Raw genomic sequence first — 42,551 nt, 5'->3', positions numbered from 1 at the left:
AGAAATTATGAGCGGTTCGAATCTGTCGGGAATAATAGGCGAGGATTTTTCTTGAATTTTAAGATGTGCTTGATAGATATATTTTCTGCACAAGACAAGTAATTTAGTTGCTTCTAAAGTGGAGATTGAACATGAAAAATATCATTCGCATAGGTGATAAAACAACTGGCGGCGGCGCTATTCTATCAGGATCCACTGTCATGATTTTCAGAGACATTGGTGCTGCTCGCAAGGGCGACCCGGTGGACTGTCCGATTCCTGGCCACGGTCGAACAGAGATTGCCGAAGGGCACCCAACGTTTCATGACCACGGCATTCCGGTCGCGTTTCATGGGCATCGTTGCGCATGTGGTTGCACCTTGATTTCGTCTCTGCCTCAAGTGAGTGCGAGCTAGTCATGCCGGTCAGAATGGATCAAGTCCCCGCACCGTCTCCACGACCTTCACGGCCTAGGGGTTGGCTCTGGTTAGGTGTGCTGCCACTGATGCTTTCGCTGCTTGGTGTGTGCGGGACGTTTTTGTTCGGTACTCAATCGTTACGCGAAACTTCTCCGAGGTTCTGGGAGCTGGCCCTGGGCGCTCCATTCTTGGGCTGGTGTCTGCTTAGCTTCGGGCGTGTTTTGTCGTATTTCGGTCAACAACAGGTGGCTGACGGCTGGGATAAGGCACGTGAGGAGGATTTGGCTTACAAAATCCGGCGAGGTCGGCGCGCCCAACAGGTGTTGGGTGTCAGCCTGCACACGGCATTACGCGAACCGGGAACTTCCTCTGCAACACAACTGACTGCGTTGCTGCGCTCAGCCGAAGTGCTTTGGGCTCAACCGTGCATGCCGGACCAAACTGTTTCTCGGCACAGCCGTCTTACTAGTGGTGTGCATGAAAACCCCGAGCAAGTATTGGGACGAGTATTCAGGCTGGTACTTGCCGATCTGTTGCCAGTCCTAAGACGGGCGTCCGCTGACTCACCACTTGCTGTGCTTCTGGAGGTCGATAGCGCTCTGCCGGAAAACCTGTGGCAGCACGCTTGGCGACAAGCCTGGAGCGAATCCGACATCCGCCAGCCCACTGTCCCTGTCGAAGGCAGTGGCCTTGCCGCAATGGACCAATGGCTCGATCAGCGAATTGGCGACAATGTGTCTTTATTGGTCGTGGCTTTGCAGTTTGCACCGCAACAGGCAGAGGGAACGGCTGAAGCGGCGGTCGGGCTGCTTTTTGGTAACCGTCTGACGCAAACCGTCTTGCCCCCAATCGCCTACCTGCATCGCCCGGAGCAGGCGCGCGAGCCGAACACCGACGCTTTGCTCTACGCCGCGCGCCAGGCATTGGATTGGGTGCCTCTCGACGCGCAGTCGATCCAGCAAACCTGGCGAGTGGGAGTTGATGTGCGGAGGAATGAGGCGCTGAGCAACGTCTTGGCGGCCGTGCCGCTCCCTGCGAAGAACAATCAAGGGTTTTACAACCTAGATACCTCGCTGGGGAACCCGGGCAAAACATCACCGTGGCTGGCGATTGCCGCCGCAACGCAGACCATTCAGCGCGGCGCCGGGCCGCAATTCATTTTCAGCGGGAGCGGCTGTGTTGATACAGGGCTCTGGAGCACGGTCTTGACGCCTGTGCCATCGCTTTCGAAATAGGAACTTCGAATGCAGACTCGACGTGTTGTGTGGTTGGGAGCTTTGCTCGTTGTACTTTTGTTGATCGGTATGGGGCTGGGTGTATTGGTCTGGCAGTACCCCGAGCTGGTTGGACTTCGCTCTGGTGGTGATCGCCAAATCGCGGGATTGTGGGTGATAGCCGTTACGACCTTGGTTCTGGTGATGTGCGTTGTGAGCTACCATTTTTTGGGGCACCAGTTGGGACATTCGGCTTACCGGCAAGTGCAGGCGGATGATGTGCATCGGCCTATGCAGGCTGACCATTCCAAGACCATTGATACAGAGGCCGCGCGACGCGTTAGCTCGATTAGAAAGCAACTGCGTGCTCGCCACGGCCTCTTCTGGCGCCACAAAACCCGCCTACTGCTGGTCATCGGCGAACCCACCGAAATCGAAGCCCTCGCCCCAACCTTGACCAAGCTCTTCTGGCTGGAAGGACAAGGCACCGTCCTGCTCTGGGGCGGCAGCGCCCAGTTGGCGTTGGATCAGTCCTTTCCCGAGCGATGGAAAGGCCTGAGCCGCTGGCGTGCATTGGACGGGGTGGTCTGGGCACTGAGCAAAACCCAAGCCGCCGACGATGCCGCGATGGGCGCGGGTGTGCATCGGTTGCAAAGCCTGGCCAAACGTCTTGGTTGGCAGTTGCCTTTGCACTTGTGGCAGGTTTGCGACAGTCCATGGCGTCAGGCAGGCCGCCAGGCGCATCCCGTGGGTTGCCAATTGCCCGCGCGCTTTACGGCGGCGGTGCTGGAAACCGCTCTGAATCGTTTACTGGAACCTTTGCGCCGCGAAGGCCTGGCGCAGATGAACGCGGTCATGACCCATGACTTCCTGCTGCGCCTGTCGCGGGATTTGCAAGGCGAGGGCGTTGCGCGTTGGCGTCACACCCTGGCCCCCCTGGCTGGCGAGTTCGCCGCTGGGGTGCCGTTGCGTGGGGTGTGGTTCAGCTTGCCGGTGCTGCCGATCAAAAACATGCCCGAACATTTCTGGCCGATCGATGCCACCTGGCAGGGCGTTCTCGATGACAAGCCCCTCAACCCACGTCGATTCGGCTGGAGTGTGCCCCGCATCGGCTACGCGCTGGCCCTCGGCGTGACGGTGCTGTGGAGCACAGGATTACTGCTGTCTTTCATCAGCAACCGCGCGCAGATCCAACAGGTGCAAGCCTCAATTGACGCCCTCCAACGCGCTTCGCAATCTGACGAGCAGCTCCAGGCCCTCAACGAACTGGTCCGCGAGTTGGGCCGCCTGGATGATCGTGTCCAACACGGTGCTCCGTGGTATCAGCGCTTCGGCCTGAATCAAAACCCGGCGCTGCTGGACACGGTGTGGCCACGCTACGTCGAAGCCAACAACCGTCTGATTCGCGATCCAGCCGCCGCCGCTCTTCGTCAGCAACTCCACGCGCTGGTCAAGCTGCAAGCGGACCATCCCGAGCGTGCCGAACGCGCCCGGCAGATCTACGATCAGCTCAAGGCCTACCTGATGCTGGCCCGTCCGGACAAAGTCGACGCCGATCTGCTGGTCAAAACCCTTGGCAACGTCGAACCCTCCCGCTCAGGTGTTGCGTCAGGCCTCTGGCAAACCCTGTCACCCACGCTTTGGCAGTTCTATGGTGAGCACCTGGCCGCCCACCCTGCTTGGCGCATCGAGCCCGACGCGCGGCTGGTCGCGCAGGTGCGGCAGATCCTGCTGGGTCAACTGGGCCAGCGTCATGCCGAGGCCAACCTGTACCAACAGTTGCTCGATGACACCGCCAATCACTACCCGGCCCTGGACCTGCAGCAACTGGTCGGTGACACCGATGCCTTTGCGCTGTTTTCTACCGCCGCCAGCGTGCCCGGCGTCTTCACCCGTCACGCCTGGGAGGGGCAGGTCCGCCAAGCCATCGATGACATCGCGGACGCCCGCCGCGAGGAAATCGACTGGGTACTCAGCGATAAACCCGGCGACATCGACACCCGGTTGAGCCCGGACCAATTACGCGAGCGCCTTACACAACGCTACTTCCAGGACTACGCCAGCGCCTGGCTGGACCTGCTCAACAGCCTGCGCTGGCAGCCGGCCGCTAGCCTCGACGAGTCAATCGACCAACTGACGCTGATAAGCGATGCGCGCCAATCGCCGCTGATCGCGCTGATGAATGCCGTGGCCTATCACGCGCAGGCCGGCACTCGACCCCAGGCCTTGGCCGACTCGCTGGTGACATCCGCGCAAAAGCTGATCGGCCAGGACAACGTTCCGGTGCACGAACTCAAAGGCCCGCTGGATCCGACCTTCGGCCCGCTGTTGGCACTGCTGGACAAGAACGACAACGACGGCCTGAGCCTCCAGGCCTACCTCACCCGGGTGACACGGGTGCGCTTAAAACTCCAGCAAGTCAGCTCCGCACCCGACCCGCTGGAAATGACCCAGGCCCTGGCGCAAACCGTGTTTCAAGGGCGCCGCATTGACCTCACCGACACCCAGGCCTACGGCAGCCTGCTGGCCGCCAGCCTCGGCGCGCAGTGGAGTGGGGCGGCGCAGACGCTGTTCGTGCAGCCGCTGGAACAGGCCTGGCAGCGGGTCTTGCAACCGTCGGCCGCGGGCCTGAACAGCCAGTGGCAGCGCTCCATCGTCAGCCAGTGGAACACGGCCTTCGCCAGCCGCTACCCGTTTGCGGCCACGGCCAGTGACGCCTCGCTGCCGATGCTGGGGCAGATGATCCGTGCGGACTCCGGGCGCATCGAGCAGTTTCTACAGCGGCAATTGAGCGGCGTGTTGCGCAAGGAGGGCAGCCAGTGGGTTGCGGATCCACGTCACAGCCAAGGGTTACGCTTCAACCCGGCGTTTCTCAGCGCCATCAACCAGCTCAGCGACCTCGCCGATGTGCTCTACACCGACGGCGGCATGGGGCTGCGCTTTGAGCTGCAAGGCAAAGCCGTGCGCGATGTGGTGCAGACCACCTTCATCCTCAACGGCGACCGGCACCAGTATTTCAACCAGAAGGAAAGCTGGCAGCGCTTCCACTGGCCGGGCCACAGCGACTACCCCGGCGTGAGCCTGAGCTGGACCAGCGTGCACGCCGGCGAGCGCCTGTTCGGCGACTACCCCGGCACCTGGGGCCTGATCCGCTGGCTGGAAAACGCCCAGGTCACGCCGTTGGACGACGATCACAGCCGTTATCGCCTGCAGCTCAAGGCGCCGGATGGCTTGAGCCTGACCTGGCACCTGCGCACGGAATTGGATGCGGGGCCGTTGGCGTTGCTCAAGCTGCGCAACTTCGCGTTACCGCAACAGATATTCCTCAGCGAGTACGACACCCCAGCAGCCTAAGCCCAAAACAGGAGTTTCCCATGAGCCTGCGCACCTTGATCACCCGCTGCCTGGGCACCCGCGATGCACTCTGCGTCGCCCACCAACAGGCTGATCACTGGCAACCCTGGCTGCAACCCATCAGCACCGATTCTCCCGTCGGCGAAGACCCCGGCTACGACGATGACTTCCAGCGCATGCGCGAAGAGGTCAGCAAGCTCTCCGGTGCCGATGCTGAGCAGGTTGCCGAACTGGCGCAGAAACTGCTCATCCACACCTGTAAGGACTTGCGCGTCGCCACTTACTACCTGTGGGCACGCTTGCACAAGGAGGGCGAAGTCGGGTTGGCCGATGGCCTTAGCCTGCTGGCTGCGCTGATTGAACGCTTTGCCGATGCGGTACTGCCGGCCCGGCCCCAAAGCCGCAAGATGGCCCTGGAATGGTTGGCCAGCAGCAAGGTGCTGGACACACTGCTGCTGTACCCGGAAGTGGTCAAGGCCGAAGCCGAGCGCACCGCTGCAGCGCTTGCCTGGCTTGAGCGTGAGTTGAGTACGTGGCCCCAGGCGCAACGGCCGAACCTGGAACCGCTGTATGCGGCCTTGTCCGCGCGGCTGGCACAGTCAGGTGGTATGGACGCGTTAGTGCCGCAGAACAGCGCCAGCCACGAGTCGTCGGTGCAAGCGAGTGCCTCGCCGGTCACGTCGATCAAATCCGGGCGCGACCTGCTGGACAGCGGTCGGGCGTTGGCCGGTTATCTGCGCGAGCAACCCTTGGGATGGCTCGCGGCGCACCGTTTGATGAAGAGCTTGCGCTGGGACACGGTGCACCAAACGCCGCCTCAGGAGGCGAACAACCATACGCGCCTGGTACCGCCGAGAGGGGACTATCGGGCACAGCTCAAGCGGTTGTACCTGCAACAGAACTGGGCGGAGTTGCTTGATCAGGTCGAGCGGATCTATGCCGAAGGGGTGAACCATTTCTGGCTGGACCTGCAGTGGTACGTGTATCAGGCCTTGAGCAAACAACCCGCGCCCCAGGACCGCTGGGCCGATATCACCAAGCGTGATTTGGGCATGTTCCTCGAGCGCCTGCCGGGGCTGGAGCTGCTGTGTTGGAGCGACGGTAGCCCCTTTGCCGATGAAACCACTCGCGAATGGATCGCCCAGCACGTCAACGGTAACCAACCCCAGCAATGGCTGCCCGTCACGTCGGTGGCTGCTGCGGCAGACGACGGCGACGTGCTGTCGCTGGAAGGCGAGGCCATCGCCCAGGCGGACAGCGACGGCGTGGAGCAGGCACTCGCCTGGCTGGCCGCACGCCCCGGTATCCACAGCGGTCGTCAACGCTGGCTGCTGCGCCTGCTGATGGCGCGGGTGGCCGAGCAGTATGGCAAAAGCGACCTGGCCATCCACCTGCTCGGGGAGCTGGACGCCACCGCGCAACGCCAAGCCTTGGCCGAATGGGAGCCCGAGCTGAATTTCGAGGTCAAGGCGCGCCTGCTCAAGCTGTTGCGGGTGAAAGCCCAGCGCAACGACGCCGACAGACCCACCCTGGCGCGGCGCATGGAAACCTTGCTGGCGGCACTGGTGGCCATCGACCCGGTACGCGCCGCAGTGCTCTGTGGCTAACCCTCATACACCAGGAGTCTTTCTGTGAGCATGGACAATCTGACACTGCACTACTTCGACGCCGAAATGCGCTACCTGCGCGAGGCCGGCAAGGAGTTCGCAGAGGCGTTCCCGGACCGCGCCGCGCAGCTCAACCTCGACAAGCCAGGCGCGCAGGACCCGTATGTGGAGCGCCTGTTCGAAGGCTTCGCGTTCCTGATGGGCCGTCTGCGGGAGAAACTCGACGATGACCTGCCCGAGCTGACCGAAGGGCTGGTCAGCCTGCTGTGGCCGCACTACCTGCGCACCATCCCGTCGCTGTCAGTGGTCGAACTGGTGCCTGAACTGGCGCAGATGAAAAGCAGCGAGTTGATCGCCCAGGGTTTCGAGGTGCTGTCGCAACCCATCGGGCCACAACGCACCCGTTGCCGCTACACCACCACCCAAGACCTGACCCTGCGGCCGCTGGCACTGATCTCGGTCGGGCGGGGCTTTGAACCGGACGGTTGCTCAGTGTTACGCCTGCGTTTTGCCTGCGGGGCATTGACCGACTGGAGCCAGATCGATCTCAGCCGCCTGCCTCTGTACCTGAATGCCGATACACCTCTGGCCAGCGCTCTGCATCAGGCGCTGACCCTCAACACCCAGGCGCTGTATGTGCGCTGGGCCGGGCAAACCGAACGCCAGCCATTCAGCGGACATTTTGCGCCCAAGGGGTTTGGCGAAGAAGACCGGCTGTGGCCCAAGGGCGACAGCGCCTTCAGCGGCTATCAGCTATTGCTGGAGTATTTCAGCTTTCGCGAGAAATTCATGTTCGTGACCCTATGTGGGTTGGAGCAATTGAAGCTTGCCCCCGGCATTGACTGGTTCGAGCTTGAGGTGGTGTTGCGTGAGCCCTGGCCCTCTACCTTCGACCTGACCTGCGAACATATCCGCCTGCACGCCGTGCCGGTGATCAACCTGTTCCCGTTGGAGGCCGACCCGCTGACCCTGGCGCCGTTGCAAACCGACTACCTGCTACGCCCCATGCGCTTGCAGGACGGCCACATGGAGATCTATTCGGTGGACCGCGTCACCGCATCGAGAAACGGTGAACGCCAGGACTACGTGCCGTTCACCAGCTTTCGCCACAAGGGCGGCATGCTGCGCGATGAGGCGCCGGAACGCTACTTCCATACACGCCTGAAGCGCGCGGCCAATGGCTTGCACGACACCTGGTTGGTCCTGGGAGGTGAAGGTTTCGACAAAGACCGCCTGCTTGCGCAGGAAAACCTGTCGTTGCGCCTGACCGGTACTCACGGTCAGTTACCGCGCAAGGCACTGCAAAGCACGCTGCTCGATACCGCGGTGCAGTCCACGCAAGCCGCTCTGCGCGTGCGCAACCTGTGCGCGCCGACCTTGCCCTGCTACCCGCCGAATCGTGACCGTTTTCACTGGCGGGTGCTCAGCCACCTGGGGTCGAACTTCCTGCCGATGCTGGGCAGTGCCGAGGTGCTGAGAGGAACGCTCGCGCTCTATGACTGGACTGGCAGTGAACTGAATCGTCGTCGCTTGGCCGCCATTGTCGAGGTCAGGCATCACCTGGTTCAGCGTTTTGAAAAAGGCTTTTTGCTGCGCGGGGTGGATATCGAAATCACCCTGGACGCCCATGGCTTTTCAGGGGAGGGCGACATCAGCCTGTTCGGTGAAATGCTCAACCGTTTCTTTGCCTTGTATGCCGACATTCATGTGTACACCCAGCTCACGCTGATCCTGCAACCTACTGGAAAGTGCCTGCGATGGAACGAGAACCACAGTCAGCGTATTCCCGGCTGAAAGACGTCGGTTTGCTGGAAGTCCTGCGGCCGCACGTGGCCGAGGCCAACCTGTACCGCTTTTGCCAGTTGTTGGAGCAGGCCTTGCCAGGGCAACCGCCTTTGGGCAGCACGGCGCACCCGGCCGATGATGCCGTGCGCTTTCGGCCTGATCCCGGCATGGGGTTTGCGGCCAGCGAGTTGAAGGCGATCGAAACCGATGACGCTCGCCCGGAGCGCCCGGCGACGGTGCGCACCCGCCTGTTCGGTTTGTACGGGGTCGACTCGCCGATGCCGACGGTGTTTCTGGATGACATCGCGCAACGTCGCGAAGGCCACGCCGCGTTGGAAGCCTTCCTGGATATGTTCAATCACCGGATGTTCACCCAGCTTTACCGGATCTGGCGCAAGTACTCCTACCCGGCAACGTTCGAAACCGGTGGCACCGATGCGACTTCGCAATGCCTGTTGGGCCTGATCGGCCTGGGTATTCCGGGCACTGCCCAGCAGGTCGCCACGCCGGTCTCGCGTTTTCTGGCCTTGCTCAGCGTGATGCGCCTGCCCACACGCAACGCCGAAGGCATCATGGCGCTGGTCAAATTGCTCGCCCCCGAGACCCAGGCGCAGGTGACTGGGCATTGTCCGCAGCGCATTGCGTTGGCGCACCCGGCCCGTCTTTCCCGGCAACGTCCCGTGAGCTTGTCCCAAGGCACGCCGCTGGGCCGCGTCGGCCAGGACGCCAACAGCCAGTTGCGCTTGGTGCTGTGTACCGACGACACCCGGCAAGCGCGTGGCTGGCTGCCCGATGGCGAGTTGTACCGCGATTTGCTGGTGCTGCTGCGCGTTTACCTGGGGTGGCGTTGCACCGCGAAACTGCAGCTGTCGTTGCCGGTGCGCAGCCTGCCTGTGCCCGTCCTCGGGCAAGCGCCTATCCGGCTCGGCATGACCGGTGTCCTTGGTTTGGGCGGCGATGCCTGGCAAGTGACGCGGCACACCCACCTTACGATCAACCTCGGCCGCTACCAGGGCCTTTCGATTAATCCCCGCAACAGGGAGACGCAGCATGTCGCGTACCGTTTTTAAGTGCTTGATGTTGGCGGTGACTGTACTGCCGCTCGCGGGGTGTGGCCTGGCCCAGACCGTGGCCGATGGCACGGTGTCCACCACGAAGGCGATCTTCTACAAGCAGGTCAAAACCTTGCACCTGGATTTCAGCGCGCGCACGACGCTGAACACCCAGGTCACCGACATGAGTGCGTTGTCGGTACCGACCTTGATCCGGGTTTACCAACTGCGCGACACCAAGGCGGTGGAGCTGGCGACCTACGAAGGGTTGCTGGGCGATGACGAGCAACTGCTGGCGAGCGCGTTGCTGGACAAACGCGCAGTGGTGGTGAAACCGCAGGAGGGTGCGCAACTGAATGTGCCCATGCACAAGGAGGCGCAGTTCGTCACGGTGGTGGCCTTGTTCCGCAACCCCGATACCCGCCTGAACACGTGGCGCCTGACCTTGGCACGCGACGACCTGGACCCGGATCGGGCACGGGTGATCGAGCTGGGTGATAGCCGCCTGACGCTGCGGCCCCTGGCGAAGGACTGAGCCATGAGCGAATGCACCCCCTCGCTCTACGAAATGCTGCTGCAAAACTTCAACGGTGAGCTGGCGTTGCATCGCGTCAGCGAGGAGGACCAGCACCCGCTGTCCGTGCTGGACAACCTGCAACGCATCCTCAACAGCCGCGCGGGCGCGCTCAGCCATCTGCCGGATTACGGGCTGCCGGACATGGGCCTGATCCTGCAAGGGTTGCCCGCCTCAGCCCATGGCTTGATCGGCACCATGACCGCCACGTTGCTCAAGTACGAACCGCGCCTGGCGGCGGTGGCCATCGAGCTGCTGCCCCAGGCACTGCCGGGGCATCTGGACTACGCCCTGGCGATGCAATTGAAAGATGGGCAGCGCGTGAACTTCGGCACCACCCTGGGCCCCGAGGGCCCGGTGCTGGTGCGTCACTTGAAGCGGCAACAGTACCTCTCTACGCCTTGAACCGATAACGCAAGGGAAGCGCGATGACGGCAGTGTTTGAAATGCGCATTCAATTCGGCGGTGATCCGCGCGGTTTCAGCGAGTTCACCGCCTTGCGCGATGAGTTGGCCAAGCTCAGCCATCCCGCCTGCCCGGATGTGGACTGGGTGAAGGTCGAACAGTGGTGCGTGAGGCTGTTCGAGCACAACGGCGCAGACCTGCAGACCGCGTGTTTCTACACCTTGGCGTGTGCCCAACGTCATGGCGTGGAGGGAGTGGCCCAGGGCGTGGCACTTATCGAGGCGCTTGCCCGCGAGTGGCCACACGTATGGCCAGCCATGGAGTCCACGCGTCTCGACGTGCTGGGGTGGCTGTTCGATCAACTGCAGGCACTGCTGCGCCGCGCGCCAATGCCGGTGCACAGCGGTCCTGCCCTGGCTCAACTGCATACCGGGTTGGCCCGGTTGCAAGCGCGCTTGTTGCCTCACGGTCCGTTGCTGGCACTCCAGGCGTTGCGTCAACAGGTCGGCCTGCGCTTGGAGCAGCTCTGTTCATCCAGCGAAACGCTGTCGGTGCCGTTGCTGGGGATGGCTCCGGCATGGGTGAGCCCCGTCGTGATCCTGCCACCCCCTGAGGCGCAACCGCGACGGCATCGCATGCTGCGGTGGCTGTTGGCCGCTGGGATTTTCGTTGCCGTGCTTGCCGGGTTCGGTTGGCAAGCCTGGCTGAGAATGCCTGAGCGGGAAACCTTAATGCCTGAACCGGTGCGGCTGGACAGCCTGTCGCTGTTCGATGCCGGCAGCGCAACGCTGAAACCGGACTCGACCAAGGTGCTGATCAAGGCCCTGGTCGACATCAAGGCCCAACCGGGCTGGCTGATCGTGATTGCTGGGCATACCGATGCCACCGGCGCCGTCGAACAGAATCTGGCCCTGTCCCACGCCCGTGCCTCTGCTGTACGCGATTGGATGCAACGCATGGGCGGCATTGCCGACAGCTGCTTTGCCGTGCAGGGCTTTGCGGCCAATCAGCCCATCGCCAGCAATGGCACAGAGGCAGGACGTGCGGCCAACCGCCGCGTGGATATTCATCTGGTGCCGCAGGCGGGCGCCTGTGAAGACCTCACATTGGCTGTGGAATGAATTGAACTCGCCCTGATCCCGCTTGTCCCCGCTTCCCATGTCACCCCCCACCGCCTGAATCCCTTAATTTTCCAACCCTGCCGGAAGCCCCTCCAGGCCCCCCGGCTGCGCCCGCACTTTTTTCACCGGGCACCCAGCACACCCGATCCAAGCGGCAGCTGAAAACGGACTTTCTTCTCCACCGTGACTTATCAGGCAGGTTACCCCATGCAGTTCAGCGAATTATTGGCAGCGATTTCCACCCATGCGATCCGTCTGCAAAGGGAAGAAGACGACCTGATTGTCCTGGGTGACGATGAGGCGTTGGACGATGCGTTGTGGGATCAGTTGATCGCCCATAAACCGCAGTTGCTCACGCTGGTGACCGAGCATGGCGGGGACTGGTTGAGTCCGGCCTACCGCATCACGCCGGACATGTTGCCGCTGGTCAATCTCGACCAGGCGGCCATCGACCGTATCGTCGCGGCGATCCCCGGTGGGGCGGCGAACGTGCAGGACATCTACCCGCTGGCGCCGTTGCAGGAGGGCATGCTCTATCACCATCTTTCGGCGGAGCAGGGCGATCCGTATGTGTTGCACGCGCAGTTTGTGTTCGACAGCCGTGCGCGCCTGCGGGCGTTTGCCGAGGCGCTGCAATGGGTGATCGATCGCCACGATATCCTGCGCACCTCCATGGCCTGGGAGCGCCTTGATGAGCCGCTGCAAGTGGTGTGGCGCAAGGCAACCCTGGCCTGTGAAGAGGCGCATTTCAGTGGTGGCGATGCCCTCGACCGCTTGTTGACGCGCTATGACGCGCGTACTTACCGCCTGGACCTGAGCCAGGCGCCGCTGCTGCGCCTGGTGTTTGCCGAGGATCCGGCCAACCAGCGTGTGGTTGCCATGCTGTTGTTCCACCACACCATCCTCGATCATACCGCCTTGGATGTGGTGCGCCATGAAATCCAGTTGTACCTGGCAGGCCAGCAAGACCAGGCCGGCGAGCCGGTGGCGTTTCGCAGCTATATCGCCCAGGTGCGCCATGGGGTCAGCGAGCAGGCCCATGAAACGTTTTTCCGCGAGATGCTGGCGGATATCGATGGACCGACCTTGCCCTTCGGTTTGCAGGATGTGCAGGGCGATGGCCAGGGGATCGACGAGGCGCGCATACCCGTCGACAGCGCTCTGAGCCGGCGCCTGCGCAGCTTGGCGCGGCCATTGGGGGTCAGCGTGGCGAGCATGCTGCACCTGGCCTTGGCCCGCGTCTTGGGCGTGGTCTCCGGTCGCGACGCGGTGGTGTTCGGTACGGTGATGCTCGGGCGCATGGGCGCAGGTGAGGGCGGTGAACGGGCGTTGGGCATGTTCATCAACACCTTGCCACTGCGGGTGGATGTGGACGGGCAGGACGTACGCGCCGGGGTCAAGGCGACCCACGAACGTCTCACCGCGTTGCTCAACCACGAACATGCGTCCCTGGCACTGGCCCAGCGCTGCAGCGCAGTCGCGGCACCGACGCCGCTGTTCAGTGCGATGCTCAACTATCGCCACAGCGCCGCCACCGACATGGCCGAAGTGATCGAGGTCGCCGAGGGCATCCAGGTATTGGGCGCCGAGGAGCGCACCAACTACCCGCTGACGGTCAATGTGGATGACCTGGGCGAAGACTTTGCGCTGACGGTAATGGTCGATGCGGGCATCGGCGCGCAGCGTGTCGCGGGTTACCTGCACACCGCGCTGGAGAGCCTGGCCCAGGCCCTGGAACACGCGCCGCAGACGCCACTCAATCGCCTGGAAATCCTGCCCGAGGAAGAGCGTCAGCAGCTGCTGCACACCCTCAACCACACCCCGCACACCTACGCCGACAGCGCCCTGATCCACCAGCAAGTCGAAACCCACGCCGCCGCCCAGCCTGACGCCATCGCGCTACGTTTCGAGCAGCAACGTCTCACCTACCGCCAGCTCAATGAGCGCGCCAACCAGGTCGCCCATCGCCTGCTGGCCCAAGGCATCCGCGCCGATGATCGCGTGGCCATTTGCGTGGAACGTGGCCCGGAGATGATCATCGGCCTGCTGGGCATCCTCAAGGCTGGCGCGGGCTATGTGCCCATCGACCCGGCCTACCCGCTGGAGCGCATCGCGTATACCCTCGGCGACAGCCAACCCCTGGCCGTGCTGGTACAGGCCAACACCCGGCATCTGGTCGGCGACCTGGCGCAGATCGACCTCAATGGCCTGCGCGGTGAGTCCATCGTCAATCCGCGCGTCAGCGTCAGCCCGCATAGCCTGGCCTATGTGATCTACACCTCCGGCTCCACCGGCCAGCCCAAAGGCGTGATGATCGAACATCGCCAGGTGGCGCGGCTGTTCAGCGCCACCGAGCACTGGTTCGGCTTCAATCGCAACGATGTATGGGCGTTGTTTCACTCCTTCGCGTTCGACTTCTCGGTGTGGGAAATCTGGGGCGCGCTGAGGCACGGCGGCCAGTTGCTGATCGTGCCGCAACTGGTCAGCCGCTCGCCGGACGAGTGCTACACGCTGCTCTGCGAGGCCGGCGTGAGCATCCTCAACCAGACCCCCAGCGCGTTCCGCCAACTGATTGCCGCCCAGGGCCAGAGCCCCCAGGCCCATTCCCTGCGCCAGGTTATTTTCGGTGGCGAGGCCCTGGAGCCGGGGATGCTCAAGCCGTGGTACGCCCGGACGATCAACGCCGGTACGCAACTGGTGAACATGTACGGCATCACCGAAACCACCGTGCACGTGACGTACCGCGCGCTGGAAGCGGCAGACGCGCAGCTGGTCGGGGTCAGCCCGATTGGCGTGCGCATTCCCGACCTGCAACTGTATGTGCTGGACGCGCACCGCGAGCCGCTGCCGTTTGGCGTGGTCGGCGAGTTGTACGTCGGTGGCGCCGGCGTGGCGCGGGGTTATCTGAATCGGGATGAGTTGACCGCCGAGCGCTTCCTGAACGATCCGGCCACGGGGCTGCGGATGTACAAGACCGGCGACCTCGGACGCCTGTTGGCCGACGGCAGCGTCGAATACCTGGGGCGCAATGACGACCAGGTGAAGATCCGTGGCTTCCGCATCGAACTCGGCGAAATCCAGGCCCGTCTGGCCACCGCCCCAGGTGTGCGTGACGCGGTGGTGATCGCCCGGGAAGATCAACCGGGGGACAAACGCCTGGTGGCCTACGTAATTGCCGAGGGTGACACCCGTGTCGCGGCGCTGCGTGACCACCTGCTGCTGAGCCTGGCCGACCACATGGTGCCCAGCGCGTTCGTACTGCTGGACGCCTTTCCGTTGACCACCAACGGCAAACTCGACCGCAAGGCCTTGCCCGCGCCCGATGCCGATGCGTTGGCCCGGCGCAGCTATGAAGCCCCCCAGGGCAGCGTGGAAACCGCCATCGCGACGATCTGGCAGGACTTGCTCAAGCTCGACCGTATCGGTCGCGATGACAATTTCTTCGAACTGGGCGGCCATTCCCTGCTGGCGGTCAAGCTGATCGAGCGCATGCGCCAGGTGGACCTCAGCGCCGATGTGCGTGTGCTGTTTGGCCAGCCGACGTTGGCCGCGCTGGCGGCGGCGGTGGGCGGGCAACGGCAGGTGCACGTCCCGGCCAACCCGATCCAGACCCACAGCCAGGTCATCACCCCGGACATGCTGGCGCTGATCGACCTCGACCAGGCCGCCATCGATCACATCCTCCACAGCGTGCCCGGCGGCATCGGCAATGTGCAGGACATCTACGCCCTGGCGCCGTTGCAGGCGGGCATCCTCTATCACCACCTGGCAACCAGCGAAGGCGATCCCTACGTGTTGCAGGTGCAGTTGGGCTTTGACCATCAGGCGGCGGTGGACGCCTTTATCCAGGCGCTGCACAGCGTGATCGAGCGCAACGACATCCTGCGCACGGCGATCCTCTGGGAAGGCCTGGACGAGCCGGTGCAAGTGGTCTGTCGCCAGGCGCCGCTGGCGGTTGAGCGCATTGAAACCCCAGGTGTCGATGCCCTGGCGCACCTGCAACAGCGCTTCGACCCACGCCACTATCGCCTCGACCTGTCCCGCGCCTCGCTGATGCGCCTTGCCTACGCCGAGGACCAGGGGCGTTTCGTCGGCATTCTGCTGCTGCACCACATCCTGCTCGACCACACCGCCCTGCAAGTGCTGGTGCAGGAGATGAGTGCCAGCCTGTCCGGCCGCAGCGCGCAACTGCCGGATGCAGTGCAGTACCGCAACTACGTGGCCCAGGCGCGGCTTGGGGTCAGCCAGGCCGAGCACGAAGCGTTCTTCAGCGAGATGTTGGGCGATATCGACGAGCCGACCCTGGCCTTTGGTCTGCAGGACGTGAATGGCGACGGCAGCGGCATCGTCGAAGCGCACCTGCCGCTGGAACCGGCATTGAGCCTGGGCCTGCGCGAACAGGCGCGGCAATTGGGCGTGAGCACCGCCAGCCTGGTGCATCTGGCCTGGGCGCAGGTGCTGGGGCAAGTCTCCGGGCAGCAGGAGGTGGTGTTCGGCACCGTCCTGCTTGGGCGCATGCAGGGTGGCGAGGGTGCCGACCGCGCCCTGGGCATGTTTATCAACACCTTGCCGCTGCGGGTCAGCGTCGGCACCGTCGGCGTGCAGGCTGCAGTGCGCGCGACCCACGCGCGCCTGGCAGACTTGCTCGCGCACGAGCACGCGCCGCTGTCCCTGGCCCAGCGTTGCAGCGGAGTACCGGGTTCGTTGCCGTTGTTCAGCACGCTGCTCAACTACCGCCACAGCGCGCCGGAGGATGTGCCGGGAGACAGTCCGTTTGCCGCCGCCGGCATCCAGATTCTCAGTTCTGAAGAGCGCAGCAACTACCCGCTGGTGCTTAACGTCGATGACCTCGGCAGCGGCTTCGCCCTCACTGTGCAAGGTGTGGCTACGCTGGACGCGCGACGTGTCGGCGACTATATGCTCACCGCCCTGCGTCACTTGGTGACCGCGCTGCAACAGGCGCCGACCACGCCGATGCTGGCCGTGTCGATCGTGCCGCCCGGCGAACGCAACCAATTGCTGGTGGACTTCAATGCCACCGCCCGCGAGTACCCGTCGCAGCTCACCGTGCCTCAACTGTTCGAAGCCCAGGCCCTGGCGCGTCCCGAAGCGGTGGCGGCGGTGCAGGGGTCATTGTCCCTGAGCTACCGCGACCTCAACCGCCGCGCCAACCGCCTGGCCCATCACCTGATCAACCAGGGTGTGCAGCCGGGGGAAAGTGTGGCGATTGCATTGCCCCGCAGCCTCGACTTGCTGATCTGCCAACTGGCGATCCTCAAGTGCGGCGCCGTGTACGTGCCGCTGGACATCAACGCGCCGCTCGAACGCCAGGCCCTTATCGTGCAGGACAGCGGTGCGCAACGGGTGCTCACGAGCTTGGCCGACCTCAATCTGGAGGCGCAGTCGCCGCGCAACCCGGAGCGGGTGCAGTCATCGCAAAGCGTGGCGTACATCCTCTACACCTCCGGCTCCACCGGCGCACCGAAAGGCGTGCAAGTGCCGCACCGCGCCATCTCGCGCCTGGTGCTCAATAACGGCTATGCCGAGTTCAACCCGCGCGACCGCGTGGCGTTTGCCTCCAACCCCGCGTTCGATGCGAGCACCCTCGACGTGTGGGCGCCGTTGCTCAATGGCGGCTGTGTGGTCGTGGTCGAACAGGCGGTGCTGTTGTCCCAGGCCGCGTTTGCCGCGTTGCTGCAGGAGCAGGCCGTCAGCGTGTTGTGGATGACCGCCGGGCTGTTCCACCAGTACGCCGATGCGCTGATGCCGGTGTTCCCGCAGTTGCGTTACCTGATCGTCGGCGGCGATGTGCTCGACCCGCTGGTGATCGACCGCGTGCTCAAGCACGGCCGGCCCCAGCATCTGCTCAATGGCTACGGGCCGACCGAAGCCACGACCTTTTCCACCATCCATGACATTACCCACGTGGGCGAGGGCGGTATTCCGATTGGCCGGCCGATTGCCAATGCCCAGGCCTATGTGCTGGATGCGCACCGCCAGTTGCTGCCGTTGGGCGTGGTTGGCGAGTTGTATATCGGCGGCGCGGGCGTGGCCACGGGGTACCTGAACCAGCCGCAACTGACGGCGCAGAAGTTTGTCTCCAACCCGTTCGGCGAGGGCCTGTTGTACCGCACCGGTGACCTGGCGTGCTGGCAGGCCGACGGCACCTTGCTGTACCGGGGCCGCAACGACCTGCAAGTGAAGATTCGCGGTTTCCGCATCGAGCCGGGCGAAATCGAAGCCTGCCTGGCGGCCTTTGCCGGTGTGACCCACGCCGTGGTGCTGGTGCGTGAAGACGAGCCTGGCGACAAGCGCCTGGTGGCTTACTACACCGCTGACGCGCCGCTGCCGATCGAAGCGCTGCGCGCCCATCTGCACGGCCAGTTGCCGGACTACATGGTGCCGTCGGCCTATGTCTGGCTGGAACTGTTGCCGCTCACCGCCAACGGCAAGCTGGATCGCAAGGGCCTGCCGGTGCCGGATGCAAGCGCGCTGCTCAGCCGTGGCTATGAGGCGCCGGAAGGCGAGGTGGAAACCCGGCTGGCGCAGATCTGGCAGGACCTGCTCAAGCTCGAACGCGTGGGCCGCCATGACCATTTCTTCGAACTGGGCGGGCATTCGTTGCTGGCGGTCAGCCTGATCGAACGCATGCGCCAGGCCGGCCTGAGCGCCGATGTGCGTGTGCTGTTCAATCGGCCCAGCCTGGCGGCACTTGCGGCGGCAGTCGGCAGTGGCCGTGAGATTGTAGTGCCGGCCAATGGCATTCCCTCGGGCTGCACCCGCATAGTGCCGTCGATGCTGACCCTGGTGGACCTTGATCAAGCGGCCATCGACCGGGTCGTCGCCAGCGTGCCTGGCGGCGCGATCAATGTGCAGGATATCTACCCGCTGGCGCCATTGCAGGAAGGCATTCTGTACCACCATATCAGCGCCGAGCAGGGCGATCCGTACCTGCTGCAATCGCGCATGGCCTTCGACAGCCTGGAGCGGTTGCAGGGGTTCATGGGCGCGTTGCAACAGGTGGCGGCCCGTCACGATATCCTGCGCACCAGCGTGGTCTGGGAAGGCCTCGACAGCCCCGTGCAAGTGGTCTGGCGTGAGGCGCCGCTGGTGGTTCAGGCGATTGACCTGGACCCGGCGCACGGCGACATCCTCGAACAACTGCATGGGCGTTTCGATGCGCGCCACTATCGCCTGGACATCACCCAGGCGCCGCTGCTGCGCATGGTCTACGCCCAGGACCCGGCCAATCACCGGGTGGCGGCGATCCTGCTGTTCCACCACCTGGCGCTGGACCATACCGCCATGGCGGTGGTGGGCCAGGAGATGGGCGCGTTCCTGTTCAACACGGCGCAGGACTTGCCTGTGCCCACACCGTTTCGTAACTACGTGGCCCAGGCGCGCCTGGGTGTGAGCGTGGACGAACATGAACAGTTCTTCCGTGCGATGCTCGCCGAGGTTGACGAGCCCACTTTGCCCTTCGGCGTGCAGGACGTGCAGGGTGACGGACGCGCTATCGAAGAGGCCGAGCAGGCCGTGGATGCCGCCTTGGCCCGCAGGCTGCGCGAACAGGCGCGGTTGCGCGGCGTCAGTGCGGCGAGCCTGATGCACCTGGCGTGGGCGCTGGTGCTGGCGCGCGTCTGCGGGCGTGACGAGGTGGTATTCGGCACTGTGTTGATGGGCCGCATGCAGGCTGGCGATGGCGCCGACCGTGCATTGGGGATGTTCATCAACACCTTGCCGCTGAAGGTGGATGTGGCCACCGACGCGGTTGCCGCGCTCAAGGCCACCCATGGACGGTTGAGCGCCTTGCTCGGCCACGAACACGCCTCCCTGGCCCTGGCCCAGCGTTGCAGTGGCGTGGCGGCCGCCACGCCACTGTTCAGCGCCTTGCTCAATTACCGTCACAGCAACCCCGGTGAGATGGCCCGCGACGGCCACGGCATCTGGGCCGGCGTGCAGCTGTTGGGCGGTGAAGAGCGCAGCAACTACCCGTTGACCCTGAGCGTGGACGACCTCGGCGAAGGCTTCGGCCTCAGCGTGCTGGCGGTGCCGCGCATCGGTGCCCAACGCCTGTGCGACTACATGACGAACGCCATCGGGCAACTGATCGACGCCCTGGAAAATTCCGCGCCAGCCTCGCTGAACCTGCTGGATATTCTCCCGGCCAGCGAACGCCAAACCCTGCTGCGCGAGTTCAATGCCACGGCTGCGGATTTCCCCACCGGGCACACCGTGCACGGTGCCTTCGAAGTCCAGGCCGAGCGCCAACCCCACGCCATTGCCGTGGTGCAGGACGGCGAATCCCTGACCTATCGGCAGCTCAACCAACGCGCCAACCAACTGGCCCATCACCTGCTGGCGCTGGGGGTGCAGCCGGACGACCGCGTCGCCCTGTGCTGCCGCCGTGGCCCGCAGATGCTCGTGGGGTTGTTGGGGATCCTCAAGGCGGGCGCAGCTTACGTGCCGATTGATCCGGCTTATCCCGCCGAGCGCATTGCTTACTTGTTGCAGGACAGCGCCCCCGTCGCGGTGCTGGCACAAGCGAGCACCCGCGAGCTGCTGGGCAGCGTCGCCAGCCTCGACCTGGATGACCTCCAGCACGCCAACGTCAGCAATCCGCAGATCGCCGCCTTGACTGCGGCGCACCTGGCCTATGTGATCTACACCTCCGGTTCCACCGGCCAGCCCAAGGGCGTGATGGTCGAACACCGCACCGTGGAAAACCTGGTGCACTGGCACTGCGAAGCCTTTGGCCTGAGTGCCGTCAGCCACACCAGCAGCGTCGCCGGTTTTGGCTTTGACGCCATGGCCTGGGAGGTGTGGCCGGCATTGTGCGTGGGCGCCACCCTGCACCTGCCGCCGGCTGACCTGGGCAATGAACATATCGATGAGCTGCTCGCCTGGTGGCTGGCGCAGCCGCTGGACGTCAGCTTCCTGCCCACACCCGTGGCCGAATATGCGTTCAGCCAGGACTTGCACCACCCCACCTTGCGCCTGCTGCTGATCGGCGGCGACCGCTTGCGCCAGTTCAGCCAGGAGCGGCGCTTTGCCGTGATCAACAACTACGGGCCCACCGAAGCCACGGTGGTCGCCACCTCCGGGCGCGTGCGTGCCGGGCAGGCGCTGCATATCGGTCGGCCCATCGCCAACGCGTGCGTCTACGTGCTGGATGAGCACTTGCGACCAGTACCGGTGGGGGTCGCCGGTGAACTGTATGTGGGTGGCAGCGGCGTGGCGCGGGGCTACCTGAACCGTGCGCAGATGACCGCCGAACGCTTCCTGCAGGACCCGTTCAACCCCGGCCGCATGTACCGCACCGGCGACCTTGTGCGCTGGTTGCCCGAGGGTAACCTTGAGTACCTGGGGCGCAACGACGACCAGGTGAAAATCCGTGGCGTACGCGTCGAACTGGGCGAAATCGAGAGCCGCCTGGCAGCGCTGCCAGGGGTGGGCGAAGCGGTGGTGCTGGTGCGCGAGGGCCGCATGGTGGCCTGGTTCACCGAACACCAGCCGTTGTCGATCGAAAGCCTGCGCGAGCAACTGCAAGCGCACTTACCGGATGCCCTGGTGCCGGTGGCCTACGTGAAGCTCGACGCACTGCCCCTGACCGCCAACGGCAAACTCGACCGCCAGGCGCTGCCGGCACCGGATCAGGCCGCTGTGCTGAGCCGTGACTATGAAGCTCCGCTAGGCGCTGTGGAAACCACCTTGGCCCGGCTCTGGGCCGAGGTCTTGCAGGTCGAGCAGGTGGGGCGCCACGATCACTTCTTTGAACTGGGCGGCCATTCGTTGCTGGCGGTCAGCCTGATCGAGCGCATGCGCCAGGCCGGCCTGAGCGCCGATGTGCGCGTGCTGTTCAGCCAGCCGACCTTGGCCGCGTTGGCAGCGGCGGTGGGCAGCGGTCGCGAAGTGCAGGTGCCGGCCAACCGCATCACGCCAGATTGCCAGCGCATCACCCCGGACCTGCTGTCCCTGGTGACACTCGACCAATCGACCCTGGACCAGGTCGTCAGCCGCGTGCCCGGCGGCGCCGCGAATGTGCAGGACATCTACCCCCTGGCACCGTTGCAGGAAGGCATTCTGTACCACCACCTCACGGCCGAGCAGGGCGACCCCTACTTGCTGCAGTCGCACCTGGCGTTTGACCGAGTCGAGCGTCTGCACGCCTTCGCCCAGGCGCTGCAACAGGTAATCGATCGCCACGATATCCTGCGCACCGGGGTGGTCTGGGAGGGCCTGGTGCAACCGCTGCAAGTGGTGTGGCGCAAGGCTCAATTGCCACTTGAACACGTGCACCTGCAAGGCGATGTACTGGCCGGCCTGCATGAGCGCTTCGACGCCCGGCGCTACCGCCTGGACATCAGCCAGGCACCGCTGATCCGCCTGGCCTACGCCGAAGACCCGGCCAACCAGCGCGTAGTGGCGGTCCTGCTCTATCACCATATCGCCCTCGACCACACCGCCTTCGACGTGGTGCTGCGGGAAATGCAGGGCTACCTGCTCGGCCACCCGGCGCCCACCGCCGCGCCGATGCCGTACCGCAACTACGTGGCCCAGGCGCGCCTGGGTGTCAGCGAGCAGGAGCACGAAGCGTTCTTCCGCGGCATGCTCGGTGATGTCGACGAACCCACCTTGCCCTTTGGCCTGCAGGATGTGCGCGGCGACGGCAGCGCGATCGAAGCGCACTGCCTGCAATTGGACAGCGACCTTAACCGCCGCCTGCGGGCCCAGGCCCGTCTGCTTGGGGTGAGTACGGCGAGCCTGTTCCACCTGGCCTGGGGCCAGGTGCTGGCGGCCACCTCGGGGCGCCACAGTGTGGTGTTCGGCACGGTGCTGGTGGGTCGCCTGCAAGGCGGTGAGGGGGCCGACCGCGCCCTCGGCGTATTTATCAATACCTTGCCCCTGCGCCTGGATATCGATGCCCAAGGCGTGCGTGCAGCCGTGCGCACCACCCACGCACGGCTCAGCGCGTTGCTCGGCCACGAGCACGCTTCCCTGGCCCTGGCCCAGCGTTGCAGCGGCGTGGCCGCGCCGGCGCCGTTGTTCAGTTCGATGCTCAACTATCGCCATCGCGGTGCCGCCACCCGTTCCGAGGATGCGCAACACGCCTGGGAGGGCATGCAGACCCTGGTCAACGACGGGCGCACCAACTACCCGCTGACCTTGAATGTGGACGACTTGGGCGATGGCTACGATGTCACCGCGTTGGCCCAGGTAGACGCGCAACGGATCTGCGCCTATATGCAAACGGCCCTGGCTGGCCTCGTTGATGCACTGGAGCAGGCGCCGCACCAGGCGCTCAATCGACTGCCGGTGATGGGCGCCGAGGAGCGGCAAAAACTGCTGGTGGACTTCAACGCCACCGAGGTGAACTACGACCTCGACCAGACCCTGCACGGCCTGTTCGAAGCCCAGGTCATGCGCACGCCGCAGGCGGTTGCAGTGAAGGCGGGAGAGCAACACCTCACCTACCGGCAACTCAACGAGCGTGCCAACCGCCTGGCCCATCACCTGCGCGAAAAGGGAGTGCAACCGGAGACGCGAGTGGGGATTTGCCTGGAGCGCGGCCTGGACATGGTCATTGGCCTGTTCGCCATCCTCAAGGCCGGCGGCGGTTATGTGCCGCTCGACCCGGCTTACCCGCAGGAGCGCATCGCCTACATGCTGCACGACAGCGCACCGGTGGTGGTGCTGGCGCAACGCGCGACCCGAGGGTTGCTCGGCGAGGCCGCGGTGATCGACCTGGACCAGCCTGACTGGCAGCACCAGAGCGCGAGCAACCCCGAGGTACCGGGCCTCAGTGCCCGCAACCAGGCGTACGTGATCTACACCTCCGGCTCCACCGGCCAGCCCAAAGGCGTGATCAACGAACACGCCGGGGTCGTCAACCGGCTGCTGTGGATGCAGGACGCCTACGGCCTCAAGGCCCACGATGCGGTGCTGCAGAAAACCCCGTTCAGCTTCGACGTGTCGGTGTGGGAATTCTTCTGGCCGTTGTTCACCGGCGCCCGCCTGGTGATGGCGCGTCCCGGCGGGCATAAAGACCCGGCCTACCTGTGCGATGTGATCGAAGCCGAGCAGATCACCACCTTGCACTTTGTGCCGTCGATGCTCGATGTATTCCTCGCCCACGGTGATGTCAGCCAGGCGGCCGGTGTGCAGCGGGTGATGTGCAGCGGCGAAGCGCTGCCGGGCAGCCTGGTGCGACGCTTCAAGCAGCAGTTGCCGGGGATCGGCCTGTACAACCTGTACGGCCCCACCGAAGCCGCCGTGGACGTGACCGCCTGGAACTGTACGCGCCCCGATGTGCCGGACAACACGCCGATCGGCAAACCCATCGCCAATACGTGCCTGTATGTGCTGGATGGGCAGTTGCAACCGGTGCCGCTGGGGGTGGTCGGCGAGCTGTTTATCGGTGGTGTGCAGGTGGCGCGGGGTTACCTCAACCGTCCGGAACTGACGGCCGAGCGTTTCCTTGAGGATCCATTCAGCAACGGTCGCCTGTATCGCACCGGCGACCTCGGCCGTTACCTGCCGGACGGCAATATCGAGTACCTGGGCCGCAACGATGACCAGGTCAAGATCCGTGGCCTGCGCATCGAACTGGGAGAAATCCAGGCGCGCCTGCTGGAGCACCCGCAGGTCAACGAAGCGGCGGTGGTCGCCCGTGAAGACCGGCTCGTCGCGTACTACACCGGTACCCACACGGATATCGAGCAACTGCGTGCCCAACTGTTGCAGCACCTGCCGGACTTTATGGTCCCCGCACTGTTCGTGCACCTCGACGCGCTGCCCCTGAGCCCCAACGGCAAACTCGACCGCAAGGCCCTGCCGGCGCCCGGCATGCAGGCGCTGCAGGTGCGCGAGTACGAAGCGCCCGAAGGTGACACCGAGATCCTGCTGGCGCGGCTGTGGGCCGAGCTGCTCAATGTCGAGCGGGTAGGGCGCCAGGATAATTTCTTTGAACTGGGCGGGCATTCGCTGCTCGCCGTGAGCTTGATCGGGCGCTTGCGCCAGGAAGGCATGGAAGCCGATGTCCGGGCGCTGTTCGAACAGCCGACCCTGGCCGGCTACGCCGCAATGACCGAACGAATGGAGATCGTCCTGTGAGCCTCTTTGAGCTGCTGGCAACCCTGAAAACCAAGGACATCCAACTGGCGCTCAAGGGCGAGCAGTTGTCGGTGCAAGGCAACAAGCAGGCTTTGAGCGCCCCGGCGATTCTTGCCGCGTTGCGTGAGCACAAACCGGGGCTGATCGAGCTGATCAAGGCCGGCGAATACTCGGCGACCAAGGCCGGTGACGTCCAGGTGCCGGCCAACGGAATTGCGCCGGGCACCGAACGGATCACGCCGGACATGCTGACGTTGTCCCACCTGGACCAGGATGAGATCGACCGCATCGTCGCCACCGTCGACGGCGGCGTGGCGAATATCCAGGACATTTACCCCCTGGCGCCGTTGCAGGAAGGCATTCTGTTTCACCATGTCAGCGCCGAACAGGGCGACCCGTATGTGATGCAGTCGCAGTTCGCGTTCGACAGCCTGGCGCGGTTCGACGCGTTCGCCGAGGCCCTGCAAGCCGTGATGGATCGCCATGACATCCTGCGCACCGGCGTGGTCTGGGAGGGCCTGCAACAGCCGTCGCAAGTGGTGTGGCGCCGCGCGTGCCTGCCGGTGCAGGCTCTGGAACTGGACCCGGCCGACGGCGAGATTGCCGCCCAACTGCACGCCTTGTTCGACGCCCGCCACTATCGCCTCGACGTCACCCAGGCGCCGCTCCTGCGCCTGGTACGCGCGTTTGATCCGGCCAACCAGCGCATCGTCGCCACCTTGCTGTTCCACCATATGGCCCTGGACCACAGTGCCCTGGAGGTGGTGTGCCATGAACTGCAGGCGTGCTTGCTGGGGCAGGGCGCGACGCTGGGCCAGGCGGTGCCGTTTCGTAACTATGTGGCGCAGGCGCGGTTGGGCATCAGCGAGCAGGAGCACGAGCACTTCTTCCGCCAGATGCTCGGCGATATCAGTGAGCCGACGTTGCCCTTCGGCTTGCAGGACGTGCAGGGCGATGCGCGCGGTATCCGCGAACTCAGCCTGCCCTTGGCGGCACCGTTGAGTCAGCGCCTGCGCACCCAGGCGCGGCAGTTGGGGGTCAGCGCGGCGAGCCTGTTTCACCTGGGCTGGGCGCAGGTGCTGGGCGCATTGGCCGGCAAGCAACAGGTGGTGTTCGGCACGGTATTGATGGGCCGTATGCAGGGCAGCCATGACACCGAGCGTGCCCTGGGGATCTTTATCAACACCTTGCCGTTTCGCGTGGACGTGGACGGCCAGGACGTGCGCGCCGGGGTCAAGGCCACCCATGCCCGGCTCACTACGCTGCTGCGCCATGAACATGCGGCGTTGGCCCTGGCCCAACGTTGCAGCGGGGTTATCGCGCCCACGCCGCTGTTCAGCGCGTTGCTCAACTATCGCCACAGCGCTGTCGCGGCCAGCGCCGAGGCGGTGTCGGCATGGCAGGGCATCGCCGCCCTGAGTGCCGAGGAACGCACCAATTACCCCCTGACCCTGAGCGTCGATGACCTCGGCGACGGCTTTGGCCTGAGCCTGCTGGCCAGTACCCAGGTGGACCCGCAGCGCGTCTGCGCCTACCTGCAAACCGCCCTGGAAAACCTGGTGACGGCGCTGGAGCAGGCGCCGACGACCGCGTTGAACCAGCTGTCGGTGGTGCCGGTTGCTGAACAACGCCTGCTGCTTGAGCAGTTCAACGCCACCGCGGTGGATTTCCCCCAGGGCACCACCCTGCATGGACGTATCGAAGCCCAGGCCGCGCTGACACCGCATGCCATTGCCGCCGTGCATCTCGACCGCCAACTGACCTACGCCGAGCTGAACCAGCAAGCCAACTTGCTGGCCCATCACCTGTTGGCGTTGGGGGTCAAGCCCGATGACCGCGTGGCCATCGTCGCGCGCCGGGGCCTGGACACCCTGGCCGGGTTGCTGGCGATCCTTAAATCCGGCGCCTGCTACGTGCCGGTGGACCCGTCCCACCCGGCCGAGCGCCTGGCCTACCTGCTCAGTGACAGCGCCCCGGTGGCGGTGCTGACCCAACACGCGTTGCTGGAACGACTGCCGACGCTGGACGTGCCGGTGATCAACCTGGATCGCTACACCTGGCACCACCATACAGCGAGCAACCCTGGCGTCGCTGTCAGCCCGGCCAACCTCGCCTATGTGATCTACACCTCCGGTTCCACCGGCCTGCCCAAAGGCGTGATGGTCGAGCACCACACCGTGACGAACCTGGTGGACTGGCATTGCCGCGCCTTCGACCTCTGCGCCGGGCGCCACACCGCCAGCGTTGCCGGGTTCGGCTTCGATGCCATGGCCTGGGAAGTCTGGCCGGCGCTGTGTGTCGGCGCGACCCTGCACCTGCCCCCGGCCCATGACGGCCCTGAAGACATCGACGCACTGCTGGCCTGGTGGTGCGCGCAGCCGCTGGATGTGGGGTTCCTGCCGACACCGGTGGCCGAGTACGCCTTCAGCCAGCAGATCGAACACCCGACCCTGCGCACCTTGCTGATCGGCGGCGACCGCCTGCGTCAGTTCGGGCGGGCGCAGCGTTTTGAGCTGATCAACAACTACGGCCCCACCGAAGCCACGGTGGTCGCCACCTCCGGCAAGGTCGAGGCCGGGCAGGCCTTGCATATCGGCAAGCCCATCGCCAATGCCACGGTGTACCTGCTGGACGCCCAGCAACGCCCGGTGCCGTTGGGGGTGGCGGGTGAGGTCTACGTGGGCGGCAAGGGCGTGGCGCGCGGTTATCTGAACCGTCCCGAATTGAGCGCCGAACGCTTTCTGCAAGACCCGTTCAACCCCGGCCGCATGTACCGCACCGGCGACCTCGCGCGTTGGCTGCCGGACGGCAATCTCGACTACCTGGGGCGTAACGATGACCAGGTGAAAATCCGCGGCGTGCGCATCGAATTGGGCGAAATTGAAACCCAGCTCAACCAGTTGCCGAGCCTTCAGGAAGCCGTGGTGCTGGTGCGTGAAGAGCGGCTGGTGGCCTATTACACGGAAAATCCGCAGTTCGACGCGCTGGCCGTCGGCGATATCCGCGCCCATCTGCTGGCGCATTTGCCGGACTACATGGTCCCGGTCGCCTTTATGAAACTCGATGCGCTGCCCTTGACCAGCAATGGCAAGATCGACCGCAAGGCCCTGCCGGAGCCGGACATGACGGCGGTGTTCAGCCGTGGCTACGCAGCGCCCCAAGGCGAGATCGAAAGCCTGCTGGCGCAGATCTGGGCCGATGTGCTGCAGGTCGAGCGTGTCGGGCGCCATGATCATTTCTTTGAGCTGGGCGGGCATTCGTTGCTGGCGATGCGCATGGTCTCGCAGATTCGCCAGCGCCTGGGCGTGGAACTGTTGCTCAGCGACCTGTTTGCCAATGCCGAGCTGGCGGCCGTCGCCGCCGTGCTGGCCCAGGCCGGTCGCAGTACCTTGCCGGATATTCTGCCGGCCAACCGCGAGGAACCGTTGCCGCTGTCGTTCGCCCAGCAGCGCCTGTGGTTCCTGGCGTTGATGGAAGGCGCCAACACCGCCTACAACATTCCCATCGGCTTGCGCCTGCGCGGAGCATTGCATGTACAGGCCTTGCAGCGGGCGCTGGCGCGGATCGTCGCGCGGCATGAAACCCTGCGCAGCCGCTTCGCCCAGCACGGCGACGAAGCCCAGGTGCTGATCGTTGCCGCCGAAGACGTACTGCCGCTGCAAGTGCAGGACTTGCGTCGCCACCCGCAGCCGCAGCAGGCCCTGGATGCGTTGATCCACGGCGAAGCCTCGGCGCCGTTTGACCTGGAGCGCGGCCCGCTGCTGCGCGGGCGCCTGGTGGTGATGGCGGACGAGCACCATGTGCTGTTGCTGACCCTGCACCATATCGTCTCCGACGGTTGGTCCATGGGCGTGCTCACCCGCGAGCTGATGGCGCTGTACCAGGCCTTCAGCCATGGCCGACCCGACCCCTTGCCGCCGTTGCCGATCCAGTACGGCGACTTTGCCGTGTGGCAGCGTTTGTGGCTCAGCGGTGAAGTGCTGCAACGCCAGGGCAGTTATTGGCAGCAGGCCCTGGCGGGTGCGCCAGCGTTGCTCAGCCTGCCCACCGACCGCCCGCGCCCGGCGCAGCAGGACTACGCCGGCAGCAGTGTCGAGGTGCGCCTGGACGCACGCCTCACCGCCGGGCTCAAGGCCTTGAGCCAGCGCCATGGCAGCACGTTGTACATGACCTTGATGACGGCCTGGGCCTCATTGCTGGCGCGGCTGTCCGGGCAGCAGGATGTGGTGATCGGCTCGCCGGTGGCCAACCGAACGCGCAGCGAGGTGGAAGGGCTGATCGGCCTGTTCGTCAACACCCTCGCGGTGCGCATCGACACCTCGGGCGAGCTGAGCAGCGAGGCGTTGCTGGCGCGGGTCAAGGCGCTGACACTGGCGGCCCAGGCCCATCAGGACCTGCCCTTCGAACAGGTGGTGGAACTCACTCGGCCGGTGCGCAGCCTGGCCCACAGCCCGTTGTTCCAGACCTTGCTGAGTTGGCAGGACAGCAGCGCACCGACCCTGGCCCTGGGCGACCTGGCGCTGGAGGGCATCGTCGAGAACAGCCACTTCGCCAAGTTCGACCTGTCGCTGAACCTGGGAGAAGTGCAGGGCACGATCCTCGGTGCGCTGGAGTACGCGGTGGCACTGTTTGATGAGTCGACCGTGCAGCGTTACGTCGGCTACTTCACGCGGGTGTTGCAGGCCATGGTCGATAACGACCAGGCGGTGCTGGCGCATGTGCCGCTGTTGGATGCCCGCGAGCGCGAGCATCTGCTGTTCGACTTCAACGCCACCCAGGTGGACTACAACCTCGACCAGACCCTGCACGGGATGTTCGAAGACCAGGTGGTGCGTACGCCGGATGCGATTGCACTCAAGGCCGGCGACCAGCACCTGACTTACGCCGAACTGAACGCCCGCGCCAACCAGTTGGCCCATCACCTGCTGGAACTCGGTGTGCAGCCGGATGCGCGGGTGGCGATCTGTGTGGAACGTGGCCTGGACATGGTCATCGGCCTGTACGCGATCCTCAAGGCCGGCGCCGCGTATGTGCCGCTGGACCCCGCCTATCCGCAGGAGCGTATTGCCTACATGCTGGCCGACAGCGCGCCGCTTGTGGTACTGGCCCAGGCGGCCACGCGGCCGCTGTTGGGCGAGGTGGCGGTGATCGATCTGGATCAGTCGGGCTGGCAGCGACAACCCGTGGACAACCCCGGTGTAGCGGGCGTGGGCGCCTATGTGATCTACACCTCCGGCTCCACCGGCCAACCCAAGGGCGTGATCAACGACCACGCCGCAGTGGTCAACCGTCTGCTGTGGATGCAGGACGAATATGGGCTGACGGCGCAAGACAGGGTCTTGCAGAAAACCCCGTTCAGCTTCGACGTGTCGGTATGGGAGTTTTTCTGGCCGCTGTGCACCGGCGCATGCCTGGTGATGGCGCGCCCCGGCGGGCATAAAGACCCGGCGTACCTGTGCGACGTGATCGAGGCCGAACAGATCAGCACCTTGCACTTCGTGCCGTCGATGCTCGATGTGTTCCTCGCCCATGGCGATGTGAGCCAGGCCGCTGGATTGGTGCGGGTGATATGCAGCGGCGAAGCGTTGCCGGGCAGCCTGGTACGCCGCTTCAAGCAGCAATTGCCCGGCAGCCAGTTGCATAACCTGTACGGCCCCACCGAAGCCGCCGTGGATGTGACCGCCTGGAACTGCGCGGGCATGGTGACGCCGGACAACACCCCCATTGGCAAGCCGATTGCCAATACGCGCCTGTACCTGCTGGATGGGCAGTTGCAGCCGGTGCCGTTGGGCGTGGTCGGCGAGTTGTTTATCGGCGGCGTGCAAGTGGCGCGGGGTTACCTGAACCGCCCCGAGCTGACCGCCGAGCGTTTCCTCAACGACCCGTTCAGTGCTGGACGGATGTATCGCACGGGTGACGTCGGCCGCTATTTGCCCGATGGCACTATCGAATACCTGGGGCGTAACGATGACCAGGTGAAAATCCGCGGCCTGCGTATCGAACTGGGGGAAATCCAGGCGCGCCTGATCGAGTGCGCGGCAATCAACGAAGCCGCGGTGATCGCCCGCGACGAGCGCCTGGTGGCGTACTACACCGGCGTGCGCAGCGACATCGAAGCCCTGCGCGGCCATCTGCTGCAACACCTGCCGGAGTTCATGGTGCCGGCGATTTTTGTCCACATCGAGGCGTTACCCCTGAGCCCCAACGGCAAGCTCGACCGCAAGGCCCTGCCTGCGCCCGGTGCCGACTCGGTGGTGGTGCGCGCGTACGAAGCGCCCCAGGGCGATACGGAAATCGCCTTGGCCAGCCTGTGGGCCGAGTTGCTCAACGTCGAGCGCGTGGGGCGTCACGACAACTTCTTCGAACTGGGTGGGCACTCGCTGCTGGCGGTCAGCCTGATGGGGCGTCTGCGCCGCCTTGGGTTGTCGGCGGATGTGAAAGTACTGTTCGGCCAGCCAAGCCTGTGTGCCCTTGCGGCGGCACTCGGGGGCGGGCGTGAAGTGCCGGTGCCGGTCAATGGCATCGTTGAAGGTTGCACGGTGATCACGCCGGACCAATTGCCGCTGGTCCAACTGGATCAAGCCGCCATCGACCGTATTGTCGCCAGCATCCCCGGTGGTGCGGCGAATGTGCAGGATATCTACCCGCTGGCGCCGTTGCAGGCCGGCATGCTCTATCAGCACCGCGCAGTGCAGGACGGCGATGCTTATGTGCTGCGGGCGCAGTTCGCGTTTGATTCGCGCCAACGCCTGGACGCGTTTGCCCTGGCGTTGCAGGCCGTGATCCAACGCCACGATATCCTGCGTTCGTCGTTCCACTGGGACGGCCTGGAAGAACCGCTGCAAGTGGTGTGGCGCGAAGCCTCGCTGCGGGTTGAAAGCGCTCCGCTGCCATCGCGCCTGGACCTGGCGCAGGCGCCCTTGATGCGCCTGGTCTACACCCAGCAATCCCAGCGTGTGGTGGCGACGTTGTTGTTCCATCACCTGGTCATGGACCACGTGGCCCTGGACATCCTGCAGCACGAGATGCAGGCCTTCCTGCTCGGCACCCAGGACACGTTGGGCGCAGCGGTACCGTATCGCAACTATGTGGCCCAGACCCGTGCCGGCGGTGACCGTCACGAAGCGTTCTTTCGCGACATGCTCGGCGACATCGATGAGCCCACCCTGGTCGGCGACCTGGGCGCTGATGAGTCGGCTCAACTGACGCTTGAGCCTGCACTCAGCGAGCGCCTGCGGACCCAGGCGCGTCAGGCCGGCGTCAGTGCTGCGAGCCTGATGCACCTGGCCTGGGCCCAGGTGCTGGGCAAGGTCTGCGGTCGCGCGCAGGTGGTATTCGGCACGGTGATGCTGGGTCGCCTGCAAGGTGGCGAAGGCGCAGAGCGCGCCATGGGTGTGTTTATCAATACGTTGCCGCTGCGGGTCGACCTGGGTGAGCACGCGGTACGCAGCGCGTTGCGTGCCACCCACGCGCGTCTGACGCAACTGCTCAGCCACGAACATGCGCCCTTGGCCCTGGCCCAGCGTTGCAGCGGTGTGCCGGTGGCGACGCCGTTGTTCAGTGTGTTGTTCAACTATCGCCACAGTGCGCCGCAAGCCGGTGGCGTGGCCGAGGCGTGGCAGGGCATTCAATTGCTCAAGGCCGAGGAACACAGCAACTACGGCCTGTCCATGAGCGTGGATGACCTGGGCCAAGGTTTCAGCCTGAAGGCAAGGGGGGCGGGTGCCCGGCGTGTCTGCGGGTACCTGAACATCGCCCTTGAACAACTGGTACAGGCGCTGGAACACAACAGCGACATCGCCATCAGCCGCTTGCCGATCCTGCCGGCTGCCGAACGTCGTCAATTGCTGCAATTGAATGCCACCGACCGCCCATTCCCACGCGAGCACACGGTGCAGCGCCTGTTCGAAGCCCAAGCCCAGGCACGGCCCGACGCAGTGGCGGTATTGCAGGGCGAGCAGGCCTTGAGCTACGGCGAACTGAACCTGCGCGCCAACCGCCTGGCCCATCACCTGCTGGGGCTTGGGGTGCGTCCGGCCGATAACGTTGCGATCCTGCTGCCGCGCTCCCTGGACCTGCTGGTCAGTCAACTGGCCGTGCTTAAGTGCGCTGCCGCCTACGTGCCGCTGGACAGCCACGCTCCGGCCGAACGCCAGGCCTTTATGCTGCAGGACAGCGGCGCAGCCTGGCTGCTGACGCGCAGCGACATGGCCGTCGACTACCCGGCACGGCGCCTGGACCTCGACACCCTGGCCCTCGACCCGCAACCGAGTCACAACCCGGACCTGTCGCAATCCAGCGACAGCGTGGCGTACATCATGTACACCTCCGGCTCCACCGGCACACCGAAGGGCGTGTTGGTGCCCCATCGCGGTATCACGCGGCTGGTGCTCAACAACGGCTATGCCGACTTCACTGCCAGCGACCGCGTGGCCTTCGCCTCCAACCCGGCGTTCGACGCCAGCACCATGGATGTCTGGGGCCCGTTGCTCAACGGCGGCCAGGTGCAGGTGATCGACCACGCCACCTTGCTCGACCCGGGCGCCTTTGGCCGGGCGTTGCAGGGCGTGACGGTGCTGTTCGTGACCACGGCGCTGTTCAACCAGTACGTGCAGTTGATCCCCGACGCCCTGGCCGGTTTGCGCATCCTGCTGTGCGGCGGTGAGCGTGCCGACCCGGCGGCCTTCCGCAGCCTGCTGGCGCGCGCCCCCGCGCTGCGCCTGGTGCATTGCTACGGGCCGACGGAGACCACCACCTACGCCACCACCTATGAAGTGCGCGCACTGGCCGACGACGCGGACAGCGTGCCGGTGGGCCGGCCGATCTCCAACACCCAGGTGCATGTGCTGGATGCGCAGTTGCAGGCCGTGCCGATGGGTGTGGTGGGTGAGATCTGCATCGGCGGCGACGGCGTGGCCAAGGGGTATCTGAATCGCCCGGACCTGAGCGCTGAAAAGTTTGTGCAAGACCCCTTCAATGCGGGCGCCTTGCTGTACCGCACCGGCGATCTCGGCCGCTGGAATGCACAGGGACTGCTGGAGTGCATTGGCCGTAATGACGACCAGGTGAAGGTCCGTGGTTTCCGTATCGAACTGGGTGAAATTGAAGCGCGCCTGGCGACCCATGCAGGCATTCAGGACGTGGTGGTACTGGCTCGCGAAGACGCGCCGGGTGATAAGCGCCTGGTGGCCTATTTCACCTGGGCGGCCGAGCCCGTCGCTATCGACAGCCTGCGCGCCCATCTGCATGCGCAACTGCCGGACTACATGCTGCCGTCGGCCTATGTGCCGCTGGAGCGGTTGCCCTTGACGGCCAACGGCAAGGTCGACCGCAAGGCCTTGCCGGCCCCGGCCCTGGAAGCCTTGGCCCGCCGCGACTTTGAAGCGCCGGCCGATGCCCTGGAGCAGACCCTGGCCCAACTCTGGGCCCAGGTGTTGAAGCTGGAGCAGGTCGGCCGGCATGACAGCTTCTTCGAACTGGGCGGCCATTCGTTGCTTGCGATTCGCTTGGTCAACCTGATGGAAGCGGCGGGGTTGCAGGTGTCCCTGGCCGAGTTGTTCCAGCACGCCAGCGTCGCGTCGGTCGCCGCCATGTTAGGCCAGCGCACCCATGCGCCGGTACGCGATACCTCGGTGATCACGGTGCGCAGCAACGGCTCGCAGGCGCCGCTGTTTCTGGTGCATGAGTTCAGTGGCATGGACGTGTATTTCCCTGCGCTGGGCCAGCACCTGCCCGGTGACTATCCCATTTATGGCCTGCCGGGCGTGGCACTCGGTGAGGCGCACCTGAACACCATGGAAGGCCTGGCGGCGCGCATGGTCGGCCTGATTCGCGGCCTCCAGCCCCATGGCCCCTATCGGATTGCCGGCTGGTCGTTTGGTGGTGTGCTGGCTTACGAAGTGGCGATGCAATTGCTCGGGCTGGACGAACCGGTGGCGTTCCTCGGCCTGATCGACAGCTACGTGCCGCGCATGACCGACCAGGGCAAGGCGCGCTGGAGCGGGCCGGACGCGCTCAAACGGCATTTGCTGTTGCAGTGCAGCGCCTATTGGAACGCACAGGGAGGTGTGGATGAACTGGCGAGGATTGAGCAACTGGAGGCACAGCTTGGACAGCTGGACTTTGCGGGTCTGCTGCAACGCTGTCGCGATCAAGGTTTGCTATACGCGCAAATGGCGGCGGCTACGGACGCGGACCTCTTGAGTTTTATCCAGCGGGAAGTGGGGCATGGGCATGCGCTGGCGCATTACAGCCTGTTTGCGCTGCCGATTGCGGTGCATCTGTTCAGTGCCGAGCAGCGACCGACCGAGTTGGCGCGGCGCAGTGAGTCGCTGGGGTGGGACGATGCCTTGGCGCCTGGCCAATTGCGTCGGGTGGACGTGCCGGGGGACCACCAGAGCATGATGCAGGCGCCGCATATCCAGCACCTGGGCCATGCGATGACCCAGGCGTTACTGGCAAGTGAGCCGGTGCGATGTGCGGTGCATCAGCCGTTGTTGCGCATCCAGAGTGGGCGGGCAGGGCGTACGCCGGTGTTTTGCGTGCCGGGGGCAGGGGACAGTGTCACCGGGTTTGTGGGCTTGAGCGAAGCGCTGGGACGTGACTGGCCGCTGTTTGGCTTACAGCCCCGGGGCCTGGATGGCGAGGCGGTGCCGCACAGTCAGGTCGAGGCGGCAGCGCGCTGTTATCTGGCCGCGCTGGAGCACGAGTATCCGCATGGACCGGTGCACCTGGTCGGGCATTCGTTTGGTGGTTGGGTCGCGTTGGAAATCGCCCTGTGCTTGCAGGCGGCCGGGCGCGAAGTGGCGTCGTTGACAGTGATCGACAGTGAGGCGCCGGGTGGCGCGGGTCGGCCTTATACAACCACGGCGGCGTTGGTGCGCTTGATCGAGGCCATGCAGTTGGCGGCGGGCAAATCGTTGGGCATTGATCTGGTGGACTTTGCCGGGCGTGATGACGTGGCGCAACAGCAGGCGTTGCATGGGGGGATGGTCGGCGTGGGGCTGTTGCCGGCCCGTGCCAGTGTGGACGCGATGGCGGGGCCGGCGCGTACCTATGGGGCGGCGTTGCGCACGGTGTATCGGCCTGCGCGGCGCTATGACGGTGTGGTGCGCCTGGTGCTGGCCGAGGACCCGGCGCTGGATGCAGCGGGGAATCAGCGGGAGCAGGCGGGGATGATCGAGGGGTGGCGCAAGCAGGGCAGCGCTTTGGAGGTCTGGTATGGCGCGGGGAATCACTTCACGCTGCTCAAAGCGCCGAATGTTCACGGACTGGCGCGGTGGTGGTTGGACGGTGTGGTGGTTGGGGAGGTGGTTTCGTGACGGGGGTATATCGCCTTACATGTGGGAGGGGGCTTGCTCCCGATGAGGGAGTGTCAGTTGATGCATCGGGTGCTGACCCAGTGCTATCGGGGGCAAGCCCCCTCCCACCTATGGACTCCACCAAAAAAGCCAAACCACTTTTCATGGTCATTTATGCACACTTCTAAGCTCCGCAAAACCGGCATGCTTGCAGTCTTGGCCGTTGCCATCGGCCTTATCGTCTACACGGTCCAGGCGCCCGCCGACGCCCCGCAATACCTCACCGCCAGTGTCGAACGCGGCGATATCGAAAACGCCGTGTTAGCCACGGGCGTGCTTGAAGGCGTCAAGCAAGTCGACGTCGGTGCCCAGGTCTCCGGGCAGTTGAAGTCACTCAAGGTCAAGGTCGGCGATAAGGTGAAGAAGGGCCAGTGGCTCGCCGAGATTGACCCGTTGATCCTGCAAAACACCCTGCGCAAGGCCCAGGTGGATGAGGAAAACCTCCAGGCCCAGCGCCGGGCCACGGCGGCGCAGCTCAAGCAGGCCAGGTCGGTGTACGAGCGCTACAAGGGCTTGCAGGATGACGAGTCGGTGTCGCGCCAGGACTTCGAGGACGCCGAGTCGACGTTCCAGGTGCAGCAGGCCAACCTGTTGTCCCTGGATGCGCAGATCAAGAGCGCGCATATCCAGATCGACACCGCCAAGGTCAACCTGGCCTATACCCGCATCGTCGCGCCCATCGACGGCGATGTGGTGGGCATTGTCACCCAGGAAGGCCAGACGGTGATCGCCAGCCAGTTGGCGCCGGTGCTGTTGAAGCTGGCGGACCTGGACACCATGACGGTCAAGGCCCAGGTCTCGGAGGCCGATGTGATTCATATCAGCCCCGGCCAGCAGGTGTATTTCACCATCCTCGGCGAAGCCGACAAACGCTACTACGCCAAGCTGCGCGGCACGGAGCCGGCGCCGCAGAACTTCCTCGAGACCCAGACCGCCGGCACGCCCAAGCAAAACACGGCGGTGTTCTACAACGCGCTGTTCGACGTGCCCAACCCCGACCATCGCCTGCGCATCGCCATGACCGCCCAGGTGCGCATCGTGCTCGACACCGCCCAGGCCGCGTTGATGGTGCCGGTGGCCGCGCTCGGGCCGCGCAACAACGATGGCAGCTACTCGCTGCGGGTGCTGGACGCCAAGGGCAAGGCGGTGTCGCGGGATGTGAGGACCGGCATCAATAACAACGTCAAGGTGCAGGTCCTGGAGGGCTTGGCCGAGGGTGACAAGGTGGTGATCGGTGACGCATCGCCCGCCGTGGCGGGGAACTGACGGATGACCCAGCCACTGTTGGAACTCAAGGGCATCACCCGCAGTTTCATGGCCGGCGAGCGTGAATTCATTGCGCTCAAGGGCATCGACCTGACCATTCATGCCGGGGAAATGCTCGCGATCATCGGCGCCTCCGGTTCGGGTAAGTCCACCCTGATGAATATCCTCGGCGGCCTGGATTACGCCACCGCCGGCAGCTACAAGATCAATGGCATCGAAACCCGCTCGTTGGGCGATGAGCAACTGGCGGAACTGCGCCGCGATTACTTCGGTTTTATTTTTCAGCGCTACCACTTGCTGGCGCACCTCAGCGCCCTGCACAACGTGGAAATGCCGGCGATCTACGCGGGCACCCCACAGACCCAGCGCCACAGCCGCGCACGGGAGTTGCTGGAGCGACTGGGCCTGGCCAGCCACACCAGCCACCGCCCCAGCCAATTGTCGGGCGGGCAGCAACAACGGGTGAGTATTGCCCGGGCCTTGATGAACGGCGGGGAAGTGATCCTCGCCGACGAGCCCACCGGGGCCCTCGACACCCACAGTGGCAAGGAGGTGATGCGTATCCTCGCCGAGCTGCACGCGGCCGGGCACACGGTGATTATCGTCACCCATGATCCGAAAGTGGCGGCCAACGCCCAACGCATCGTTGAGGTCTGCGACGGCGAAATCATCAGTGACAAGGCCAACCACAGCAGTGGCCTGGACGTGCCTGCCGAGGTGCCGATCGAGGCCAGGCGCAGCGGCGCGCGCCGATTGGTGGCGAGCCTGGGGCTGTTCAAGGAGGCGTTCAACATGGCCTGGGTCGCGCTGGTGTCCCATCGCATGCGCACCTTGCTGACCATGCTGGGCATTGTCATCGGCATCACCTCGGTGGTGTCGATCTCGGCCATCGGCGAAGGCGCCAAGCGCTATGTGCTCAAGGACATCCAGGCGATTGGCAGCAACACCATCGATATTTTTTCCGGCACCAGTTTCGGCGACAGCCGCGCCTCGGCGATCGAGACGCTGATGCCCTCGGATGTGGAGGCGCTGAACCGGCTGTACTACGTGGACAGCGCGACCCCGGTGGTGGGCCGCAACCTGCTGCTGCGCTTCGGTAACATCGACCTGGACGCCCAGGTCAATGGCGTGAGCGACCGTTACTTCAAGGTCAAGGGGCTGAAACTCGAAGCCGGCATCGCCTTCAGCGAAAGCGATGCGCGACGCCAGGCCCAGGTGGTGGTGATCGACCACAATACCCGCCATCGCCTGTTCGGACCGAACGTGGACCCGCTGGGCCAGGTGATCCTGGTGGGCAACCTGCCGTGCACGGTGATCGGGGTGACGGCGGACAATAAAAACATGTTCGCCGCGAGCAAGGCGCTCAACGTGTGGGTCCCTTACGAAACCGCAGCGGGACGTCTTCTAGGCCAACGCCATCTGGACAGCATCACCGTGCGCATCAAGGACGGCCAGCCGAGCAAGGTGGTGGAAGACAACGTCAACAAGCTCATGTTGCAACGGCATGGCACCAAGGATTTCTTCACCAACAACCTCGACAGCATCATGCTGACGGTGCAGAAAACCAGCCGTTCCCTGGCGTTGCTGTTGTCGTTGATTGCGGTGATCTCCTTGCTGGTGGGGGGCATTGGCGTGATGAATATCATGTTGGTGTCGGTCACTGAGCGCACCCGCGAGATCGGTATTCGCATGGCGGTGGGCGCACGGCAGTCGGATATTCGCCAGCAGTTTTTGGTGGAAGCGGTGATGGTGTGCTTGATCGGCGGGATGATTGGCATCTCGCTGTCCTTCGCCATCGGCTATCTGTTTTCGTTGTTTGTGAAGGAGTGGGAGATGGTGTTTTCCCTGGGCTCGATTGTCACGGCGTTTGCCTGTTCGACGCTGATCGGCATTGTGTTTGGCTTTGTGCCGGCGCGGAACGCGGCGCGGCTCGATCCGATTGAGGCATTGGCCAGGGACTGATTTCTGCCAGAGGGCGAATGTGGGAGGGGCTAGCCCGCTCCCGCATTTTTTTCGGTGGTGGATTAAAGACTGGTCGTGTCGTCGGTGGCGTACATCCAGCGCAACAGCGAATGCCGCCCGCTGATCCCCAGTTTGATCGCTGCCCGCTTGAGGTAGCTTTCAATCGTGTTGACCTTCAATGCCAGTTGTTCCGCCAGCTCGGGTGCCGTACGCCCGGCCAGCAGGCCTACACACACCTCCAGCTCGCGGTTGGAGAGGGTCAGCCCCGATTGCACCAGACGTTCTTGAATGCGCCGGCGCAGGGTATCGAGGCCCTGGTTTTGCGATGGGAGTGGGTCGCTTTCATTGCGGCATGGCTGAATCGCGGCGATGTGTTTTTCCACCAAGGGCAACAACAGCGTGGAGAAGTCCTGCAGCATGCTGCGTTCCTGGGGCGAAAAACTGTCTGACTGGTGCGAGCGGTACACCGACAGGACGTAGCGCACATCGTCCTTGCGGCGTGTGAGGTGCAATTGGGCGGCGGGTTGTGCTTCGCCCAGGGCCGCCACCGAATCGGTGTAGACCGGGCTGATCTTGCGGCGGGTGTGCCCTTCGGGGCTCACGCGCAATTGGGTGATATGAGTGGCGTCCACTGCCAGTTGGGTGAGGATCAGGTCATGCAGCATGCGTGGGAAATCGCGACTGCCGGTGCTGGCGATGACCTTGCCTATATGTGGGAACAGGTGTGAGTTCATCAGTTCGTCCATGAGTGTTGAATGCAGGACGTATGCTAGTACAGCCTGGCGGCGGTATGGGGATCCAATCGGCAAAAAACCAGATTAAGCACGGCCAACGGCGGTCGGATCAACCCGGCCACCGTTGTGGGAAAGGACCAGCCCAAGCGTGGGGCTTATCTCACGGCCTGTGCCGTCATCAGCGTTTGGCGGGGCACGGCGCGGGTGCACTTGGCGAGTGCTTGCTGCACGTCCGCCAACAGGTCGGCAACGTCCTCAAGCCCGACGGATAAACGCACCAGGCCTTCGCTGATACCGTGGTGCGCCCGCTCTTCAGGGGTGTAGGTGCTATGGGTCATGCTCGCCGGGTGCTGGGCCAGTGATTCGGCGTCGCCGAGGCTGACGGCGCGGGTGAACAGCTTGAGGGCATTCATGAAGCGTCGACCGGTGTCGATCCCGCCCTTGAGTTCGAAGGCGATCATGCCGCCGGCCTGGCTCATCTGCCGCGCCGCCAATTCGTATTGCGCGAAGCTGCGCAGGCCCGGATACGTCACCCACTCCACGGCCGGATGCGCCTGCAGGGCTTCGGCCACGGCCTGGGCGTTGCTGCAATGGCGGTCCATGCGCAGGGCCAACGTCTTGAGGCCGCGCATCAACAGCGACGCGTCCTGGGGCGACATCACCGCGCCGGTCAAGTCCTTGAGGCCTTGCAGGCGGATGCGCTGGGCCAGGGCGTGGTTGCTGACGGCGATGCCGGCAGTGATGTCGCCATGGCCGCTGAGGTATTTGGTGGCCGAGTGCACCACCACATCGGCGCCCAACTCCAAGGGGCGTTGCAGGTACGGCGTGCAGTAGGTGTTATCGACCACCACGGTGACGTTCGGCTGTTGATGGGCGAGGGCGGCCACGGCGGCGATATCCACCAGTTGCAGGTTGGGGTTGGCTGGGGTTTCGCAGTAGATCATGCGCGTGGCGGGGCTGAGCGCCGCTTGCAGGGCGGCCAGGTCGGTGAGGTCCACGTGGCGCACCTTGATGCCGAACTCGCCGATACCGTGATGCAGCAGGGCGAAGGTGCAGCCGTAGAGCGTCTGGCTGACGATCACCTCATCGCCTGGGCGCAGCAGGGTCCAGAATGTCGCGGCAATCGCACCCATGCCGGAACTGAATGCCACCGCCGCCTCGCCGTTTTCCAGGGTGGCCATGCGCGACTCCAGCAGCGCCAGGGTCGGGTTGGAAATGCGCGTGTAGAAATGGCCGCTGGCCTCACCGGCAAAACAGGCGGCGCCGTATTCGGCTGTGGGAAAGGCAAACGTGGCCGACAGGTAGATCGGCGGCACGAGCGCGCCGTGGTGGTCCTTGGGGTCGTAACCGTGGTGGATGGCACGGGTGGAAAAGCCGAATGCATTGTGTTTATTGTTCATGTCGGACGCTCCTTATTTCCTACAATGCTATGCTTATAACCACGGCTGAATTTTGCAAACTTTGCCGATAAATCCCGCGTCATGGGATGAAAACACGCTAAAAACAATAAACAGAGGCACGCTATGCCCGTCACGCTGGATCGCACCGACAAAGCGTTGTTAAACGCCCTGCAAGGCAATGCCCGTTTAACCGTGGCCGAACTGGCCGACCGTGTGTCCCTGACCACCTCACCGTGCTGGCGGCGGGTCAGGCACCTGGAGGAGAGCGGGGTCATCAGCGGCTACCAGGCGATCCTCTCGCCCAAGGCGCTGGGGTATGGGGTGACGGCGTTTGTCAGCATCATGATGGAGAGCCACACCCAGGAAATCGCCCGCGCGTTTGAGCAGCGGTTGTTGGATATTCCGGAAATCGTGGCCTGTCATAACGTGTCGGGGCGCTATGACTTCTTGCTGGAGGTGGTGGCGAAGGACCTGGAGTCGTTCGGTGAGTTTGCGCGGGAGGTGTTGCAGACGCTGCCTTGCGTCAAGGAGATCTATTCGAGTTTTTCCTATAAATCGGTGCGGCCGTTGCGGGTGATTCCATTGCCGGGTTGATTGCACACCGCCCCATTGGTCACCTGTTCTTCCCCGCAATTGGCTATTTCTCCCGTACGGCGCGGTGGCTAACCTAGCCACCACTTCCCACCGTTCCGGAGTTCCTCATGCAAGCCCGTACCGATTTCTACACCGCCTCCCCAGACGCCATGAAAGCCATGCTCGCCCTGGAAGCCGCCGTCGGCAAACTCTCCATCGAATTGCCACTGCTGGAACTGATACGCCTGCGTGTGTCGCAGATCAACGGCTGCGCGTTCTGTCTCGACATGCACACCGCCGATGCCCGCAAGGGCGGTGAGACCGAGCGTCGCCTGTACACCCTGTCGGCCTGGCGCGAAACGCCGTTCTTCACCCCGCGTGAACGTGCGGCATTGGCCTGGGCCGAGAGCCTGACGCTGCTGAGCCAGACCCACGCCCCGGACGCAGACTTCACCGCGCTCGCCGCCGAGTTCAGCCCCCAGGAGCAAGTGGACCTGAGCGTGGCCATCGCCACCATCAACAGCTGGAACCGCCTCGCGGTGGGCTTTCGCAAGATGCCTAAATAAGGAGGTTGAAGACGGCTCTTTGTGGCGAGCGGGCTTGTCCCGCGTTGGGCTGCGCAGCAGCCCCATT

At 64.4% G+C, this 42,551-nt stretch carries 17 protein-coding genes; 15 read left to right on the top strand and 2 right to left on the bottom strand.

Annotated features, from left to right (window positions below; translation table 11 throughout):
• The first annotated feature begins 131 nt into the window (after positions 1-131).
• The 13 genes from AD670_RS30950 (at position 132) to AD670_RS14580 (ending at position 39,211) form a co-directional block, all read left to right on the top strand.
• Positions 132-395, top strand: coding sequence for a PAAR domain-containing protein (locus AD670_RS30950; RefSeq protein ID WP_082340978.1), 264 nt, complete (start codon positions 132-134; stop codon positions 393-395).
• An 89-nt stretch (positions 396-484) separates the two neighbouring features.
• Positions 485-1,633, top strand: a complete 1,149-nt coding sequence (locus AD670_RS14635) for a hypothetical protein (RefSeq protein ID WP_256243908.1) — start codon at positions 485-487, stop codon at positions 1,631-1,633.
• A 9-nt stretch (positions 1,634-1,642) separates the two neighbouring features.
• Positions 1,643-4,966 carry an ImcF-related family protein gene (locus tag AD670_RS14630; RefSeq protein WP_053133436.1) on the top strand — a complete coding sequence of 1,108 codons (3,324 nt, stop codon included), beginning with the start codon at positions 1,643-1,645 and terminating at the stop codon, positions 4,964-4,966.
• A 20-nt stretch (positions 4,967-4,986) separates the two neighbouring features.
• Entirely contained in the window at positions 4,987-6,573 is a 1,587-nt protein-coding gene (gene tssA / locus AD670_RS14625; protein WP_053133433.1) for a type VI secretion system protein TssA, read from the top strand.
• Positions 6,574-6,597: 24 nt separating this feature from the next.
• Positions 6,598-8,367: a type VI secretion system baseplate subunit TssF gene (tssF, locus tag AD670_RS14620; RefSeq protein WP_053133430.1), complete on the top strand. Its 1,770-nt coding sequence runs from the start codon at positions 6,598-6,600 to the stop codon at positions 8,365-8,367.
• Positions 8,331-9,428: a type VI secretion system baseplate subunit TssG gene (gene tssG, locus AD670_RS14615; protein ID WP_053133428.1), complete on the top strand. Its 1,098-nt coding sequence runs from the start codon at positions 8,331-8,333 to the stop codon at positions 9,426-9,428. Before tssF ends, tssG begins: the two co-directional genes overlap by 37 nt.
• A complete protein-coding gene (gene tssJ / locus AD670_RS14610; RefSeq protein WP_053133425.1) occupies positions 9,409-9,945 on the top strand; it encodes a type VI secretion system lipoprotein TssJ in 537 nt (178 codons plus the stop codon). Before tssG ends, tssJ begins: the two co-directional genes overlap by 20 nt.
• 3 nt (positions 9,946-9,948) lie before the next feature.
• Positions 9,949-10,389 (top strand): type VI secretion system baseplate subunit TssE, encoded by a 441-nt coding sequence (tssE, locus tag AD670_RS14605; RefSeq protein WP_053133422.1) that lies wholly within the window; start codon positions 9,949-9,951, stop codon positions 10,387-10,389.
• Between the two features lie 23 nt (positions 10,390-10,412).
• Positions 10,413-11,510: an OmpA family protein gene (locus AD670_RS14600; RefSeq protein ID WP_053133419.1), complete on the top strand. Its 1,098-nt coding sequence runs from the start codon at positions 10,413-10,415 to the stop codon at positions 11,508-11,510.
• 207 nt (positions 11,511-11,717) lie between these two features.
• Positions 11,718-24,623 carry a non-ribosomal peptide synthetase gene (locus AD670_RS14595; RefSeq protein ID WP_053133416.1) on the top strand — a complete coding sequence of 4,302 codons (12,906 nt, stop codon included), beginning with the start codon at positions 11,718-11,720 and terminating at the stop codon, positions 24,621-24,623.
• Entirely contained in the window at positions 24,620-35,944 is an 11,325-nt protein-coding gene (locus AD670_RS14590) for a non-ribosomal peptide synthetase (protein WP_053133413.1), read from the top strand. The genes AD670_RS14595 and AD670_RS14590 overlap by 4 nt, the downstream gene beginning before the upstream one ends.
• A gap of 153 nt (positions 35,945-36,097) precedes the next feature.
• Positions 36,098-37,249 (top strand): macrolide transporter subunit MacA, encoded by a 1,152-nt coding sequence (gene macA, locus AD670_RS14585; RefSeq protein ID WP_053133410.1) that lies wholly within the window; start codon positions 36,098-36,100, stop codon positions 37,247-37,249.
• Between the two features lie 3 nt (positions 37,250-37,252).
• Complete coding sequence (locus tag AD670_RS14580; protein ID WP_053133407.1) at positions 37,253-39,211, top strand: MacB family efflux pump subunit; 1,959 nt, start codon at positions 37,253-37,255, stop codon at positions 39,209-39,211.
• 62 nt (positions 39,212-39,273) lie between these two features.
• On the opposite strand, the gene AD670_RS14575 is transcribed toward AD670_RS14580, so the two are convergent.
• On the bottom strand, positions 39,274-39,945 hold the full coding sequence (locus tag AD670_RS14575; protein WP_172681478.1) for a helix-turn-helix transcriptional regulator: 672 nt from the start codon (positions 39,943-39,945) through the stop codon (positions 39,274-39,276).
• A gap of 155 nt (positions 39,946-40,100) precedes the next feature.
• A complete protein-coding gene (locus AD670_RS14570; RefSeq protein WP_053133401.1) occupies positions 40,101-41,345 on the bottom strand; it encodes a methionine gamma-lyase in 1,245 nt (414 codons plus the stop codon).
• Between the two features lie 123 nt (positions 41,346-41,468).
• Here AD670_RS14570 and AD670_RS14565 point away from each other — a divergent pair, with 123 nt between their 5' ends.
• Together AD670_RS14565 and AD670_RS14560 are read left to right on the top strand one after the other, a co-directional pair.
• Entirely contained in the window at positions 41,469-41,939 is a 471-nt protein-coding gene (locus tag AD670_RS14565) for an Lrp/AsnC family transcriptional regulator (protein ID WP_053133399.1), read from the top strand.
• Positions 41,940-42,046: 107 nt separating this feature from the next.
• Entirely contained in the window at positions 42,047-42,484 is a 438-nt protein-coding gene (locus AD670_RS14560; protein WP_053133396.1) for a carboxymuconolactone decarboxylase family protein, read from the top strand.
• The last annotated feature ends 67 nt before the right edge of the window (positions 42,485-42,551 follow it).

The sequence above is a fragment of the Pseudomonas sp. MIACH genome (genome assembly GCF_001269925.1).
GTDB lineage: Bacteria > Pseudomonadota > Gammaproteobacteria > Pseudomonadales > Pseudomonadaceae > Aquipseudomonas.
The sequence above is the reverse complement of the archived record's forward strand: the minus strand, read 5'-3'. Positions and strand labels throughout refer to the sequence as shown.

Bases quoted from the DNA above. Each gene is read 5' to 3' on its own strand.
- macA (WP_053133410.1), top strand. From the start codon at position 36,098: ATGCACACTTCTAAGCTCCGCAAAACCGGCATGCTTGCAGTCTTGGCC.
- AD670_RS14595 (WP_053133416.1), top strand. From the start codon at position 11,718: ATGCAGTTCAGCGAATTATTGGCAGCGATTTCCACCCATGCGATCCGT.
- AD670_RS14560 (WP_053133396.1), top strand. From the start codon at position 42,047: ATGCAAGCCCGTACCGATTTCTACACCGCCTCCCCAGACGCCATGAAA.
- tssE (WP_053133422.1), top strand. From the start codon at position 9,949: ATGAGCGAATGCACCCCCTCGCTCTACGAAATGCTGCTGCAAAACTTC.
- tssJ (WP_053133425.1), top strand. From the start codon at position 9,409: ATGTCGCGTACCGTTTTTAAGTGCTTGATGTTGGCGGTGACTGTACTG.
- AD670_RS14635 (WP_256243908.1), top strand. From the start codon at position 485: ATGCTTTCGCTGCTTGGTGTGTGCGGGACGTTTTTGTTCGGTACTCAA.
- tssA (WP_053133433.1), top strand. From the start codon at position 4,987: ATGAGCCTGCGCACCTTGATCACCCGCTGCCTGGGCACCCGCGATGCA.
- tssG (WP_053133428.1), top strand. From the start codon at position 8,331: ATGGAACGAGAACCACAGTCAGCGTATTCCCGGCTGAAAGACGTCGGT.
- AD670_RS14580 (WP_053133407.1), top strand. From the start codon at position 37,253: ATGACCCAGCCACTGTTGGAACTCAAGGGCATCACCCGCAGTTTCATG.
- AD670_RS14630 (WP_053133436.1), top strand. From the start codon at position 1,643: ATGCAGACTCGACGTGTTGTGTGGTTGGGAGCTTTGCTCGTTGTACTT.
- AD670_RS30950 (WP_082340978.1), top strand. From the start codon at position 132: ATGAAAAATATCATTCGCATAGGTGATAAAACAACTGGCGGCGGCGCT.
- AD670_RS14565 (WP_053133399.1), top strand. From the start codon at position 41,469: ATGCCCGTCACGCTGGATCGCACCGACAAAGCGTTGTTAAACGCCCTG.
- AD670_RS14570 (WP_053133401.1), bottom strand. From the start codon at position 41,345: ATGAACAATAAACACAATGCATTCGGCTTTTCCACCCGTGCCATCCAC.
- AD670_RS14575 (WP_172681478.1), bottom strand. From the start codon at position 39,945: ATGAACTCACACCTGTTCCCACATATAGGCAAGGTCATCGCCAGCACC.
- AD670_RS14600 (WP_053133419.1), top strand. From the start codon at position 10,413: ATGACGGCAGTGTTTGAAATGCGCATTCAATTCGGCGGTGATCCGCGC.